Annotated in this window: 54 protein-coding genes (2 of these 54 cut by a window edge); 27 read left to right on the top strand and 27 right to left on the bottom strand. The window is 71.4% G+C overall.

Translation table 11 applies throughout. The features are described 5' to 3' along the window. Positions 1-65, bottom strand: partial view of a hypothetical protein gene (locus OG439_RS28945; protein ID WP_326943959.1) — the 5' portion only. The gene continues 154 nt to the left of window position 1, outside the view; 65 of the gene's 219 nt are visible here — the first part of the coding sequence; the start codon lies at positions 63-65; the stop codon falls past the left edge of the window. Between the two features lie 108 nt (positions 66-173). On the opposite strand from OG439_RS28945, the gene OG439_RS28940 reads away from it, so the two are divergent. Continuing rightward, positions 174-1,145: a response regulator transcription factor gene (locus OG439_RS28940; protein ID WP_326943958.1), complete on the top strand. Its 972-nt coding sequence runs from the start codon at positions 174-176 to the stop codon at positions 1,143-1,145. Here the strand turns inward: OG439_RS28940 and OG439_RS28935 are convergent. From OG439_RS28935 to OG439_RS28915, 5 genes are all read right to left on the bottom strand, one after another. Next, positions 1,099-2,244, bottom strand: a complete 1,146-nt coding sequence (locus OG439_RS28935; protein WP_326943957.1) for an NAD(P)/FAD-dependent oxidoreductase — start codon at positions 2,242-2,244, stop codon at positions 1,099-1,101. The two genes, OG439_RS28940 and OG439_RS28935, sit on opposite strands and share 47 nt — an antisense overlap. After that, positions 2,241-2,561, bottom strand: a complete 321-nt coding sequence (locus OG439_RS28930) for a bifunctional 3-phenylpropionate/cinnamic acid dioxygenase ferredoxin subunit (protein WP_326943956.1) — start codon at positions 2,559-2,561, stop codon at positions 2,241-2,243. Before OG439_RS28930 ends, OG439_RS28935 begins: the two co-directional genes overlap by 4 nt. 184 nt (positions 2,562-2,745) lie before the next feature. Beyond that, entirely contained in the window at positions 2,746-4,413 is a 1,668-nt protein-coding gene (gene betA, locus OG439_RS28925) for a choline dehydrogenase (protein ID WP_326943955.1), read from the bottom strand. A gap of 9 nt (positions 4,414-4,422) precedes the next feature. Then, the gene (locus OG439_RS28920) at positions 4,423-5,991 is read right to left on the bottom strand and encodes an amino acid permease (protein WP_326943954.1); all 1,569 of its coding nucleotides are present in this window, start codon (positions 5,989-5,991) and stop codon (positions 4,423-4,425) included. Between the two features lie 33 nt (positions 5,992-6,024). Beyond that, positions 6,025-7,491, bottom strand: a complete 1,467-nt coding sequence (locus OG439_RS28915; RefSeq protein WP_326943953.1) for an aldehyde dehydrogenase family protein — start codon at positions 7,489-7,491, stop codon at positions 6,025-6,027. A gap of 159 nt (positions 7,492-7,650) precedes the next feature. On the opposite strand from OG439_RS28915, the gene OG439_RS28910 reads away from it, so the two are divergent. Beyond that, positions 7,651-8,241, top strand: a complete 591-nt coding sequence (locus OG439_RS28910) for a TetR/AcrR family transcriptional regulator (protein WP_326943952.1) — start codon at positions 7,651-7,653, stop codon at positions 8,239-8,241. A 275-nt stretch (positions 8,242-8,516) separates the two neighbouring features. Next, positions 8,517-9,635 (top strand): aromatic ring-hydroxylating oxygenase subunit alpha, encoded by a 1,119-nt coding sequence (locus OG439_RS28905; RefSeq protein WP_326943951.1) that lies wholly within the window; start codon positions 8,517-8,519, stop codon positions 9,633-9,635. Between the two features lie 42 nt (positions 9,636-9,677). Here the strand turns inward: OG439_RS28905 and OG439_RS28900 are convergent, their stop codons facing one another. Continuing rightward, on the bottom strand, positions 9,678-10,325 hold the full coding sequence (locus OG439_RS28900; RefSeq protein ID WP_326943950.1) for a GntR family transcriptional regulator: 648 nt from the start codon (positions 10,323-10,325) through the stop codon (positions 9,678-9,680). 55 nt (positions 10,326-10,380) lie between these two features. On the opposite strand from OG439_RS28900, the gene OG439_RS28895 reads away from it, so the two are divergent. The 6 genes from OG439_RS28895 to OG439_RS28870 are packed head-to-tail and all read left to right on the top strand — an operon-like array spanning position 10,381 to position 18,179. Beyond that, positions 10,381-11,610: a sarcosine oxidase subunit beta family protein gene (locus OG439_RS28895; RefSeq protein WP_326943949.1), complete on the top strand. Its 1,230-nt coding sequence runs from the start codon at positions 10,381-10,383 to the stop codon at positions 11,608-11,610. A gap of 8 nt (positions 11,611-11,618) precedes the next feature. After that, entirely contained in the window at positions 11,619-11,897 is a 279-nt protein-coding gene (locus tag OG439_RS28890) for a sarcosine oxidase subunit delta (protein WP_326943948.1), read from the top strand. Further along, positions 11,894-14,431, top strand: a complete 2,538-nt coding sequence (locus OG439_RS28885; RefSeq protein ID WP_326943947.1) for a 2Fe-2S iron-sulfur cluster-binding protein — start codon at positions 11,894-11,896, stop codon at positions 14,429-14,431. Before OG439_RS28890 ends, OG439_RS28885 begins: the two co-directional genes overlap by 4 nt. After that, positions 14,421-14,900 (top strand): sarcosine oxidase subunit gamma, encoded by a 480-nt coding sequence (locus tag OG439_RS28880; protein ID WP_326943946.1) that lies wholly within the window; start codon positions 14,421-14,423, stop codon positions 14,898-14,900. The genes OG439_RS28885 and OG439_RS28880 overlap by 11 nt, the downstream gene beginning before the upstream one ends. Beyond that, positions 14,897-15,739, top strand: coding sequence for a formyltetrahydrofolate deformylase (gene purU, locus OG439_RS28875; RefSeq protein ID WP_326943945.1), 843 nt, complete (start codon positions 14,897-14,899; stop codon positions 15,737-15,739). The genes OG439_RS28880 and purU overlap by 4 nt, the downstream gene beginning before the upstream one ends. 13 nt (positions 15,740-15,752) lie before the next feature. Then, positions 15,753-18,179, top strand: a complete 2,427-nt coding sequence (locus tag OG439_RS28870) for a GcvT family protein (protein ID WP_326943944.1) — start codon at positions 15,753-15,755, stop codon at positions 18,177-18,179. A 12-nt stretch (positions 18,180-18,191) separates the two neighbouring features. Here OG439_RS28870 and OG439_RS28865 read toward each other — a convergent pair whose 3' ends face one another. Then, on the bottom strand, positions 18,192-18,587 hold the full coding sequence (locus tag OG439_RS28865; protein WP_326943943.1) for a hypothetical protein: 396 nt from the start codon (positions 18,585-18,587) through the stop codon (positions 18,192-18,194). Between the two features lie 150 nt (positions 18,588-18,737). Here OG439_RS28865 and OG439_RS28860 point away from each other — a divergent pair, with 150 nt between their 5' ends. Further along, complete coding sequence (locus tag OG439_RS28860) at positions 18,738-20,252, top strand: S1C family serine protease (protein WP_326943942.1); 1,515 nt, start codon at positions 18,738-18,740, stop codon at positions 20,250-20,252. Between the two features lie 3 nt (positions 20,253-20,255). Here OG439_RS28860 and OG439_RS28855 read toward each other — a convergent pair whose 3' ends face one another. Beyond that, positions 20,256-20,645: a MarR family winged helix-turn-helix transcriptional regulator gene (locus OG439_RS28855; RefSeq protein ID WP_326943941.1), complete on the bottom strand. Its 390-nt coding sequence runs from the start codon at positions 20,643-20,645 to the stop codon at positions 20,256-20,258. Between the two features lie 86 nt (positions 20,646-20,731). Here OG439_RS28855 and OG439_RS28850 point away from each other — a divergent pair, with 86 nt between their 5' ends. After that, positions 20,732-22,189 (top strand): MFS transporter, encoded by a 1,458-nt coding sequence (locus tag OG439_RS28850; protein WP_326943940.1) that lies wholly within the window; start codon positions 20,732-20,734, stop codon positions 22,187-22,189. A gap of 60 nt (positions 22,190-22,249) precedes the next feature. On the opposite strand, the gene OG439_RS28845 is transcribed toward OG439_RS28850, so the two are convergent. Next, positions 22,250-22,702 carry a carboxymuconolactone decarboxylase family protein gene (locus OG439_RS28845; protein ID WP_326943939.1) on the bottom strand — a complete coding sequence of 151 codons (453 nt, stop codon included), beginning with the start codon at positions 22,700-22,702 and terminating at the stop codon, positions 22,250-22,252. A 47-nt stretch (positions 22,703-22,749) separates the two neighbouring features. Here OG439_RS28845 and pdxR point away from each other — a divergent pair, with 47 nt between their 5' ends. Continuing rightward, complete coding sequence (gene pdxR, locus OG439_RS28840) at positions 22,750-24,156, top strand: MocR-like pyridoxine biosynthesis transcription factor PdxR (protein WP_326943938.1); 1,407 nt, start codon at positions 22,750-22,752, stop codon at positions 24,154-24,156. Between the two features lie 17 nt (positions 24,157-24,173). Here pdxR and OG439_RS28835 read toward each other — a convergent pair whose 3' ends face one another. After that, positions 24,174-24,974, bottom strand: coding sequence for a hypothetical protein (locus tag OG439_RS28835; protein WP_326943937.1), 801 nt, complete (start codon positions 24,972-24,974; stop codon positions 24,174-24,176). Positions 24,975-25,233: 259 nt separating this feature from the next. On the opposite strand from OG439_RS28835, the gene OG439_RS28830 reads away from it, so the two are divergent. Next, the gene (locus tag OG439_RS28830) at positions 25,234-26,814 is read left to right on the top strand and encodes a substrate-binding and VWA domain-containing protein (RefSeq protein ID WP_326943936.1); all 1,581 of its coding nucleotides are present in this window, start codon (positions 25,234-25,236) and stop codon (positions 26,812-26,814) included. Positions 26,815-26,821: 7 nt separating this feature from the next. Then, positions 26,822-28,579, top strand: coding sequence for a hypothetical protein (locus OG439_RS28825; RefSeq protein WP_326943935.1), 1,758 nt, complete (start codon positions 26,822-26,824; stop codon positions 28,577-28,579). Between the two features lie 34 nt (positions 28,580-28,613). On the opposite strand, the gene OG439_RS28820 is transcribed toward OG439_RS28825, so the two are convergent. After that, a complete protein-coding gene (locus tag OG439_RS28820; RefSeq protein WP_326943934.1) occupies positions 28,614-29,288 on the bottom strand; it encodes a class I SAM-dependent methyltransferase in 675 nt (224 codons plus the stop codon). A gap of 119 nt (positions 29,289-29,407) precedes the next feature. Here OG439_RS28820 and OG439_RS28815 point away from each other — a divergent pair, with 119 nt between their 5' ends. After that, positions 29,408-33,433: an alpha-(1->3)-arabinofuranosyltransferase gene (locus OG439_RS28815; protein WP_326943933.1), complete on the top strand. Its 4,026-nt coding sequence runs from the start codon at positions 29,408-29,410 to the stop codon at positions 33,431-33,433. A gap of 46 nt (positions 33,434-33,479) precedes the next feature. Here OG439_RS28815 and OG439_RS28810 read toward each other — a convergent pair whose 3' ends face one another. Together OG439_RS28810 and OG439_RS28805 are read right to left on the bottom strand one after the other, a co-directional pair. After that, on the bottom strand, positions 33,480-34,250 hold the full coding sequence (locus OG439_RS28810) for a hypothetical protein (protein ID WP_326943932.1): 771 nt from the start codon (positions 34,248-34,250) through the stop codon (positions 33,480-33,482). Positions 34,251-34,367: 117 nt separating this feature from the next. Then, positions 34,368-35,570: a lipopolysaccharide biosynthesis protein gene (locus OG439_RS28805; RefSeq protein ID WP_326943931.1), complete on the bottom strand. Its 1,203-nt coding sequence runs from the start codon at positions 35,568-35,570 to the stop codon at positions 34,368-34,370. Positions 35,571-35,640: 70 nt separating this feature from the next. Between OG439_RS28805 and OG439_RS28800 the strand changes: the two genes are divergently transcribed. Both OG439_RS28800 and OG439_RS28795 read left to right on the top strand, forming a co-directional pair. Continuing rightward, on the top strand, positions 35,641-37,332 hold the full coding sequence (locus tag OG439_RS28800) for a hypothetical protein (RefSeq protein WP_326943930.1): 1,692 nt from the start codon (positions 35,641-35,643) through the stop codon (positions 37,330-37,332). Positions 37,333-37,335: 3 nt separating this feature from the next. Next, the gene (locus OG439_RS28795) at positions 37,336-37,518 is read left to right on the top strand and encodes a hypothetical protein (protein WP_247056652.1); all 183 of its coding nucleotides are present in this window, start codon (positions 37,336-37,338) and stop codon (positions 37,516-37,518) included. A 929-nt stretch (positions 37,519-38,447) separates the two neighbouring features. Here OG439_RS28795 and OG439_RS28790 read toward each other — a convergent pair. Next, positions 38,448-39,695, bottom strand: a complete 1,248-nt coding sequence (locus OG439_RS28790; protein ID WP_326951638.1) for a glycosyltransferase family 4 protein — start codon at positions 39,693-39,695, stop codon at positions 38,448-38,450. Between the two features lie 173 nt (positions 39,696-39,868). Here OG439_RS28790 and OG439_RS28785 point away from each other — a divergent pair, with 173 nt between their 5' ends. Next, positions 39,869-40,564: a class I SAM-dependent methyltransferase gene (locus OG439_RS28785; protein ID WP_326951636.1), complete on the top strand. Its 696-nt coding sequence runs from the start codon at positions 39,869-39,871 to the stop codon at positions 40,562-40,564. A gap of 1 nt (position 40,565) precedes the next feature. Here OG439_RS28785 and OG439_RS28780 read toward each other — a convergent pair whose 3' ends face one another. Further along, on the bottom strand, positions 40,566-41,627 hold the full coding sequence (locus OG439_RS28780; protein ID WP_326943929.1) for a DUF3068 domain-containing protein: 1,062 nt from the start codon (positions 41,625-41,627) through the stop codon (positions 40,566-40,568). 260 nt (positions 41,628-41,887) lie between these two features. Here OG439_RS28780 and OG439_RS28775 point away from each other — a divergent pair, with 260 nt between their 5' ends. Continuing rightward, complete coding sequence (locus OG439_RS28775) at positions 41,888-42,385, top strand: hypothetical protein (protein ID WP_326943928.1); 498 nt, start codon at positions 41,888-41,890, stop codon at positions 42,383-42,385. 49 nt (positions 42,386-42,434) lie between these two features. Here OG439_RS28775 and OG439_RS28770 read toward each other — a convergent pair whose 3' ends face one another. Beyond that, positions 42,435-42,983 (bottom strand): hypothetical protein, encoded by a 549-nt coding sequence (locus OG439_RS28770; RefSeq protein ID WP_326943927.1) that lies wholly within the window; start codon positions 42,981-42,983, stop codon positions 42,435-42,437. 39 nt (positions 42,984-43,022) lie between these two features. Continuing rightward, entirely contained in the window at positions 43,023-43,454 is a 432-nt protein-coding gene (locus tag OG439_RS28765; protein ID WP_326943926.1) for a RidA family protein, read from the bottom strand. A 62-nt stretch (positions 43,455-43,516) separates the two neighbouring features. Between OG439_RS28765 and OG439_RS28760 the strand changes: the two genes are divergently transcribed. Further along, entirely contained in the window at positions 43,517-43,990 is a 474-nt protein-coding gene (locus tag OG439_RS28760; RefSeq protein ID WP_247056641.1) for a MarR family winged helix-turn-helix transcriptional regulator, read from the top strand. Here the strand turns inward: OG439_RS28760 and OG439_RS28755 are convergent. The 4 genes from OG439_RS28755 to OG439_RS28740 all read right to left on the bottom strand — a co-directional run bounded on the left by OG439_RS28755 (position 43,987) and on the right by OG439_RS28740 (position 46,614). Then, positions 43,987-44,193 (bottom strand): helix-turn-helix domain-containing protein, encoded by a 207-nt coding sequence (locus OG439_RS28755; RefSeq protein WP_247056639.1) that lies wholly within the window; start codon positions 44,191-44,193, stop codon positions 43,987-43,989. The two genes, OG439_RS28760 and OG439_RS28755, sit on opposite strands and share 4 nt — an antisense overlap. Further along, positions 44,193-44,672 carry a DUF2975 domain-containing protein gene (locus OG439_RS28750; RefSeq protein WP_326943925.1) on the bottom strand — a complete coding sequence of 160 codons (480 nt, stop codon included), beginning with the start codon at positions 44,670-44,672 and terminating at the stop codon, positions 44,193-44,195. Before OG439_RS28750 ends, OG439_RS28755 begins: the two co-directional genes overlap by 1 nt. A gap of 31 nt (positions 44,673-44,703) precedes the next feature. Further along, positions 44,704-45,879, bottom strand: coding sequence for a PucR family transcriptional regulator (locus tag OG439_RS28745; RefSeq protein WP_326943924.1), 1,176 nt, complete (start codon positions 45,877-45,879; stop codon positions 44,704-44,706). 105 nt (positions 45,880-45,984) lie between these two features. Then, positions 45,985-46,614, bottom strand: coding sequence for a class I SAM-dependent methyltransferase (locus tag OG439_RS28740; RefSeq protein ID WP_326943923.1), 630 nt, complete (start codon positions 46,612-46,614; stop codon positions 45,985-45,987). A gap of 176 nt (positions 46,615-46,790) precedes the next feature. On the opposite strand from OG439_RS28740, the gene OG439_RS28735 reads away from it, so the two are divergent. Both OG439_RS28735 and OG439_RS28730 read left to right on the top strand, forming a co-directional pair. Further along, positions 46,791-48,773, top strand: a complete 1,983-nt coding sequence (locus OG439_RS28735) for a glycosyl hydrolase family 28-related protein (RefSeq protein WP_326943922.1) — start codon at positions 46,791-46,793, stop codon at positions 48,771-48,773. Between the two features lie 106 nt (positions 48,774-48,879). After that, complete coding sequence (locus OG439_RS28730; protein WP_326951635.1) at positions 48,880-49,347, top strand: nitroreductase family deazaflavin-dependent oxidoreductase; 468 nt, start codon at positions 48,880-48,882, stop codon at positions 49,345-49,347. Here the strand turns inward: OG439_RS28730 and OG439_RS28725 are convergent. Continuing rightward, a complete protein-coding gene (locus tag OG439_RS28725) occupies positions 49,337-49,870 on the bottom strand; it encodes a GNAT family N-acetyltransferase (protein ID WP_247056629.1) in 534 nt (177 codons plus the stop codon). The genes OG439_RS28730 and OG439_RS28725 overlap by 11 nt on opposite strands. A gap of 85 nt (positions 49,871-49,955) precedes the next feature. On the opposite strand from OG439_RS28725, the gene OG439_RS28720 reads away from it, so the two are divergent. Both OG439_RS28720 and OG439_RS28715 read left to right on the top strand, forming a co-directional pair. Continuing rightward, positions 49,956-50,537, top strand: coding sequence for a YdeI/OmpD-associated family protein (locus OG439_RS28720; protein WP_326943921.1), 582 nt, complete (start codon positions 49,956-49,958; stop codon positions 50,535-50,537). Positions 50,538-50,556: 19 nt separating this feature from the next. After that, positions 50,557-51,924: a pyridoxal phosphate-dependent decarboxylase family protein gene (locus OG439_RS28715; protein ID WP_326951634.1), complete on the top strand. Its 1,368-nt coding sequence runs from the start codon at positions 50,557-50,559 to the stop codon at positions 51,922-51,924. On the opposite strand, the gene OG439_RS28710 is transcribed toward OG439_RS28715, so the two are convergent. After that, positions 51,918-52,310: a hypothetical protein gene (locus tag OG439_RS28710; RefSeq protein ID WP_326943920.1), complete on the bottom strand. Its 393-nt coding sequence runs from the start codon at positions 52,308-52,310 to the stop codon at positions 51,918-51,920. The two genes, OG439_RS28715 and OG439_RS28710, sit on opposite strands and share 7 nt — an antisense overlap. 171 nt (positions 52,311-52,481) lie before the next feature. Between OG439_RS28710 and OG439_RS28705 the strand changes: the two genes are divergently transcribed. Continuing rightward, entirely contained in the window at positions 52,482-53,684 is a 1,203-nt protein-coding gene (locus OG439_RS28705; protein ID WP_442788288.1) for a glycoside hydrolase family 18 protein, read from the top strand. A 71-nt stretch (positions 53,685-53,755) separates the two neighbouring features. Here OG439_RS28705 and OG439_RS28700 read toward each other — a convergent pair whose 3' ends face one another. Continuing rightward, positions 53,756-54,895, bottom strand: a complete 1,140-nt coding sequence (locus tag OG439_RS28700; protein ID WP_326943918.1) for an MFS transporter — start codon at positions 54,893-54,895, stop codon at positions 53,756-53,758. A gap of 64 nt (positions 54,896-54,959) precedes the next feature. Between OG439_RS28700 and OG439_RS28695 the strand changes: the two genes are divergently transcribed. Further along, the gene (locus OG439_RS28695) at positions 54,960-55,328 is read left to right on the top strand and encodes a MerR family transcriptional regulator (RefSeq protein WP_326951633.1); all 369 of its coding nucleotides are present in this window, start codon (positions 54,960-54,962) and stop codon (positions 55,326-55,328) included. A 66-nt stretch (positions 55,329-55,394) separates the two neighbouring features. Here OG439_RS28695 and OG439_RS28690 read toward each other — a convergent pair whose 3' ends face one another. Beyond that, positions 55,395-55,547 carry a hypothetical protein gene (locus OG439_RS28690; protein WP_326943917.1) on the bottom strand — a complete coding sequence of 51 codons (153 nt, stop codon included), beginning with the start codon at positions 55,545-55,547 and terminating at the stop codon, positions 55,395-55,397. A gap of 173 nt (positions 55,548-55,720) precedes the next feature. Here OG439_RS28690 and OG439_RS28685 point away from each other — a divergent pair, with 173 nt between their 5' ends. After that, positions 55,721-55,891, top strand: coding sequence for a hypothetical protein (locus tag OG439_RS28685; protein WP_326943916.1), 171 nt, complete (start codon positions 55,721-55,723; stop codon positions 55,889-55,891). Positions 55,892-55,898: 7 nt separating this feature from the next. Here OG439_RS28685 and OG439_RS28680 read toward each other — a convergent pair whose 3' ends face one another. Beyond that, positions 55,899-56,094: the final stretch of a helix-turn-helix transcriptional regulator gene (locus OG439_RS28680; RefSeq protein ID WP_247056616.1), read on the bottom strand. The gene runs 761 nt beyond the window's last position; the window shows 196 of its 957 coding nt (coding positions 762-957); the start codon falls outside the window, past its right edge; the stop codon is at positions 55,899-55,901.

Raw genomic sequence — 56,094 nt, 5'->3', positions numbered from 1 at the left:
TAGATCAGCACGGGCAGGCCGGAACCACCGGCGATCGCGGCCACGGCGGCGGGGTCCAAACTCATCACCTCCGGACGGCGGGTCTTGCCATCATCGCCGGTCGGCCGTAATAATTGCCATACCTTCTGACAAATTCGGACGGTTTCGGTCCGACGCAGGCGAGGAGGTGACCCGTGGCCGTCATCGGCAGGCCGGACGTCCCCGAAGGGGCGCACCGGCGGCTCGTCGACGCACTCCACGAGGTGTACCTGCGCGCCGGAGCGCCGGGCGTGCGGACGATCGCGCAGCGCGGCGGCGTCAGCCGGGACACCGCGCACCGCGTGCTGACGAATCCGGCCCTGCCGACCTGGCCGGCGCTGGAAGCCGTAGTGGCCGCGCTCGGCGGGGACATCGGACGGTTCCGTGCGCTCTGGGTCGCCGCGCGACAGCCGGACGCGGCGCCGGTCGCCGAGCCGCCCGCCGAGCCCGGCGCCGCGGCGGGACCTTCGGTGCGGGTGCTGGTCGTCGAAGACCACCCGCTCTACCGGCAGGCGCTGGTCCAGGCCGTGGGCGCGTTCGGGCACGTGGTCGTGGGCACGGCCGCGAACGGGGAGGACGCGGTATCACTCGCGCTGGAGACCCGGCCCGAGGTGATCCTGATGGACCACTTCCTGCCCGGCCTGCTGGGCATCGACGCGACGGCGCGGATCCGGTCGGCGGATCCGGCCATCCGGGTGCTGATCATCAGCGCCGGCGCGACCGGGGAGCTGACGTTGGCGGCGTTGCGCTCGGGGGCGCACGGCGTGCTGAGCAAGGACGTCGAAGCCGACGGGATCGACCGCGCGATCCGGGCCGTGGCGCGCGGGGAGGTCCACGTGCCCGCCGGGGCCGCCGCGCCGCCCGAGGTCGCCGAGCCGCGCGAAGCCGGCGAACAGGAACTGAAGCCGCGTGAGCGGCGGGTCCTCCAGCTGGTGGCGGAAGGCTACACGGACGTGCAGATCGCCGAGCGGCTCGCGGTCTCGGTCCGCACGGTGCGGAGCTACCTCGACCGCGTCCGCGACAAGACCGGTGAGCGGCGCCGTGCGGGGCTGGTGCGCGTCGCGCTCGAGAGCGGTTTGGTCAGACCGCGGCCGGGCGGCGCAACGCCTGACGCCTCAAGCGGTTGAAGAGCTTCGGATTGTTCAGCGCGAACACCCCGACCGTCACGCCGTCACGCTGGTAGGTCGCCACGAACGACTCGTCCGACGGGCCGCCCTCCACGAAGGTGAGCGCGTCGTCCGGGCGTGGGTGGCCCGCCAGCTGCAGCGTGCCCGCGTATTGGTCCGACCAGACGTACCCGCTCGGCGTGTACGTGCGTTCGGTCCGTCCGGCCAGGAGGTTGCCCACCGCGACCGGGGCCTGCTCGGACGCGTTCGTCCAGTGCTCGTGGCGCCGTCCGACGCCGTCGGCGTGGTAGCGGGCGACGTCGCCGATCGCCACCACCTGCGGCAGGTCCGTCACCAGGCCCGCGTCCGTGTGGACGCCGTTGCCGGTCGTCAGGCCGGAGCCCGCCAGCCAGTCCGTGGCCGGGGTCATGCCGACGCCCACCACGACCACGTCCGCCGGTACCAGGGAACCGTCGGCCAGGTGGACGCCGGACTCGGACAGGCTCGCGACCGCGACGCCGCAGCGCAGGTCCGTGCCGTGGTCGGCGTGCAGCCGCGCGCAGACCGCGGCCAGCTCCGGGCCCAGCACCGGGGCCAAAGGCGCGCTCAGAGCTTCCAAGACGACCACGTCGAGGCCCAGGGAACGGCACGTCGAGGCCACCTCGGCGCCGATGAACCCGGCCCCGACGATCGCCACGCGCACCCCGGGCACCAGCGCGGCCCGCAGCGCCAGCGCGTCGTCGATGGTCCGCAGCGTGTGGGCGCGCTCGAAGCCCGGCAGTGTGCGCGCGCGGCCGCCGGTGGCGATGACGACGCCGTCCGCGTGCACCGAGCTGCCGTCCGAGAGGTGCACCCGGCGGGCGGCCGGGTCCAGGGACGTCGCCCGGACGCCCAGGCGGAAGTCCAGGGCCAGCGACGCGAGGTCGCCGGCGTCGAGCAGCTCCAGCGCGGCGCGGGAGGTCGTCCCGGCCAGGAAACCCTTGGACAGCGGCGGCCGGTCGTACGGCAGGTGCGCCTCCTCGCCGATCAGCACCACGCCGCCGTCGTAGCCCTGCGCGCGCAGCTCCTGCGCGGCGCGGACCCCGGCCAGCGAAGCGCCGACGACCGCGACGCGCTTCACGCGGCGTCCTCGCGGGCCACGCCCTGGACGTGGATGACGCCGTCGTCGACCAGCACGGTGTACGTCCGCACCGGGGCCTTCGCCGGCAGGCAGCTCGGCACGCCCGTGCGCAGGTCGAACAGCGCCGCGTGCAGCGGGCACTCGACGAAGCAGCCTTCGAGCCAGCCGTCGGCCAGCGAGGCGTCCTGGTGGGTGCACGTGTCGTCGATGGCGTACAGCTCGCCGTCCTCGGTGTGGAACACCGCGATGGCGGGAGACCCCGGGATCCGGACGGACTCACCCGGGGGCAGCTCGTCGACGGTGCATGCGCGAATCATGACGCCTCCGCTAACTGTTGCGCATTGAGGAACATCGACTGTGATCCGCAACAAGTGTGAATTCGCCGGAGGGCGTCGTCAAGGGGGTACGCCCCGGTAGTTTCCGTTACCCGGTAACGGAGAATCCGGGCAGCACGACGCGCCCGCACCGGGGATGGCGGTACGGGCGCGTCGACGTCCGGCGCTAGTGCGCCGCGGCCTCGCCGTGGCGGTAGAACGGCTGCTTGAGCGGGGCCAGCGGGGTGTTGCCGAGGATCAGGTCCGCGGCCTTCTCCGCGGTCATCATCACCGGCGCGTAGATGTTGCCGTTGGGGATGTAGGGCATGACCGACGCGTCGACGACGCGCAGGCCCTCGGTGCCGTGCACCCGCATCGTCTGCGGGTCGACGACGGCCCCCTCGGCCACGCCCATCTTGGCCGTGCACGACGGGTGCAGCGCCGTCTCGGCGTCCTTCGCGACCCAGTCCAGGATCTCTTCGTCGGTCTCCACCGACGGTCCTGGCGAGATCTCCCCGCCGTTGTACCGGCCCATCGCGGACTGGTTGAGGATCTTCCGCGCCACCCGCACGGCTTCGATCCATTCCTTGCGATCGTTTTCCGTGGACAGGTAGTTGAACTTGATCGCCGGGTGCTGCCGCGGATCGGTCGAGGTGAGCTTCACCGAGCCGCGGGTGTCGGCGTACATCGGGCCGACGTGCACCTGGTAGCCGTGGCCTTCCGTGGGCGCCGAGCCGTCGTAGCGGATCGCCACCGGCAGGAAGTGGAACATCAGGTTCGGGTACTTCACCTCGTCGTTCGACCGGACGAACCCGCCGCCCTCGAAGTGGTTGGTCGCGGCCGGGCCGTTCCGCAGGAACAGCCACTGCGCGCCGATGTAGGGCCGCTTCCACTTGGCCAGCGACGGCTGCATCGACACCGGTTCCTTGCAGGCGTACTGGATGTACACCTCCAGGTGATCCTGCAGGTTCTCGCCGACGCCCGGCAGGTCCTTCACGACGTCGATGCCGAGCTTCTCCAGGTCGGCCGCGTTGCCGACGCCGGAGAGCTGCAGCAGCTGCGGGCTGTTGATCGCGCCGCCGCAGAGGATGATCTCCTTGCCGTACACCTCGGCCGGCACGCCCCGGCCTTCGCTGTACTCGACGCCGATCGCGCGGGTGCCGTCGAAGAGGATCTGCGAGACGAACGCGTGCGTCTTCACCGTGAGGTTGGCCCGGTGCTCGACCGGGTGCAGGTAGGCGCCGGCCGCGGACAGCCGCCGTCCTTTCCGGACGTTGCGGTCGAACGCCGCGAAGCCCTCCTGCCGGTAGCCGTTGACGTCGTCGGTGCGCGGGTAACCCGCTTCCTCGGCGGCGTCGAAGAAGGCCTGGAACAACGGGTTGGTCGCCGGGCCGCGCTCCAGCTCGAGCGGGCCGTCGTGGCCGCGCCACTGGCCGTCCGGTGCGTCGGCCAAGCAGTTTTCCATGCGCTGGAAGTACGGCAGGCAGTGCGCGTAGTCCCATGTGGACATTCCCGGGTCGCCGGCCCAGCGCTCGTAGTCCAGCGGATTGCCGCGCTGGAAGATCATCCCGTTGATGCTCGACGAGCCGCCGAGCACCTTGCCGCGGGCGTGGTAGATGCGGCGCCGGTTCATGTGCGGCTCGGGCTCGCTGCGGTAGCCCCAGTCGTAGAACTTCGACCCGATCGGGAACGTCAGCGCGGCCGGCATGTGGATGAAGACGTCCCACTTGTAGTCGGACCGGCCGGCTTCCAGGACGAGGACCTTGTTCGACGGGTTCGCCGACAGCCGGTTCGCCAGCGCGCAGCCCGCCGAGCCACCGCCGACGATGACGAAGTCGTAGGTATCGGAACTCATGGGGCCTCCTCAGCCGGGCAGGGTGTCCGGGGCGTTGTCGGGCATGTGCTCGGGGCTCGTGTGCGACGAACCCCAGGTACCGCGCCGGATGTAGAGCATGATCGCACCGACGAGGACGATCAGCCCGGTGACGATCACCGCGCCCCACTGGAAGTACCAGTGGTCGTCGCCGTAGACCTCGGCGCGCGGCCAGATCAGGTTGACCGTCATCGCGGCGCCGTAGACGACCGCGACCAGGTTCACCAGCGTGCCCCAGCGGCCGAGCTTGAAGTACGGCCCGTGGCCCGGGCGCGGCCAGCCACCGCGCAGGCGGCGGATCAGCATCGGGCCGGTGACCATCAGGTAGGGGATGTAGAACAGGATGATCGCCGTCGAGGTCAGGATGAAGAACGCCCGTTGGTTGCCCAGGTTGATCAGCAGCACCACGATGGTGAGGCCGCCGGTGAGCAGCGCGGGCACGACCGGCGTCTTCGAGCGCGGCGACACCTTGGCCATCGCCTTGCTGAACGGCAGCCGGCCGTCGCGGGACATCGCCCACGTCATCCGGATCGCCGCGGTCTGCACGGCCAGGCAGCACACCGTGATCGCGATCGCCGAGCAGATCAGGAAGGCGTCGCCGAGGCCCTCGCCGAGCGTGCTCTTCAGCAGGTACGGCATGCCGGACGTGCTCAGCTCCTTGGCGTTGAGGTCGCCGACGGCCATCATGCCCACGAGCATCATCAGCCCGCCGACGATGAACGCGGCGGTGATCGCCCGCAGGATCGCGCGGGGTGCGTGCCGCCGCGGCTGCGTCGTCTCCTCGGCCAGCGAACCGGCGGTGTCGAAGCCGTAGAAGACGTACGCGCTCATGAGCGACGCCACCAGGAAGGCCCCGAGGTACCCGAACGTGTGACCCTCACCGGTGCCGTGGGTGTCGAAGACGATGCCCGGGCCGCGCTTGATGTGGATGGCGAGCGCGATCACGAGCAGCACGCTCGCGCCGAGCTCCACCGCAACGCCGAAGTTGTTGATCTTCGCCATCAGCCTGACGCCGATGAGGTTCACGACCGTGGCGAACACGACCAGGATGAGCGCCAGGATGATGGCGTTCTGCGCACCACCCGGTGTCGACGTCAGGCCGGCGTCGTCGTCGCTGCCGACGATCTGGAACGCGGTCGACACCTGCGGCAGGATGATCTGGTAGGCCACCGCGACGGCCGCGGCCGTGACGATCGCGCCGATGATCATGATCCAGCCGGCCAGCCAGGACGTCGCGGGCTTCGCGATCTGCTTCGCCCACTGGTACACCGAGCCGGCGAGCGGGAACTGCCCGGCCAGCTCGGCGAAGCAGAGGGCGACGGCGGCCTGGCCGATGAAGACCAGCGGCCACGTCCAGATGAAGGCCGGCCCGCCCGAGCCGAAGCCGAAGAAGAACAGCTGGAACACGCCGGTCAGGATGGAGATGTAGCTGAACCCGGCGGCGAAGCTGGAGAACGAGCCGAGCGAGCGCTCGAGTTCCTGGCGGTAGCCGAACTTCTCGAGCTCGGAGCTGTCGTCCGGGGCAGGCCCCCCGCCCGCCTTCTGCGAATCGATGGTCATCGTCGGTCCTCACGTGGTGGGGTGGGGGAGTGATCAGCCCTTGAACCAGTGCTGCGGAACGGGATCGATGTTCTGGTAGACGTGCTTGCTCTCCTGGTACTCCGCCAGCCCGGACGGTCCGAGCTCGCGGCCGATGCCGGACCGGCCGAACCCGCCCCACTCCGCCTGCGGCAGGTAGGGGTGGTAGTCGTTGATCCACACGGTGCCGTGGCGCAGGGCCCCGGCGACCCGCTGGGCGCGGGACGCGTCCGACGTCCACACGGCTCCGGCGAGCCCGTACTCGGTGTCGTTGGCCAGCGCGATCGCGTCGGCCTCTTCTCGGAAGCGTTCGACGGTGACGACCGGGCCGAAGACCTCTTCCCGGACCACCGCCATGTCCCTGGTGCAGCCGGAGAACACCGTCGGGCGCAGGAAGAAACCGCTTTCGTACTGCGCGCCTGCGGGTCGCTTGCCGCCGGCCCGCAGTGTCGCGCCCTCCCGGAGAGCGCTTTCGATGTAGCCCTCGACCTTGGCGCGGTGCTGCGCCGAGACGAGCGGGCCCGTCTCGGTGGCGGGATCGAGGCCGTCGCCGACCCGGATCGCGTCGGCGCGCGCGGCGAGGTCCGCCACGAACCGGTCATGGATGCCATCCTGGACGATCAAGCGCGCGCCCGCCGAGCACACCTGTCCCGAATGGACGAACGCGGCCATCAGCGCGTAGTCGAGGGCGGTGTCGTACGCGGCGTCGTCGAACACCACGTTCGGGTTCTTGCCGCCGAGCTCCAGGGCGACCCGGCGGACGCCCTTCGCGGCGGCCGTCATGATCTTCTCGCCGGTCGCGTAGCCGCCGGTGAACGAGACGAGGTCCACGGCCGGGTGCTCGACCATCGCGGCGCCGACGGGACCGGGGCCGAGCAGGAGGTTGACGACGCCCGGCGGGACGCCGGCCTCGTCGAGCAGGGCGACCAGCTTGATCGTGGTCAGCGGCGTCACCTCGCTCGGCTTGAGCACCATCGTGTTGCCCGCGGCCAGCGCCGGGGCGACCTTCCAGGACATCTGGAGCAGCGGGTAGTTCCACGGCGCGATCAGCGCGCAGACGCCGACGGGCTCGTGCACGATCCGGCTGACGACGGTCGCGCTGCCCGCGTCGACCACTCGGCCGGCGTCCTTGCCGGCGAGGTCGGCGTAGTAGCGGAAGACGTTCGTCACGTCGTCGATGTCGATCCCGCCCTCGCCCAGCGTCTTGCCGGTGTCGAGGCTCTCGGTGCGGGCCAGGTCCTCGCGGTCGCGGACCAGCAGGCCGGCGACGCGGCGGAGGAGTTCGCCGCGCTCGGTGGCGGTGGTCGTGCGCCACGGACCGGCGTCGAAGGCCCGCCGCGCGGCTTCGACGGCGGCGTCGACCTCCGCGGGCCCGGCCTCGGCGACCTTCTCGATCACCTGGCCGGTGGCGGGGTTGAGCACGTCGGAGGCGGTGCCGCCGGCGGCGTCCGTCCAGCCTCCGTCGATGTACAGGTCCTTCATGCGGCCCCTTCCGATTCGGTAGTGGCTGCCTGGTCGCGCTTGAGTGCGTACATTTGTACGCGAGACGTGTACAGATGTCCACAAGTAGGGTCCGTCAGGTCGGCGTGCGACGATCTGTCCGTCGCGCCGGAGACGCACGAAGGGGGCTGCTCGACACCGATGTCGAAGACCGAATCCACCACGGCGTCCACGGCCGGCCGGCGGCGTGGCCCCAACGACCCCGACCGGCGCGCGCGGATCGCCAAGGCGGCGATCGAGGTCGTCGCCCAGCGGGGCATCGACGGCCTCACCCACCGCGCGGTCGCCGCCGCCGCGGGCGTGCCGCTGGGCTCGACGACCTACCACTTCGCGACCCTGGACGACCTGCTCGAGGTGGCGCTGCACGAGGCCGCCGAGAAGAACGTCCACGCGCTGAAGGAGTGGGAAGCGGCGCTGCCGCCGGACGCCGACTTCGCCGCGGCGCTGGCCGACCTGGTCATGGGCTACATCAACGAGCAGTACCGCGACACCGTCGTCGAGTACGACCTGTACGTCGCGGCCCTGCACCGCCCCCGCCTCCGCGCGGCGAGCGCGGCCTGGGACGACGCCCTCACCGAGCTGTACGGCATCCGCACCGACCCGCTCACCGGCCGTCTCCTGGCCGGCCTGTTCTGCGGCCTCCTCATGCAGGCCGCCCTGGCCGACCCCCGCCCGACCCGCGAGGAGATCGAAACCCTCTTCCGCCGGGCCATCCACGGCCCGGCCCTGTGATCAGAACGCCGGCACGCGTGATTGAGGGGTCGGCACGCGTGATTGAAGGGTCGACACGGCGGGCTGGGGGTGCGTTGGGCCGTGTTGACCCTCCAATCACGCGAGTTGACCCTGTAATCACGCGTGTCGGCTGAAACGTGCCGGAAATCCTGGGCGGGCGTTGAAAAACTCGGGTTGACAGCGGTCGTCGGCGGCAGTCACTCTGTTCCGGAGTGAGCAACAAGACGCGTTCTGCGCAACTACTCCCGTACTGACCGCGGAGAGGACCCCCGACGGTGACCACTACCGATCTCCCGCCGAGCCTGCTCGCCACGCTGCCCGGCTCCTACTACACCGATCCGGCGATCTTCGCGCTGGAGCAGGCGAAGATCTTCGAGGCCGACTGGTTCTGCGCCGTGCGCAGCGCGGACCTCGCCGGACCGGGGGCGTTCGAGACGGTCCGGATCGGCAAGGAGAGCGTCCTGGTCTCGCGGGGGCGCGACGGGAAGCTGAACGCGTTCCTCAACGTCTGCCGCCACCGCGGCGCGCGGCTGTGCACCGCGGACTCCGGCACCGTGAAGCGCGCGTTCCAGTGCCCGTACCACGCCTGGACGTACGGTCTCGACGGCAAGCTCATCGCCGCGCCGAACCTCACCGGCATGCCGGACGTCGACCGCACGACGTTCGGGCTCACCCGCGTCCACCTGCGCGAATGGCTCGGCTACGCGTGGGTCTGCCTGGCCGCCGAGCCGCCGCCGTTCGAGGGCAGCGTGGTCGCCGCGGTCACCGAACGGCTCGGCGGCGAGCGCGCGATCGAGGCGTACGGCGTCGACGGCCTCGCGCTCGGCAAGCGCATCGAGTACGACGTGAAGGCGAACTGGAAACAGATCATCGAGAACTTCATGGAGTGCTACCACTGCGCGACGATCCACCCGGAGCTCACCGAGGTGCTGCCGGAGTTCGCCGACGGCTACGCGGCGCAGTACTACGTCGGCCACGGCGCGGAGTTCGGCGGCGAGGTCCAGGGCTTCACCGTCGACGGCAGCGCGGGCGTCGAGCGGCTGCCCGGCGTCACCGAGGACCAGGACCGCAAGTACTACGCCGTCACCATCCGGCCGCAGGTGTTCGTCAACCTGGTGCCCGACCACGTGATCCTGCACCGGATGTTCCCGCTGGCCCCGGACCGGACGCTGGTGCGCTGCGACTGGCTCTACCTGCCCGGCGTCGTCGAGTCCGGGCGCGACCTGACGCGCTCGGTCGAGCTGTTCCACCGCGTCAACCTGCAGGACTTCGAGGCGTGCGAACGCTGCCAGGTCGCGATGGACTCACGCGCCTACGCCGGCGGCGGGGTGCTCGTGCCCAGCGAGCACCACATCGGCGAGTTCCACGACTGGGTCCGTGGTCGCCTCTCGTGAGTGTTTAGGGCGGTTAGAACCGCCCTAAACACTCACGAGGCTTTAGATGAGCGCGCGGATGGCGGCCTCGAAACCGGCGACGTGCTCCAGCGTGAGCGCGGCGGCCTTCTCGGCGTCGCCCTCGATGATCGCGGTGAGGAGCGGGACGTGCTCGTCGACGTGGCCGGCCATCCCGGGCAGCCGGGGGACGAACACGCACCAGATCCGGGTCGCGAGGTTGTCGTACCGGATCAGCGTGTCCTCGAGGAACGGGTTGTGCACGCACCGGTAGATCGCCCGGTGCAGGGCGAGGTCGGTGCGCAGCAGCTCGGCGTTGTCCCCGGCCGGGACACCGGCGTCGAGCCGCCCGCGCAGCTCGGTGAGCGTCGCCCGGTCGGCCTCGGTCGCGCGCCCGGCCGCGGCGGCGGTGGCCATCGGCTCCAGCGTGCGCCGGACCTCGGAGATGTGCGCGAGGTCGGAGATGTTGACGTCGGTGGCGAACGTGCCCCGCCGCGGGTAGGCGACGACCAGCCGCTCGGACTCGAGGCGTTTGAGCGCCTCGCGGATCGGCGTGCGGCCCATGCCGAGGGTGGTGCCGAGCCACTCCTCGTTGATCGGGTCGCCCGGCCGGATGTCGAGCATGACCAGGCGATCACGGACGAAGAGGTACGCCTGCTCCGCCAGCGATGGGGGATTGACCTGTGGGTTCACGCCGCTTAGCCTACATCGACAATTGATATATCAGAAGTCGACCAGGAGGATACGGATGCCTCGCACCCCCGGCGCGGACCTGCCGGACCACCCTGACTTCCTCTGGAACGACCCCGACCCGAAGCCGGCCTACGACGTGATCGTGGTGGGCGGCGGCGGGCACGGCCTCGCCACCGCCTACTACCTGGCGAAGGTGCACGGCATCACCAACGTCGCCGTGCTGGAGAAGGGCTGGCTCGCGGGCGGCAACATGGCCCGCAACACCACGATCATCCGCTCCAACTACCTCTGGGACGAAAGTTCCGGCATCTACGAGCACTCCCTCAAGCTGTGGGAAGGCCTCGAAGAGGACCTCGGTTACCCGATCCTGTTCAGCCAGCGCGGGGTGCTCAACCTCGCGCACAGCCTGCAGGACGTCCGTGACAGCGTCCGCCGCGTCGAAGCCAACAAGCTCAACGGCATCGACGCCGAATGGGTGGACACCGGCGGCGTCAAACAGCTGTGCCCGATCGTCAACACCTCGCCGGACGTCCGGTACCCGGTGCTCGGCGCGACCTACCAGCCGCGCGCGGGCATCGCGAAGCACGACTACGTGGCCTGGGGCTTCGCCCGCGCGGCGCACGCGATGGGTGTCGACCTCATCCAGAACTGCGAGGTCACCGGCATCTCCACGGTGAACGGCCGGGTCACCGCGGTCGAGACGTCGCGGGGCCGGATCGCCGCGGGCAAGGTTGCGTTGTGCGCCGCCGGGCATTCCTCGGTGCTGGCGAAGATGGTCGGCCTCGACCTGCCGCTCGTGTCGCACCCGTTGCAGGCCCTGGTGTCCGAGCTGCTGGAGCCGATCCACCCGACGGTCGTGATGTCGAACGCCGTGCACGTCTACGTTTCCCAGGCGCACAAGGGTGAACTCGTGATGGGCGCCGGGATCGACAGCTACAACGGTTACGGCCAGCGCGGCTCGTTCCACGTCATCGAGCAGCAGATGGCCGCCGCACTGGAGCTGTTCCCGGTGTTCGCGCGGGCGCACCTGCTGCGGACCTGGGCGGGCATCGTCGACGTCAGCCCGGACGCCTCGCCGATCGTCGGCCTGACGCCGGTCGAGAACCTGTTCCTCAACTGCGGCTGGGGCACCGGCGGTTTCAAGGCCACACCCGGTGTCGGTGACGTCTTCGCGGCGACCATCGCGCGGGGCAAGCCGCACGAGTACGCCGAACCGTTCACCTTGGACCGGTTCACCACCGGTGCCCTCGTCGACGAGCACGGCGCCGCCGCCGTCGCGCATTAGGAGTCCCTGTGCAACTGATTCCCTGCCCGTGGTGCGGGCCGCGTGAAGAAGCCGAGTTCCACTACGGCGGCCAGGCCCACGTCGCCTACCCCGAGGACCCGGCCGCACTGTCCGATGAGGACTGGGCCAAGTTCGTGTTCTTCCGCGCCAACCCGAGCGGCCCGTTCGCCGAGCGCTGGAGCCACTCCGCGGGCTGCCGCCGCTGGTTCAACGCCGTCCGCGACACCCGCACCCACGACCTCCTGGCGGTCTACCGCCTCGACGAGACCGAGCCGGTGATCTCATGACCCGGCTGTCCGGCGTCCCGCTCAAGTTCACCTTCGACGGCCGTGAGCTGACCGGTTTCCTCGGGGACACCTTGGCTTCCGCGTTGCTGGCCAACGGTATCCACCAGGTCGCGACCAGCATCAAGTACGGCCGGCCGCGCGGCATCGTCGCGGCCGGTGTCGAGGACTCGAACGCCCTGGTGCAGATCGAAGCGCCGTTCCCGGAGCCGATGCTGAGCGCCACCACCGTCGAGCTGTACGACGGCCTGGTCGCGCGTGGCCTGTCCGGGCAAGGCCGCCTGGCCGCCGAGCCCGACCCGGCCCGGTACGACGCCAAGCACGTCCACTGTGACGTCCTGGTCGTCGGCGCCGGACCCGCCGGCCTCGCTGCCGCCCGCGCCGCCTCTGGTCGTGTCCTGCTGGTGGACGACCAGCCCGACGGTGAGGCTCCCGAGGGAGTCCAGTTCCTTTCGCGCACCACGGCGTTCGGCGTCTACGACGACGGGTTCGTGCTGGCTCTGGAACGCCGTGGCGAGCCGACGGCACCCGAACGGATCTCGCGGCAGCGGGTCTGGCGGATCCGGGCGAAGCGGATCGTCATCGCCACCGGCGCGCACGAGCGGCCGATCGTGTTCCCGGACAACGACCGCCCGGGCATCATGCTCGCCGGTGCCGCGCGCACGTACCTGAACCGCTACGGCGTCCTGGCCGGGCAGCGCATAGTTGTGTTCACCACCAACGATTCCGCGTACGACGCCGCCTCCGAACTGGCGGAGGCCGGGGCCGAGATCGTGCGGATCGTCGACGCTCGCGAGGGCTACGGCGTCATCGGCACCGACGGCGACGCCCGCATCACCGCCGCCCACGTGGCGAAACTGGGCGAGTTGCGGGGCGAGCGGGTCGAGTGCGACCTGCTGCTCGTGTCCGGCGGCTGGAACCCGGCCGTGCACCTCTACAGCCAGGCCCGCGGTGCCCTGCGCTACGACCCCCGGCTGGGCGCGTACGTCCCGGCCGGCGACCTGCCGAACGTGAGCGTCGTGGGTGCCGCGGCGGGAGAGAGACTGCCGGAGGCCATGACGCTCTGGCAGGTGCCCGCACTGGAGTCCGAAGTGGACACCAGGTTCGTGGACCAGCAGCGGGACGCGACCGTCTCCGATGTCCTGCGCGCCACCGGCGCCGGACTCCGCTCCCTCGAACACATCAAGCGCTACACCACCATCGGCACCGCGCACGACCAGGGCAAGACGTCCGGCCTGCTCGCCGCGGGCATCACGGCCGAGGCCCTCGGTGTCGACCTGTCGACGCAGCGGCCGACGACGTTCCGGCCGCCGTACACGCCCGTGTCGTTCGCCGCGCTGGCCGGGCGGCACCGCGGTGACCTGCACGATCCCGTGCGCGTCACCATGATCCACCCGTGGCACGTCGAGCACGGCGCCGAGTTCGAGAACGTCGGCCAGTGGAAACGGCCGTGGTACTACCCGCGACCCGGCGAGACGATGCACGACGCCGTCCAGCGCGAATGCCGCGCGGCGCGCACCGACGTCGCCGTCATGGACGGGTCCACCCTGGGCAAGATCGACGTCCAGGGCCCGGACGCCGCCGCGTTCCTCGACCTGCTCTACACGAACATGATGAGCAACCTGCGCGTCGGCCGCATCCGCTACGGCGTCATGTGCGGCGTCGACGGCATGGTCATCGACGACGGCACGGTCATCCGCGTCGCCGAGGACCGCTTCCTCGTCACCACCACGACCGGCAACGCGGCCATGGTCCTCGAATGGATGGAGGAGTGGCTGCAGACGGAGTGGCCGCACCTCAACGTCTTCGCGACGTCGGTCACCGAACACTGGGCCACGCTCCCGCTGGTCGGCCCCCGCTCCCGGGAAGTGCTGGGCCGGTTGGCGCCGGACCTCGACGTCAGCAACGACGCCTTCGGGTTCATGACCTGGCAGGACGCCGAGGTCGCCGGGCTCAAGGCGCGGGTCTGCCGGATCAGCTTCTCCGGCGAACTGGCCTACGAGATCAACGTCCCGTCCTGGTACGGCCGCGCGCTGTGGGAGTCCATAGTGGACGAAGGGGCCACGCCGTACGGCACCGAGACCATGCACGTCCTGCGCGCCGAGAAGGGCTACCCGATCATCGGCCAGGACACCGACGGGACGGTCACTCCGCAGGACCTCGGGATGTCCTGGGCGGTCTCCAAGAAGAAGGCCGATTTCCTCGGCAAGCGCTCGTTCGCCCGGACGGAGAACAACCGGCCGGACCGCAAACAGCTCGTCGGCCTGCTGCCCGTCGATCCGTCGGTGCTGCTGCCGGAGGGTTCGCAGATCATCGAATCCGACGTCGTGCCCGAACCGCCGGTGCGGATGCTCGGCCACGTCACCTCCAGCTACCACAGCGCCGCGCTCGAACGGACCTTCGCGCTCGCCTTGGTGCGCTCGGGCCGGGAGCGCGTCGGCGAAACGCTGTACGTCCCGGTCGGTGACCAGGTGGTGCCGGTGACCGTGACCGAGCCCGTGCTCTTCGACAAGGAAGGAGCCCGCCGTGACGGCTGAAGCGGTCGAAGAACCGTTCCGCACGCAGCTCACCGTACGCCTGCGGGACGGACACACCCTGCTCGGCGTCGACCTGCCCGGGCCGTGCACGTTCACCAGCGGCAACGGCGTCGACGTCCTCTGGATGGGCCCCGACGAGTACCTCGTGCTCGCCGAACCCTGCCGCCAGGCCGAGCTGGAAGCGGCACTTTCACGTGAAAGTGCCGTCTTGGCGGTGGTCGACGTGTCGGCGCAGCGGGTGACCGTGCAGCTGACCGGGGCGCACGCGCGGGACGTGCTGGCCCACGGCTGCTCGATCGACCTCGATCCGTCGGTGTCGCCGCCGGGGACCTGCGTGCAGACGTTGTTGGCTCGCACCGGGATCGTGCTCATGGTCCGGGAAGACGGCTTCACGATCCTCGTGCGGCAGTCGTTCGCGAACTACTTCACGGCCTGGCTGGCCGACGCGAGTCCGGAGTACGTCTCGTGACCTTCACCTTGACCCTCAACTGCCCCGAACGCTCGGGCATCGTGCACGCCGTCACGACGTTCCTCGTCGGGCAGGGCTGCGACATCGTCGAGCACCAGCAGTTCGACGACGACGTCCGCGGCTCGCTGTTCCTGCGCACGTCGTTCACCGCACCCGAGCCGACCACAGTGGACGATCTGCGACGCGACTTCGCCGTGGTGGCCGGGGACTTCGGGATGGAGTTCGGCTTCTCCGACGGGACGCCGCCGCGGATCCTGGTGATGGTGTCGAAGTTCGGGCACTGCCTCAACGACCTGCTGTTCCGCTGGCGTGCCGGCGCCCTCGGCGCGGACATCGCCGTGGTCGTGTCCAACCACGAGGACCTGCGGCCGATGGCGGAGGCGGCCGGCGTGCCGTTCGAGCACGTGCCGGTGACGCCGGAGACCAAGCCCGAGGCCGAGCAGCGGCTGCTCGACCTCGTCGGCGAGTACCAGGCCGATCTCGTCGTGCTCGCGCGGTACATGCAGGTGCTGTCCAACGACCTGTGCGTCAAGCTCGAAGGCCGCGCGATCAACATCCACCACTCGTTCCTGCCCGGCTTCAAGGGCGCCAAGCCCTACCACCAGGCCTACGACCGCGGCGTCAAGTACGTCGGCGCGACCGCGCACTACGTCACGCCCGACCTCGACGAAGGCCCGATCATCGAGCAGGAGGTCGCGCGCGTCGACCACACCTACTCGCCGCGCGAGCTGGTGACCGTCGGGCGCGACGCCGAAGCGCTCGCCCTGTCCCGCGCGGTGCGCTGGCACTGCGAACGCCGCGTCCTGCTCAACGGCAACAGCACCGTCGTCTTCCGCTAGAAGGAGTTCCGCCATGACCGCACCGAAAGTCGTGATCATCGGCGCCGGCATCGTCGGCGCGAACCTGGCCGACGAGCTGACCGCCCGCGGCTGGGCCGACATCACCGTGCTCGACCAAGGTCCGCTGCCGCGCACCGGCGGGTCGACGTCGCACGCGCCCGGCCTGGTGTTCCAGACCAACGCGTCCAAGACGATGACGGAGTTCGCGAAGTACACCGTCTCGAAGTTCCTGGAGCTGGACTGTTTCCTCCAGGTCGGCGGCATGGAGGTCGCGACCACCCCGGCGCGCTGGGAGGACCTCAAGCGCAAGCACGGCTGGGCGACGTCGTGGGGCGTGTCGGGCTCTCTCATCGACGCCGACGAGTGCGTCCGCCGCTGGCCGCTGCTGGACGGCTCGCAGATCTTCGGCGCGCTGTACGTGCCGACCGACGGGCTGGCGCGGGCCGCGAAAGCCGTGGAAGTCCTCGCCGAGCGGGCCACCTCGCGGGGCGCTCGCTTCGTCGGGTCCACCAAGGTCACCGACGTGCTCCAGGAAGGCGGGCGGGTCACCGGCGTCCGGACCGACCAGGGTGACTTCCCGGCCGATGTCGTCGTGTCGTGCGCCGGGTTCTGGGGCCGCGAGATCGGCGCGATGGTCGGGATGGACGTGCCGCTGCTGCCGCTGGCGCACCAGTACGTCAAGACCGGGCGGATCGACGAACTGGTCGGGCGCAACACCGACGAGGTCGAAGCGAGCATGCCGATCCTGCGCCACCAGGACCAGGACCTGTACTTCCGCGAGCACGTCGACCGCATCGGCATCGGCTCCTACGCGCACCGCCCGATGCCGGTCGAGGAGTCCACTTTGGACCCGTCGGTGACCGACAGCGCCATGCCGTCGATGCTGCCCTTCACCGAGGACGACTTCGCGCCGTCGTGGGAGCAGAGCCAATTGCTGCTGCCCGCGTTGCGGCAGGCGAAGATCGAGGAGGGCTTCAACGGTATCTTCTCCTTCACCCCGGACGGCCAGTCGCTGGTCGGCGAATCGGCCGACGTCCGTGGCTTCTGGCTCGCCGAAGCCGTCTGGGTGACGCACTCCGCGGGCATCGCCAAGGCCGTCGCGGAGCTGCTGGTCGACGGCCGCTCGGAGACCGACCTGCACGAGGTCGACGTCCACCGCTTCGAAGAGGTGCAGCTCGCGCCGTCGTACGTGCACGAGACGGCGCAGCAGAACTTCGTCGAGGTCTACGACATCCTGCACCCGTTGCAGCCCAAGCTGTCCCCGCGCGACCTGCGCGTGACGCCGTTCCACGTGCGGCAGCGCGAGCTGGGCGCGGTATTCCTGGAGGCGGGTGGCTGGGAGCGGCCGCACTGGTTCGAGGCCAACGCGCCGCTGCTGAAGAAGCTGCCGCACGACGCGCTGCCACCCGCGCGCGACGGCTGGTCCGCGCAGTTCCACTCGCCGATCGCGGCGGCCGAGGCCTGGCAGACGCGCAACGCCGTGGCGCTGTACGACATGACGCCGTTGAAGCGCGTCGAGATCAGCGGGCCCGGCGCGCTGGATTTCCTGCAGTCGCTGACGACCAACCAGCTCGACAAGTCCGTCGGCTCGGTGACCTACACGCTGATGCTGGACGAAGCGGGTGGCGTGCGCAGTGACGTCACCGTGGCGCGGCTCGGACCCGAGGAGTTCCAGGCCGGGATCAACGGCAACATCGACGTCGACCACTTCGTCAAGCACAAGCCGGCCGGTGTGCAGGTCCGCGACATCACCGGCGGCACGTGCTGCATCGGCGTCTGGGGTCCGCTCGCGCGGGACCTCGTGCAGCCGCTGAGCCCGGACGACTTCTCGCACGCCGGGCTGAAGTACTTCCGGGCGCGCAAAGCGCGGATCGCCGGGGTGCCGGTCGTCGCGATGCGGCTGTCCTACGTGGGTGAACTCGGCTGGGAGATCTACACGAGCGCGGACAACGGCCTGCGGCTGTGGGACGCGCTGTGGGCGGCCGGGCAGCCCCTGGGCGTCATCGCCGGCGGGCGGGCCGCCTTCAACAGCCTGCGCCTGGAGAAGGGCTACCGGCTGTGGGGCACCGACATGACCACCGAGCACGACCCGTACGAGGCCGGCGTCGGCTTCGCGGTGCGCCCGGCGAAGGGCGAGTTCCTCGGGCGTGCCGCCCTCGGGAACCGGACGCCGTCACGGCGGCTGCGGTGCCTGACGATCGACGACGGCCGGACCGTGGTGCTGGGCAAGGAACCGGTGTTCGTCGACGGCGTCCCGGCGGGGTACGTCACGAGCGCCGCCTACGGCTACACGATCGGGAAGCCGATCGCCTACGCCTGGCTGCCGGAATCGGCGGACGTCGGGAGCGGCGTGGAGATCGAGTACTTCGGCCGTCGCGTGCCGGCGACGGTGGCGGCGGAACCCCTGTTCGACCCGGCGATGGAGCGGATCCGGCGGTGACCCGCGCGGCGCTCAGTCGCTGAAGTCGCCGTTCATCGACTGGGTGCCGGCGCCGTCCCCGCCGCCGCTGCTGCTGGTCTGGAGCAGGCCGTCGACCTTCGCCGTCGCGTTCACCGAGCCGTCGGCGTACTGCATGACGACCTGGTACTCGTGCTTGCCGGTGTGCGGCGGGAAGCTGAACGTGCGGCTCCAGGGCAGCTTCACGTTCTTCTCTTCCGTCGGCTTGCCGTCGACGGTGCAGGTCAGGGTGGTGACGACGGCCGAGCCCGAGACGTCGAACACCAGCCGGTGCGGCTCGCCGGCCGCGGCGGAGGTCCCCTGCGGGGCGGGTGACGGTGTCCCGGCGGTCGTGCCGCTGCACCCGGCGACCAGGAAGGCGGCCGCGAGCAGGACGGCGGTGCGCTTCATACCCGGAAGGGTAACGTCGATCACACGGGACCGGTCCCGGCGTTCGGGTGGGTACATCCACAGCAACTCCATGGAACCGGACAAGGAAATTCTCAGGAACGCGGCGTTTGCTGTAACGGCGAAGGCGTGCCGAGGGCTGGGAGCAAGGGCATGAGCGAGTACGACCAACGGCCACAGGGCGGCGGCGACTACCCCCACGGCCAGGATCCGTATGGCCAGGACGCCTACGGCCAGGATTCGTACGGCCAAGGCCAGGGTGAGTACTCGCAGGGCTACTACCAGTCCGGTTACTACCAGCCCCAGCAGCAGCCGCGTGACCAGTGGGGCCGTCCGTACCCGCCGCAGCCCTACCCCCAGCAGTCCTATGGTCGTGAGGGGCACCCTCAGGGCTTTTACGGCCATGAGGGTGCCCCTCAGGACTTTTACGGTCGTGAAGGTGCCCCTCACGGGTCTTATGGCCGTGAAGGTGCCCTTCACGGCTTTTACGGCCAGGAAGGCGGCGGTTACGGCTATCCGCCGCCTGCGTACCAGCCGCCACCTGCGTACCCGCCGCCGCCGCGCAAGCGGCATCCGCTGCGGACGCTGACCGTCACCGTTGTCGCGGTGGCGCTGGCCGTCGTGGCCGGGCTCGGCATCGGGCACCTGATCTCGGCGAACAGCCCCACCGCCTCCGGCAACCAGGACTTCGGCTTCTCCGGGCAGCCCAGCGCGTCGGCCACGGTACTCGACGCCGACGCCGTGGCCGCGAAGGTCAACCCGGCGATCGTCAACGTCAACACCGAATTGGGCCTGCAGGGCGCGGCCGCCGCGGGCACCGGCATCGTGCTGACCCCGGACGGCGAGGTGCTGACGAACAACCACGTCGTCGCCGGCGCGACCAGCATCAAGGTCACCAGCATCGGCACCGGCGACACGTTCACCGCGCACGTCGTGGGCTACGACCGCAGCGAGGACATCGCGGTGATCCAGCTCGAAGACGCGTCCGGGCTGCCGACGGCGGCCATCGGCGACTCTTCGACGGTCAAGGTCGGCGACCAGATCCTCGGCCTCGGCAACGCGGGCGGCCGCGGCGGCGACCCGGTGCCGGCGCCGGGCACGGTCACCGCGCTGGATCAGTCGATCACCGCGTCGGACGAGTCCAGCGGGTCGTCCGAGCAGCTCACCGGGCTGATTCAGGTCCAGGCCGACATCGAGTCGGGCGACTCCGGCGGGCCGCTGGTCAACGCGAACGCGCAGGTCATCGGCGTCGACACCGCGGCGTCCACCGGCTACCAGCTCAACGGCCGCCGCAGTGGCGCTGGCGGCCAGGGCTTCGCGATCCCGATCAACCAGGCCGTCGACATTGCGCACCAGATCGTCGCGGGCACCGCGACCGACAAGATCCACATCGGCAAGACGGCGTTCATCGGCGTCTCGGTGTCGGACGGCCAGGGCGGCGGCGCCCAGGTCCGCGACGTCGTCGCGCGCGGCCCGGCCCAGCAGGCGGGCCTCGCGGCGGGCGACGTCATCACGGCCATCGACGGCAAGGCGATCGACTCGGCGACGACGTTGACGAACGTGATGGACACCCACCACCCGGGCGACCAGCTGACGCTGACCGTGTCGGACGCGTCCGGGGCGCAGCAGCAGATTCAGGTCAAGGCCATCGAAGGTCCGGTCGGCTAAAGGTCAGCCGAGGATTTCGGTCAGCACCTCGCGGTGCGTCCGCTTCGCCGCGAGGTACTTCTCCCGGCCGGCGTCGGTGATCGTCACGAAGACGCCCCGGCGGTCCACGTCGCAGAGCGCGCGTTCGACCAGGCCTTCCTTCTCCAGCCGGGCGACCAGCCGGGACGTCGCGCTCTGGCTCAGGTGGATCGCGCCGGTGAGGTCGGCCGAGCGGCACTTGAAGTCGCAGGTGGCGAGCCGTTCGAGGGCTTCGAACTCGTTCGCGCCGATCCCGTGGTTCTCCTGCAGGCGGCACTCGAGCGTGCCGAACACGGCCGAGTAGCGGGCCAGCAGCTCGTGCCACTCCTGCACCAGGCCGTCTTCGACCAGACCTTGCTCAGCGACGTCGCTCACGGCGACCAACTTAGCATGCGTGGGCATTTGATGCAAACACATAAGATGCTTAGACATTAGATGCGTGTGCATGTACTGTCGCCGTCATGAGTTCTTCCGCGGACCTGTCCACCACCTCGACCCGGTGGGACGCGCGCCTCTGGGGTGTCCTGCTCACGGTGTCCATCGTCATCGGCCTCGACGCGCTCGACGTGTCGATGGTCGGTGTCGCCCTCCCCGCCATCCAGGCCGACCTGGGCCTGTCCACCGCCGCGCTGCAATGGGTCGTCAGCGGCTACGTGCTGGGTTACGGCGGGCTGCTGCTGCTCGGCGGGCGCACCGCCGACCTGCTCGGCCGCCGCCGCGTCTTCCTCGTCGCGGTCGCGGTGTTCGCGCTGGCCTCGCTGCTCGGCGGCCTGGTCGACGACGGCGCGCTGCTCATCGCGAGCCGCTTCATCAAGGGCCTGGCCGCCGCGTTCACGGCGCCGGCCGCGCTGTCCATCATCACCACGACGTTCCGGGAAGGCCCCGCCCGCAACAAGGCGATCAGCATCTTCGCCGTCTTCGGCGCCAGCGGGTACTCCGCCGGGCTGGTCTTCTCCGGGCTGCTGACCGAGGTCGGCTGGCGCTGGACGTTCCTGCTGCCCGCGCCGATCGCCGTCTTCGCGTTCGTCGCCGCCTGGAAGCTGATCCCGTCCTACCGTCGCGAAGAGGGTCGTGGGTACGACTTCCCGGGCGCGATCACCGGCGCCGTCGGGTCGCTGCTGCTGGTGTTCGGCGTCGTCGAGGCGCCGCAGGCCGGCTGGGCCTCGCCGCGCACGCTGGTCACGTTCGCCGTCGCCGTCGCGCTGCTGGCGGCCTTCGTCCTCATCGAGAAGCGCAGCGCCCACCCGTTGCTGCGCCTGGGCATCCTGAAGTCCGGGTCGCTGGCCCGCGCCAACCTCGGCGGCGCGTTGTTCTTCGGCGCGTACATCGGATTCCAGTTCGTCGTGATGCTCTACCTGCAGCGGGTGCTGGGCTGGTCCGCGCTGCAGACCGCGCTCGGGTTCCTGCCGGCGGCGCTGATCGTCGCGTTCGGCTCGCCGCGCATCGAGCCGCTGATCGACCGCGTCGGCACCCCGCGCACGATCTTCGCGGGCGTCGTCGCGCACGTCATCGGGTACGCGTTGTTCCTGCGGGTCGACGAGCACTCGGGCTACGCGGCCTACGTCCTGCCCAGCATGGTCCTGCTCGGCATCGGCTTCATGCTGGCGTTCTCCTCGCTCAACATCCAGGGCACGAACGGCATCTCCGACGACGAACAGGGCCTGGCCGGCGGCCTGCTCAACACGTCGCTCCAGGTCGGCGGCGCGATCGGGCTCGCGGTGGTGACGGCGGTGCTGACCGCCAACGGCGGCGGTGAGGCGTCGCCCGCCGCCCTGCTCACCGGGCTGACGCCGGCGCTGAGCGTGGTCACCGGCATCGCGGTGCTGGGCCTGCTGGTCGCGATCAGCGGTCTGGTGGCCCGGAAGCGTGTCGTCGAGGAACCGGTCGTCGAAGAGGATCTGCTGGCTCTCGCGGACTGAGAGACGACAGCGGAAGGACCACCATCGCCGGGGGATGGTGGTCCTTCCGCGTTTCCCGGATCAGGCCCGCTCGTCCGTGCCGGGCACCTTCGCCGTGGTGATGGCGATGCGGTTCCACGTGTTGCTGGCGAAGATCACCGCGAGCAGCTGCGCCAGCTCCTCCTCGCCGAACCGGCCGGCGGCCCGGGCGTAGACGTCGTCGGGGACGCCTGCGGCCGAGATCAGCGTGACGGCGTCGGTCAGCGCCAGCGCCGCCCGCTCCTGCTCGCTGAAGAAGCTCGCGGCCTCCTGCCAGACGGCGATCAGGCTGAGCCGCTCCTCGCTTTCGCCCGCCTTCCGGGCGTCGGAGGTGTGGATGTGCAGGCAGTAGGCGCAGCGGTTGAGCTGCGCGGTCCGGATCTGGACCAGCTCGACCAGTGCGGGGTCGAGCCCGGCGCGGGCGGCGGCGTCGAAGCCGATCAGGGCCTTGAAGACCTTCGGGGCGGACTTGGCGAAGTTGGTTCGGTGCGTCATGACCAAAAATCTAAGGCCGAAATGACCGCCGTGTAGGGTGCATTTCCGTGCCGGAATCATGGGTCAATCTGGCCGAGCGGCTGGGCGCCGACCTGCACCTGGAGCTGTCCGGCACCGGCGGCAAGCGGGCCGCGCTCATCACCGCGCTGCGTGACGCCGTCCGCACCGGGCGGCTCGCCCCGGGCACCCGGCTGCCGCCGTACCGCTCGCTGGCCGCCGACCTGGGCATCGCCCGCAACACCGTCGCCGACGCCTACGCCGAACTGGTCGCCGAAGGCCGGCTCACCGCCGTCCAGGGCTCCGGGACGCGGGTCGCCGACCGCGCGGAACTCCTCGCGCCGGTGCGGACGCCGAAGAAGGCGCCGGGCACCCCGGCACCGCGGTACAACCTCCGCCAAGGACAGCCGGACGCGGCGTCGTTCCCGCGTACCGAGTGGCTCGCCGCCGCGCGCCGCGCGCTGGCCGTGGCCCCGCACGACGCGTTCGGCCCCGGCGACCCACGCGGCCGTCCGGAGCTGCGGGAGGCGCTGGCCGGGTACCTCGCGCGCGCTCGCGGGGTGCGGACATCCCCGGACCGGATCGTCGTCTGCTCCGGGTTCGCGCACGCGCTGCGCCTGCTGTTCCCCGCGGTGCTGTCCGGCCCGCTCGCCGTGGAGTCCTACGGCTTGGCGTTCCACCGCTCGATCTTCACCGCGGCTTCGGTGGCGACGGTTCCCTTGTCCCTGGACGAAAACGGCGCCCGCGTCGACGAGCTGACCGCGGCCGTCCGCACGGTCCTGCTCACCCCGGCGCACCAGTTCCCGACGGGCGGCCCGCTGCACCACGACCGCCGCACCGCCGTCGTCGACCACGCCCGCGCGACCGGCGGGCTGGTGATCGAGGACGACTACGACGGCGAGTTCCGCTACGACCGCAAGCCGATCGGCGCGGTGCAGGGCCTCGACCCGGAACGCGTGATCTACGCCGGCTCGGTGAGCAAGAGCCTGTCACCCGCGCTGCGGCTCGGGTGGCTGGTGCTGCCGGAGCACCTCGTCGACGCCGTCCTGGCGGTGAAGGGTGAGCGCGAGGCCTGGGCGGGCGTGCTGGATCAGCTCACCCTGGCCGAATTCGTCGAATCCGGCGCGTACGACAAGCACATCCGGCGGATGCGGCAGCGGTACCGCCGCCGGCGCGACCTGCTGGCCGGCGCCCTCGCCGCGCAGGCGCCGCACGTCGCGCCCGCCGGCGTCGCCGCCGGTCTGCACGCCGTGCTGCGCCTGCCGGCGGGTACCGAGGCGTCGGTGCTGAAAGCCGCGACGTGGCAGGGGATCGCGCTCGACGGCCTGGCCGCGTTCCGGCACCCGGCCGCCACGATGTCCACAGTGGACGGACTGGTCGTCGGGTACGCGACACCGCCCGAACACGCCTACGCCGCGGCCGTCGACGCGTTGTGCCGCGCCCTGCCGCCCGCGTGAACCGTTACTCCACTGCGTCAGCCGACGATGTCGATCTCGAACGGGTCCGCGGAGCTGTAGTTGATGTCGGCCCACACCGCGCCCGGCAGCTCGTACCGCCGGTGCGACGTCAGCTTCGAGTTGTAGCCACCGACCTGCGCCGGGTTGTGCCCGACGCCGTTGTGGTCGTTGCCCCACGCGAAGATGTCGCCGATCCACATCGGCTTCGAGAAGCCGTCACCGCCCAGCCGCGGGCGGACGACCACGGCCGAGCCCGGGCTGCCGGAAAGGAAGACCCGCACCGTGTTCTGCTCGGCGTTCGGCGGGGTGACGGTGATGCGTTCCATGATCTCCACTCCAGTCGAGGCGGATCCGTTGCCGTCCACTCCGGGCCAGAAGTCGACGACGGACGAGACGTCGTAACCCGGGGCGACGTCGCCGCGGTACTGCTTGGCGACGGCGCCGTCCGGGATGGTGGGATCGCCGTTGTAGTGGGCGATCCAGTAGTGCGGTTCGGCGACGCCGGCGGACGAGAACGCCGAGCGCACCGACGACCAGGTCGAGAGGTTGCAGTAGATCGTCGGGTCCGCGCCCGCCGCGCGGCGCATCCGGGCCCAGCCCGGCGCCTCGGCCGGGGTGGCGTCACCGGGTTCGACGTCGAGGACGTGCCCGTCGTTCGTGCTCGCCTTCTTGACGATCGTGACCTTGACCGCGTTGGGGAAGCGGGCCCAGTCGGCGGCCGACCAGGGTTCCAGCTTGATCTTGTCGATGTAGCCGGCTACGAGTTGCCCGCCGGCCGGGATGTTCGCGGCCGTGACCGCGTCGTACATCGTGCGCACGGGATTGCGTCTCCGTTCGGTGTATCGCCGGTTCCGGGGACGGCGAAGTCGTCTCCGCGATCCGCCATCGTGCTGTTACCCATGTGGGACGGGCGTCAAGCGCAAATGTTACGCAGTTCCTTTCTGTCACCGAGACGGCCGCGGCAAACGATTCCTTCACCACGGGATCACGCGGCGACGGTGACTTTCCGCTATCGGCACTGGCTTCCGGGTCACCCGGCTGGCAAGCTGCGAGGTCTTCACGACGGAAGGTACGTGCATGGCCGCACACCCGGCGCGATCCCGGCGTCTCGACGCGCGGGTCGTCGTCCTGAGCGTGCTGCTCGTCGTGGCCCTGCTTGCCTGGTTCGGCGTGGACTACGTGAAGAACCGCCTGGCGAGCGGGGGTTGTGACACCACGACCCCGGTCCGCATCACCGCCGCCCCGGACGTCGCGCCGGTGCTCTCGGCGCTCGCGCGGTCGGTGCCGGAAGCGGACTGTTACACCGTGGACGTCACGGCGAGCGCGTCGACGGCCACCGCGGCGGCCCTCGAAGCCAACGGCGCGAACGGGCCCGACGTCTGGGTGCCGGAGTCGAGCACCTGGCTGCTGCAGGCGCGCGACGGCGGCGCGTGGAACCTGCCGGAGACCGGGCAGTCGGTGGCGAGCTCGCCCGTTGTCCTCGCGCTGACCGACGAAGTCGCGAAACAGGCGGGCTGGCCGGCGAAGTCACCGTCCTGGTCGGACGTCGTCGCCGGCAGCCCGGTCGGGCTGCCCGACCCGGGCCGCGACCCGGCCGGGATCGCCGCGCTCATCGGCCTGCAGCAGCTGACGAAGAACGCGCCCGACCCGGCCGCGGCGTTCACCGAGGAGATCCGCCGGCTGTCGGCGGTGAAGGAGCCGTACACCGCTTCACCCGCGTCGGAACAGTCCGTGCTGGCGCGCAAGCTCGTCGCCGCGTACCCGGCCGTCGGGGTGCCCAGCTTCGACTACCCGTACGTCGTGCTGCCGCGCGCGTCGGAGGCGTCACGGACGGCGTCCGAACGGTTCCTGCGGCTGTTGCTCGACCAAGCGGCCACGAAGGCGTTCGCCGACGCCGGTTTCCGGACGCCGACGGGCCAGTTCCTGGGCGACCGCGCGCCCGACACCCGCACGAGCGCCGCGCCGCGGCCGGTCGGCCCGCCCACGCCCGAGGCGATGTACGGCGTGCTGCAGGCCTGGGCCGGGGCCAACCTGAGCGCCCGCGTCCAGGTGCTGCTCGACGTCTCCGGCTCGATGGCCGCCACCGTCCCGGGCACCGGCCGCAGCCGGATGGCGCTGACGCTGGAGGCCGCGACGCAGGGCCTCGGGTTGTTCAAGCCGACGACCGAACTCGGGTTGTGGCTGTTCTCCACCAAGCTCGACGGCGACCGCGACTACAAGGAGCTGCTGCCCATGCGGTCCATCGCGGACCAGCTCGCCCAGGGCGGCCTGACGACGTTGCAGGCGGTGAAGCCGAAACCCGGCGGCGCCACCGGGCTGTACGACTCCATCCTCGCCGCGTACCAGAACGCCCGGCAGAGCTGGAAACTCGGCCGGATCAACGTCGTCGTCGTGCTCACCGACGGCCGCAACGAGGACAGTGACTCGATCGGGCTGCCCGGCCTGCTCGCCGAGCTCGGCAAGCTGCAGGACCCGCGCAAACCGCTGCCGGTGATCGGGATCGGCATCGGCCCGGACATCGACGCCGGTGAGCTGCGCCAGGTTTCGGCCGCGACCGGCGGCGAATCCTTCACCACGCCCGACCCGCGCAAGATCTCCGACGTCTTCTACCAGGCGCTGAGCAAGCTCATGTGCCAACCACCGGCGTGCAAGAAGTGAGGACTCCGTGCTGGACGAGCTGACCGAAGAGCCGCGGGTCCGCCCGAAGGTCTCCGCGGTGGTGGTCTCCGCGTTCGTCGCGGGCCTAGTCCCGTTCGTGCTGCACACCTGGGCGGCGTTGCACGGGAATCTCGCCCAGGACGACTTCGTCGTGACGTACCGAGCGGCCGCCGCCGGGCCGTTCGACCTCGGGTTCCTGTTCCAGGACTACCACGGGCACCTGACGCCGGGCGGGTTCTTCCTCGCCGCCGTCCTGACCGCGTGGGCGCCGCTGAACTTCCCGCTGCTGGTGCTGCCGCTGCTGCTCATGCGCGCGCTCGCGACGGTGCTGTTCTGGTGCCTGCTGGTCCGCTGTTTCGGCCGCCGGTGGGCGATCCTGGTGCCGTTCACCGTGTTCACGGCGTCGACGCTGCTGCTCGTCCCGACGCTGTGGTGGGCCTACGGCGTCCAGATCGTGCCGGTCGTGCTGGCGACCGCCGGCGCGCTGTACTCCCACGTCCGGTACTTCCAGGACGGCGGCCGCTGGTGGATGGGCACCTTCGCGTGGACGCTGTTCGGCCTGGCGTTCTACGAAAAGGCCGCAGTGATCCCGGTGCTGCTGGCCGGCGTGACCGTCCTGCTCGGACAGTCCTTCCGGGACCGGTGGCGCTACTGGGCCGGGCACGTCGCGCTGCTCGCGGCGTTCGTCGTGGGCTACCTCGCGCTGACGTCGAGCCAGGTGACCCCGGGCGGCACGCCGATGTCCGCCGGCACCGTCGCCGACCTGACCGGCCGGATGCTCGGCGACACCTTGCTCCCCGGCCTCGCGGGCGGCCCGTGGTCCGGCCCCGGGCCGGGCGCGACCTGGGCGCCGTCGCCGTTCGTGGTCGTCGTCGTGGTGTTCCTGGCGGCGCTGGGCGTGCTGATCGCCGGGGTGCGCGCGGGCGGGCGTCGCGCGTGGCGGGCGTGGGCGCTGCTCGGGGTCCTGCTCGCCGTGGACGTCGCACTGCTGGCGCTGACGCGGCTGCGCGAGGTCGGCCCGGCGGCCGGTGACGATCCGCGCTACCTCGCCGAGCTGGCGCTCGTCGCCGCCCTTTGTGGAGCGTTCGCTTTCCTGACCCCCGGCGAAGTTGCGCCGTCCGGCGGAAAGCGGGACCGGCCGATCGCCCTAGGCGTGTGCGTGCTTCTGCTCGCGAGCTCCACGGTCGGATTCCTGCAGCTGTCACCCGGGATGAGGTTCGAGCACGCCGGCCAGTACGTCGCCAACGTCCGGGCCGCGATAGCCGAGGACCCGGATCTCGTCTTCTACGACAACTTCGTCCCGTCGGACGTGGTGTTCGAGTGGTTCGGCGCGGACTCCTTCGCCTCGCGCGTGGTCGGCCTGCTGCCCGGCGCGCACTTCGACCAGCCGACCAGCCGGATGCACCTGCTCGACGCGGACGGCAAGCCGCACCGGATCACCGGCGTCGAACCGGTTTCCCGCGGTGTCCCCGGCCCGGTGCCGAACTGCGGCACCACGATCGGCGAGACGCTCGTGCGGATCCCGCTCGACACCCCGGTGCTCGGCCGGTACCTGCTCAAGCTCGACTACTACACCTCGGACGGCGGCGAAGGCCTCGTCGACCTCGAAGGCAAGCGCACGCCGGTCTGGTTCCAGGATGGGCTGCACTCGATGTTCCTGCCGGTGGACGGCCTGTTCGACCACATCGGCGTGCAGCTGTCGAGCCCGGGCGCGCCGGTGTGCCTCGCCAAGGTGGAGGTCGGCAAGCCCGTCGTGAGTGGTTAGGGCGGTTCTAACCGCCCTAACCACTCACGACGGGTCAGTAGGGGTCGTACGGGCTGTCGTGTCCGGCCAGCCGCGCCACCGGCCGCAGCCGCAGGCGCAGCAGGACCTTGATCCCGACGTTGCGGACGAACCACGGCAGCTGGGCCAGCACGCGCAGCCGGTCCGCCGGGGACGGCGGTGCGAGGCGGAACCGCGCCAGCGACGTCGCCCGGTCCAGATAGGTGTACCGGCGTCCGAAGAGGACTTTAGCGATCGTGCCGAGCGTGACGCCGATGGAGGAAAAGCAGTCGTGGACCAGGATTTCCGCACCCGGCGGTAGGTGCGCCGACCAGCGCAGGTCGTCGGTGTAGGTCCAGTAGTCGTGCTTGCCGTCGACGTAAAGCAGCTGTATGGGCCGGTCCCAGTCAGGGCGCAGTGCCGTGCTGTAACCGGCGACGAGCTCGACGACGTCGTCCAGCCCGGCCGCGCGGATGTTGCGCTCGAACAGCTGCCGCGTCGGCGATCCGCCGAACAGCCGGCCGTCGACGAACGGGTCGACCGCGATCACGGTGGCCCCGGCCGTGCGCGCGGCCGCGCCCAGCACGATCGTCGAGCGGCCCTGGTGACTGCCGATCTCGAGGATCACGTCGCCCTTCTCCAGGCGGCGCGCGGCGTCCCAGAGCGCTTCGCCCTGCGCGCGCGTCAACCAGCCCTTGACCGGCTCGGCCATGGCCCAGGCGTCGTCGAACGCCGTGTCTTCGGAAGGGATGACGCACCTGCCCAGGAAAGTCGGGGGACCGCGGAAATCGTCGGCACATGGTAGCCAGGTTTCGGCCTAGTATCTACCGGATGGTAACCGCCACCCGCGAACGAACCCGGGACGACGCCGATCCGGTGCGCCGCGCCCGGAAGTTCTCGCCGGGGGCGTTCCTCCGCCGGCCGAGCACGTGGATCGTGCTGGCGCTGACCACGTTGTCGTTCCTGCAGATGCCGGGGAAGACGACGTTCGACACCAAGCTCGACCTGGCCGTCGACCCGCTCGCGTTCCTCGGCCGCGCGCTGCACCTGTGGAACCCGGACGCCACCGCCGGCGAGCTGCAGAACCAGGCGTACGGCTACCTGTTCCCGATGGGCCCGTTCTTCGCGCTGGGTCAGGCGGCCGGCGTCCCGGCGTGGATCACGCAACGCCTGTGGGGCGCGCTGCTGCTGTCGGCCGCGTTCGGCGGGGCGCTGCTGCTGGCGCGCGCGATGAAGCTCGGCACCGAGCGCACCCGGCTGATCGGCGCGCTCGGGTACGCGCTCGCGCCGCGGATGCTGACCGAAATCGGCGGTCTGTCCGCGGAGATGCTGCCCGCGGTGCTGCTGCCGTGGGTGCTGGTGCCGCTGGTGCGGGCCGGGGTGACCGGATCGCCGCGGCGCGCGGCCGGGCTGTCCGCGATCGCCGTGCTGTGCATGGGCGGCGTCAATGGCGCGATGGTCGTGATGGCGCTCGTCCTGCCCGGGCTGTGGCTGGTGACGCGCAAGTGGACGCGGGAGCACGTCCGGCTGGTGGCCTGGTGGGTCGTGTTCGTCGTCGGCGCGACGTTGTGGTGGATCCTCCCGTTGCTCCTGCTCGGCGAGTACAGCCTGCCGTTCCTCGACTACATCGAGTCCGCGACGAACACGACCGCGCCGATGTCGTTGTTCGAGGTGCTGCGCGGGACGAACCAGTGGGTCGCCTACGTCGTGCAGGGCACGCCGTGGTGGCCCGGCGGCTGGTCGCTGATCGACAACCCGGTGCTGATGCTCGCCACCGGGCTCGTCGCCGGCGTCGGCCTGTTCGGGCTGACGCGGCGGGGCCTGCCGGAGCGGCGGTTCCTGGTGCTGGGCGTCGTCACCGGCCTGACGCTGCTGACGATCGGGTACGTCGGCACGCTCGACAGCCCGCTCGCGGAGCAGGTCCGGCACCTGCTCGACGGGCCGCTGGCGCCGCTGCGCAACGTCCACAAGTTCGAGCCGGTGCTGCGGCTGCCGCTGATGCTCGCGTTCGTGCACGGCGTTTCCAGCCCGGTGCACGTGAAGTCCGCGCGCCGGTTCCTGCGGCCCGCCGTGGGGCTGCTGCTGGTGCTGGTGATGGCCGCGCCCGCGTGGCTGCTGAACCTGCGCTCCGGGCCGGGCTGGGACGAGGTGCCGGGCTACTGGTACGACGCGACGAGCTGGGTCGCCAAGGCCGACCCGAACGCGCGGACGCTGCTGCTGCCGGCGACCGGCTTCGGCGAGTACGACTGGGGCCGCACGGTCGACGAACCCGCGCAGGCGATCGCGAAGAGCCCGTGGGCGGTGCGCAACCAGGTACCGCTGGGGTCCGAAGGAAACACGCGGCTGATGGACTCCGTCGACGCCGCGCTCGCCGACGGCCGCGGCGATCCCGGGCTGGCCGCGCTGCTCGCGCGGTCCGGCTACCGGTTCCTCCTGCTGCGCAACGACATCGACCGGGTCCGGACCGACGCTCCGTCCATCGCCACCCTGCGCTCGGGGCTGGCGGGGTCGCCGGGCATCGGCAAGGCCGCGACGTTCGGGCCGCTCGAGGTCTACGAGGTGCGGCGGCCGGTGCCGCTCGCCACCGCGACGTCCACAAAGGATGTCCCGACGGTGAGCGGCGGCCCGGAGAACCTGCTCCCGCTGCTCGACTCCGGCCAGCTCGACCCGGCGACGCCGACCGTGCTGACCGGCGACGGCGGCTCGCCCAGCGGGCCGCGGCTGGTGACCGACGGGCTGCGGCGCGCCGAACGGAACGTCGGCGGCGTGCGCGACAACCTCAGCCAGACGCTCACCGCGGGCGAGGCGTTCCGGCAGGAGCGCGCGGCCGGCGACCTGCTGCCGTTCCCCGGTCAGGAGCACCAGACCGTGGCCGCCTACCGCGGCATCCGCTCGGTGACGGCGTCGACGGCCGCGTCGTTCGCCGACGCCTTCGGCGGCTCCGACCCGAGCCACCAGCCGTTCGCCGCGATCGACGGCGACCCGCGCACGGCGTGGCAGTCGTCGTCGTTCACCGGCCCGGTCGGCCAGTGGCTGGAGGTGGAGCTCGACACCCCGCGCCTGGTCACGGCCGTCGACCTGCAGATGGTCGACGACCTGCGCGTCGGCTGGCCGGCGACCCGCGTCCGGATCACCACCGACAACGGCTCGGTCGATCAGCAGGTCATCCGCGGCGCCGGGGCGCACAGCTACCCGGTCGCGGCGGGCGTCACCACGAAGGTGCGGATCACGTTGCTGTCGCTGGTGGTCGGGCGGCAGGACGGGAACGTCGGCATCGCGGAGCTGGACATCCCCGGTACCGAGCCGCAACGCGCGCTCGAGGTGCCCGCGGACCTGCCCGCCGGCGCGGCGCCCGGGTTCGCGTTCACGCGCGGCGCGCAGCCGCGGTACGCGTGCCTCCCGGCGGGCGGCGCGGTGCGCTGCGACGCGACGGCCGCCCGCGACGGCGAGGAACCCGACGGCATCCGGCGGCTGTTCGGCACGTCTGCGGACGCGACGTTCCTCGTCGGCGGCTCGGTGCTGCCCGCGGGCGGCGGCAAGAACCCGGTGTCGCTGCCCGGGGTGACGGTCGCGTCGACGTCGCAGCTCGGCGGCGACCCGGCGGCGAGCGGGTTCGCCGCGGTCGACGGCGATCCGGGCACGACGTGGCGTCCCGACGTCACCGACCTGCGGCCGACGTTGACCCTGGGCTGGACCGCGCCGAAGCGGATTTCGGCGCTGCACATCGGGGTTTCGCCGTCGAGCGGGGCGAAGGCGCCGCGGCAGGTGGAGCTGGTCGGCCGGACGGGCAATCGCACGGTGCCGCTGGACGAGAGCGGGTCCGGCACGTTCGAGCCGCTCGACACCGACCAGCTGCAGATCATCGTCCCCGGTGACGACGACGATCCGGCGGCCCGCGCGGTGGTCGGCGTCGGCAGCCTGGAGCTGTCCGGCACGGACGGCCTGCTGCCGGGGCCGGACCCGGCGTTCACGGTGCCGTGCGGCGCGGGCCCGAACATCCACCTGGACGGCCTCGACTACCGGACGTCGGTGACGGGCACGATGTCGGACATCATCGACCACCGGCCGCTGCCGCTGACGATGTGCCGCGACTCGGAGGGCGGCATCGAACTGCCGTCGGGCGGCCACGAGCTGCGCACGGACCGGTCGGAGTCGTTCGTGGTCCAGGACCTGTGGCTGCGTCCCGCCGCGTCTCCTGCGGCGCCGGTTTCGCACCGGGCGGTGCAGATCGGCACGTGGGAGGCGACTTCGCGCTCGGTGACGGTCGCCCCGGGCGACGAGTCGGTGCTGGCCGTCCCGGAGAACGCGAACGCGGGCTGGGTGGCCACAATGGACGGCAAGCCGCTGACGCGCACCCGCGTGGACGGCTGGCAGCAGGCCTGGATCGTCCCGGCGGGGGCCGGGGGTGTGGTCTCGCTGTCGTTCACCCCGGATTCCACTTACCGCACGGGGCTCTTGATCGGGGCTTTGGCGGTACTGCTGGTGCTGGTGGGCGTGGCCTGGCCGGCCCGCCGACGCCGTTTTCCGGTGGTGGCGGGGGGCGCGGTCGTGGTGCCGGTGCTGCTGATCGGCCTGCTGGTCGCGCTGGGCGGGATGCTCCCGGTGGTGCTGTTGATCGCTTGCCTGCTGGCACGCCAGTTCTCGGAACGGGCACCGAGGTTCCTGGCGTTCGGCGGCATGGCGGTGGCCGCGGCGGTCTCGGTGACGGGCCGGGTACTGGGCCACGGCCAGGACTGGGCGTACGGCCCGGTCACCCAGGCCGCGCTGCTGCTGGCGGCCGCGGCCACGGTGGCGACGTGCATCGACTGGTTCACCCGCAAGGAGAACCCCACCGAGCCGACGGCCGGTGGGGCTTGACGATGGAGGATCTGGGACGTCAGGTGGCCAGAATCCTCCATCGAACTCACCCGGTGTGCACGTCCGGGCGGGGTCGGCCGCGGGCGATCCCGTAGGCCGCTCGCAACTCGGCGAGGACCTTCTGCGGTTCACTGCGGAGCCGGGCAGGCAGGGTCTGGAGCACTACCACACCCGCTCTCAGATAACGCGTGTTCCGCGCGAGCGTCCCGGCGTGCTCGCCGGGCCCGGCGTGATGGCTGCGGGAGTCGATCTCCCAGGCGAGACCGACTTCGTCCCACCAGGCATCCGGGGTGGCGATGTAGCGACCGTCCGCGGTGAACAGCTTGATGTTCCACCGGCACTCAGGCAGTTTCGAGCGGCCGAGCAATCGCCACGCGTCCACCTCGGCCACTGAGCGTGCGCCGCCGAGCAGAGGCGCCAGCGCACGGGCGGGCAACGATCTCCCCGCGCGCTTGCCGTCCGCGAGTTCACGCGCAAGGGCTTCCGGCGTGCAGCGGCGACGCTGGATAGCTTCGGCCATCATCGCGACCACGGCATCGTGGTTTCGCATGCGCCGCGCGGCGTCGATCACCGCCCGGTGCGTCGGTACCGTCGGGACCTCTCGAAGCACTCGGGCGGGAGGCAGCCGTGTGGTTCGTTCGACGTGGACGAACGCCATGCTGCCGACGCGGCGGTCCGCGGGCACCAGCACGTGGACATCCGTCGGTTCGGGAGCGCTGCGGAGCCCGTGCCGGAGCATCGCGTGGATCCCGGTCAGCAGCGCGCCTTCACGGCCGTGCAGCAGCGCGGCGCGGATCCGGTGTTCCTCGGTCGCCACCCGCGGACCGCCAGGGGACAGAAGCGGCTGCCGGGTCCAGTCTCCTCTTCGCACCGCTCCAGGATGAAACGATCTTCGCCGGAACGAAAGCGAAACGCACGAACGGTCCGTTCGTGCTCAGCCCGCGCGGCGAGCCCGGATCTCCACCAGCGCCCCCGCCACCGCCAGCCCGCCCGCGCAGCACGCCGCGACCGTCACCACCTGTGTCGCCGATCCGTGCAGCCACGCCGGGATCAGCACCGCCTCCACCGCGACCGCCGCCCACATCAGGACCGTCACCCGGCGGTCACCGTCAGCCAGCCGCGCGTACAACAGGATCTGCACCAGCGCCAGCATCGACCCCGCCAGTGCGAACGGCCACAGCGGCATCGTGCTGCCGGCGTACCGGGCTCCGCCGATCAAGGGCAGCAGCCGGGACCCGAAGACGAGCGTCACCAGCACCACCACCGCGTCCAGAGAAGCGCACACGCCCAGCGCCACCGGCAACGCACGGCGGCGGGCGGCACCGTGAGCGAACCGGGGGAGCACCAGGACGCCTACCGCCTGTGGCAGCCAGTACGCGATCTTCGTGACGATCGCCCCGAGCGCGTACTCGCCCGCCTCCGCGGCGGGGAGCGTGTGGCGGGCCAAGACCAGGTCCAGGTTCACCAGCAGCACCAGCGCCAGCATCGCCTGAGCCGTGTGGAGGACGTCGCCGCCGTGGCGGTCGGCCCAGCGGGGGCGGGGGCGGCCGCAGATCTGCCAGCTCGCCGTGACCACCGCCAGGGACCCGATCGCCGTGCCGGCCAGCGCGCCCGTCGTCGAACCCGAGACGAGCAGGCCTGCCAGTGAGCCGCCGACCTTGCCGACGCCTTCGAGCGCGATCAGCCCGGCCAGCGTCGCGAAGCGGTGGCTGCCCTGCAGGAAGCCGTGGAACAGCCCCAGGAGCGTCAACGGCCCGAGTGACGCCGTCACCAGCAGCGCCGGCGCCAGCGAGCCCAGGTGCAGCAGGAGCACCAGCAACGGGCTGAGCGTCAACGCCGCCGCCGCGACGATGCCGCTCGTCACCAGGCCCAGCGCGAACAGCGACCCCGTGTGCTGCGGCGAGCGCGCGACGCGCAGCGCCACCACCGTCTGCAGCCCCATCGCCGGGACGACGCCGATCACCAGCACCGCCAGCAGCGAGCTCAGCTCCCCGAAGGCGCCCGGCGCGAGGATCCGCGCCGCCGCGAGGCTCAGGACGTAGCTGCCCGCGTTGTTGCCCGCGAGCGCCAGCGAGACGAGGATCGCCGCGACCCGGCTGCCGGTCCGCGCCGGTTCGGCTTCGGTGTCTACGCTCAACGACGGGCTCCCATTACCGGCGAGTAATGAGCAGCGACGATAACCGCGCGGAAGACGGAAAGGAAGGGCCGTGGACGCACCGGGCAGGCGGCTGGCCCTTCCCGCCGTCTCCGCCGTGCTCGCGTTCGCCGTCTGCGCGCCCCTGCTCGGCCGCGGGTTCGTCCTGAGCTACGACATGGTGTTCGCGCCGCGGCAGTACTTCGTGCCGGACGCCTTCGGGATCGGCGCGACGCTGCCGCGGTCGGTGCCCGCCGACGCCGCCGTCGCGCTCGTCACCACCGTGCTGCCCGGCGACGTCGTCCAGAAACTCGTGCTGCTGCTGGCGATCTTCTTCGCCGCGTACGGCGCGGGCAAGCTCGTCCCGACCGAGCACACCGGCACCCGGCTGGTCGCCGCGACCGCGTACGCCTGGACGCCGTATCTCGCGGAACGGCTGTTCATCGGGCATTGGCCGCTGCTTGTGGCGTACGCGTGCCTGCCGTGGATCGTCCGCGCCGGCCTCGCCGCCCGCGACCACGAACCGAAATCCCTGTGGCGCCTCGTGCTCACCTGCGCGCCCGCCGTGCTGACGCCGCCGGGCGGGGTGCTCGCCGCCGCCGTCGCCATCGTGGCCGCCGGCTCGCGCCGGATCCCGGCGACGCTCGGCATCGCCGTGCTGCTCAACCTGCCCTGGCTGGTGCCGACGTTCCTCGACGCCGGCGGCACGTACTCCGACCCGGCCGGCGTCACGGCGTTCAGCGCCCGCGCCGAAAGCTGGGGCCCGGCGCTGCTCAGCGTCCTCGGCCTCGGCGGGATCTGGAACGCCGAGACGGTGCCCGGCAGCCGCGCGATGCCGCTGATCCCCGTGCTCGTGCTCATCACGGTCGCGATCGCACTGGCCGGGCTGAAACCGCTCGCCGCGCGCTGGGGCACCCCGCCGGTCCGCGCGCTCTTCCTCCTCGGCGTCGCGGGCGTGCTGCTGGCTTCGCTCGCCACGCTGCCGTTCGGTGAGGCCGTGCTGGACTTCGCGACGCGGCGGCTCCCCGGCGCCGGTCTGCTGCGTGACGCCCAGAAGTGGGTGGCCTGGTGGGCGTTGCCGCTCGCGATCGGGTTCGCGCTCGCGATCGAAGCCGCGGCGGCGAAACTGCGGACGAGACAGGGACGCACCGGGCTCGTCGCGGCCGCGGCGCTCTTCCCGATCCTCACCATGCCGGACCTGGCGTGGGGTGGCTGGGGGCGGCTCGGCACCGCGCAGTACCCGGACGACTGGCGCGCGGTGTCCGAAGTGCTCGGTGGCGCCGACCATCCCGGCGACGTGCTGGCGTTGCCTCTCTCGACGTTCCGCGGCTTCGCGTGGAACGGCGGCCGCACGCAGCTCGACCCGGCGCCGCGCGTGCTCCCGAAACCGGTGCTGATGGACGACACCCTGCAGGTCGGGGCCGACCGGATCGCCGGTGAGGACCCGCGGATCGGCGACGTGCGCGCCGCGACGTCCGCCGAGGAGCTCACCGCGGCCGGGGTCGGCTGGATCCTCGTCGAACACGGGACCCCGGGCGACGTCGACCCGCGGCTGCTCGCCGGCGCGACGCCGGTGTGGTCGGGGGAATGGCTGACGCTGTACCGGACCCCGGGTGAGGCACCCGTGAAAGCCGTTGCGTGGGGCCCGGCTTTGCTCGCGGACGGAGTAGCGCTCACGTTGCTCTGCGTCGCACTGTTGTGCCGCATGTTACCGATGCGTACATTGAGCCGCGGCAGGACTTTCCCGCCGCGGAAGAAGGAGTGACACGTGGGCACGCTCATCGGGGTGGTAGCCGCCGTCATCATCGGTGGCGGTCTGGCGACCGGCGCGGGCTTCGCCCTCATCCAGAGCGCCGACCCGGACAGCACCGCCCAGGTGCAGGACCAGCTCAACGCGCAGGTGAAGTACAACCCCGCGGACCACCCGGCCAAGCTGTACGGGAACCGCTGACGCGCATGACGCAGTCCGCCACCGACCACGCGCACCGCGTGGTCGGGCTCTACGGCGACCCCACCGTTTCCTGGAGCATCCTCCTGGAAGCGGACCTCTTTTCGGCCCCGGACCCGGAGAAACTCCGCGCGCGGCTGGCGGCCGTCCTCCCGCAGTACCCGCTCCTCGGCGCCGCGCCGGCGGTCGAACAGACCACCGCGGCCGGGATTTCCCGGGTCCGCGCCCGGTTCGCGGCCGAGCCCTACGAGCGCGGCGCGCCCCTGGTGCGCGTCGCCGTCAGCACGGACGAACCGGCGTTGCTCGTCGCCGGCCACCACGGCGCGCTCGACGGCCTCGGCCTGCTCGCCCTGCTCGGCTTCCTCCTCGACGTCCCGGTTTCCTCGGCGGCGCGCGGCATCGGGGCGCGCACCGACGGCGGGAAGCCCTTCCTCGTCTCGGCCGTCCAGCGGCTCGCTGAGGCGCTTTTCGCGCCACCCGGCCGGATCGTGCCCGACCGGGACGGCGAGAGCGCGGGAGACGTCTTCGAAGCCCGCCGCGTGCCCCGGCTGCGGCTGGGCGCCGCGGGGTTCGTCGCGGCCGCCACCCGCGCGACCGGACGCTGGAACCACGCGCACGGCGCCCGCACGGTCCGCGTCGTCGCCGCGCTGGGTGCGTCGTGGCGCTCCGGCGCCGCGCCGGAACCCGTGCACGACAGCGCGTTCTTCCGGTTGCGGCTGCCGGCCGACCCGGACTCCGGCGCCGTCGCGGACGTCCTGCGCGCGCAGCCGCCCGAGCCCGATTTCCCCGCGCGCAGCAGCCGGATCGCCCGGCTGGGCACCCGGGCGCTGGCGAGCAGGCTCGGCTCGACGTTCCTGGTGTCGAACCTCGGCGTGGTGTCCACCGGGGACACCGTCCGCTCGATCGCGTTCTACCCGGCCGCGAGCGGCCGCTCAGGCGTGGCGTTCGGCGCGGCGACCACGGGGGACACCACCACGGTGACCGTGCGCGCCCGCCGCAAGGACTTCGGCGCGGCGGCCGCCGGCCGGCTGGTGGACCGGTTCCGCGACGCGGTGCGGGAACAGGCCGGCTGAACTCAGGACGCGGGGCCGCGGCGCGGGCCGGCCGGCGACGTCCCGCACGAGTGAGGCGAACTCGCCGACACTCTGGTCCCAGCTGTACTTCCCGGCCCGCTCGGCGCCGGCCAGGCCCATCTCCGCGCGGCGCAGGCCGTCCGCGAGCAGGCCGTCGACGCGGGCGGTGAAGTCGTCGAAGTCGTCGGCGAGCAGCCCGGTCCGGCCGTCCACGATGGACTCGGCGACGCCGCCCGCCGCGCGGTAGGCGACCGAGGGCACGCCGTGCGCGGCCGCCTCCATGATGACGATGCCCCAGCCCTCCTTGACCGACGGGCACAGGTGCAGCCACGAGCGCGCCAGGATCTCGTGCTTGGCCTGCTCGTCGACCCAGCCGTGCAGGGTGACGCGGTCCGCGACGCCGCGCTCGGCCGCGTGCGCCCGCAGCACCTCGTCCCACGGCCCCTGGCCGACGACCTCGAGCCGCAGCTGCGGCCAGCGCCGCGCGAGCCGCGCGACGACGTCGATGGCGTGCTCGATCCGCTTGTGCGGCACCAGCCGGCTCACCGCGACCAGCGTGGGCGAACTGTCGCGTCCGGCCGCCACCGGCGGGGGCGCGTCGAGGCCGTTGGCGACCACGGTGACGCGGTCGCGGTCGACGCCCAGCCCGGCGAGCTCGGCCTTGGTGACCTCGGAAACCGTGACGTAGGCGCACTCGCGGAACAGCCACGGCGCCAGCCGCGACTCGATCCACCAGCCGATCCGGCCCAGCGTCTCGCCCAGCGCGCTGATCCACTGTTCCTTGTGGACGTGGTGCACGAGCACCAGCACCGGACAGCCGGCGACCAGCCGGGCGAAGAACGGCATCCCGTTCTGGACGTCCACCACCAGGTCGGCGCGGGCCCGCCGGATCGCCCGCAGCGCGTGCGCGTAGACGCCGAACTTGTTGCCGCGGCGCCGGTAGCGGACGCCGTCTCGCCATTCGCCCGCGGTCGCGCCGGGGTAGGCCGCGCACTGGATCTCGACCCGGTAGCCCGCTTTCGCGAGCCCTTCGGCCATCCGCTCGACGTACCGCTCGGACCCGCCGCCCTCGGGGTGGCCGGTGTCGCGCCAGTTGACCAGGAGCACACGAGGACGGTCCATCGGGTTATCCAAACTGTAGCGACGATGCTAGGTTACCGGTGCGTACACAGTATGCGTACACAGTAGAGGAACGTATTTCGGAAAGCGATGGTTCAATGGCAGTAAATCCGGTCGTCGCCCCGAACACCGCGCCGCACCGCGCGACGCTCCACCGTTCCGTGACGCTCTTCCGCACTTTTCTCACCGAACAGACCGACCCGGACGGCTTCTACTCGGCGCTCGCCGCAGACTCCGTGCGGCAATTGGCGGCGCACGCTCCGCTGTCCGGGCGCACGGTGCTCGACGTCGGGGGCGGCCCGGGGTATTTCTCGGACGCCTTCCGCGCGGCCGGCGCGACGTATCTCGGGGTCGACCCGGACGTCGGCGAGCTGTCCGCGCGCGGTGAGCCGGGGGAGAACATGATCCGCGCGAGCGGCACGGAACTGCCCGTGCGCAGCGGATCCGTGGACGTCTGCTACTCGTCGAACGTGCTGGAGCACGTCGCGAAGCCGTGGGTGATGCTCGACGAGATGTGCCGGGTGACCAAGCCCGGCGGCACCGTCTTCGCGTCGTTCACGCCGTGGTATTCACCCTGGGGCGGGCACGAGACCGCGCCGTGGCATTTCCTCGGCGGTTACTACGCGCGTCAGCGGTATTTCCGGAAGCTCGGGAAGCAGCCGAAGAACAAATTCGGCGAAAGCCTTTTCCCGGTGTCGGTCGGCGCCGCGCTCCGCTGGGCGAAGGCGACGCCGCTGGCCGATCTGGTGGCCGGGTACCCGCGTTATCACCCGAGCTGGGCGATGTGGATCGTGCGGGTCCCGGCCCTGCGGGAAATCGCGTCCTGGAATCTGGTCCTGGTGTTGCGGCGGCGCTGACTCAGGTGTTCGCCGTGTAGAGCACTTTCCGCCGCGGCTGCGGCGGGGTCTCGGGGCGCGGCCGCCGGACCAGGAGCACGATCGCCACGATGATCAGCACGCCGCCCCCGATCCCGAGCCACAGGGGACCGGTGCTGGAGAGGAACTCCAAGCGGCCCTTGTTCGCGTTCACCTGGTCGGCCATCTTCGCGACGGTCTCCGCGGTGAAGGCGAGCGTCCCGTCGAACACCACGGCCGAGCTGGTGAGGGTGCGCAACTCCTGGTGCTGCTGTTGCTGCTGCTTGACCTCGATCCCGGTGACCGGCTCCACCCACATCGTGTTGACGCCGCGGTAGTAGAGGTCGGCCTTGACGGTCGGGTCCGCGGAGCCGACGAGGGAGCCCGGCACGTCCTTCGTGGCGGTCTTGGTGTCGGGGATGTCCTGGACGAACTTGTAGGTCTCGATCCCGTCGACGGTCTCGGTCCCGGAGTACTTGGCGGTGACGGCCGCGCCGGTGTTGTCGTCGTAGACCTTGTAGTCCTGCTGCTCGGTGCCGAACGGGAACTTGAACTGCAGCCCGGGCTGCGCCTTGTAGTCGTTCGTCTCCGGCGGCTTCTGGCCGTCCTTGTCCGCCTTGTCCTTCAGCTCGGTGACGAAGCTGCTCTTGGCGTCGCACTGCGGGTCGGACTCGCCGCGCGGCTCGTAGCCCTCGCCGGTGCGCCGGTCGAAGCAGACCTGCCGCTTGCTCGCGCTGAGCACGGTGTTGTCGGCGTCGTCGGTGACCTGCACGGCCAGGAGCCAGACCGCGTAGTCGGTGTCCTGGTGCATCTCCGGCGCCGCGAAGTTCGCCTGCACGTGGGCCGTCGCGGTCAGCTTGGCGTCCTTGCGGATCGCCGAGACCGGGCCGGAACCGTTGTCCGTCACGGCGAGCACCTGGCTCGCGGTGCCTTCGAGCAGCGACGTCGAATCCTGGTCGAGCGGCACCTTGGCGAGCTTGGGGTAGACGTAGGTCGGCAGGAGCACGGCACCCGCGACCGCGAATACGCCCAGTGCCAGCAAGATCAGGCCGAAAGCACGTCGCAACGGTCCTCCTGGTGTCACGCAAATTACCGGGCGGTAATCAGTGCCCGGATAGTGGCCCGCGCCACGCCGGGCGTCAAAGTGTGACCGGCGGTCACAGACACCCGGTACGACCGGAAGGTCGCATGTGCGCCGCCATTCGCACCAAGCGACCAAACATGTTTGTTCCCGGGCACAACGGGCGTGGGCCCACCATCGGACGATCCTCACTCCGCCGCGCAGTACCGCAAGGGAGAATCCCCACTTTGTCGCAGGATCCTCCGATGGTCGCCATCGCGGCCACCGCTCGCTGGCGCGCCCGGATCGTGGCGGCGGCCGCGAGCGTCGGTGTCAGCCTCAGTGATCCGTCGGCGGGCATCCCGGGCATCCGCACGCTCGTCTGCGATCGCGGCGACCTGGCGCGGTTCGTCCCCCGCCTGACCCGCGACGCCGAGCCGCCCCGTCCGGCGATCGGCGCCCATTCCGACTCGATAGCCGACCGCGAGCTGCGCGACGCCGTCGCCGACGTGGCGGCCCTGCTTTCGTTGCACGGCAACGTGGTACTCGACCTGGACGCGGGCGGCCGCCGCCGCCCGGCGCCGAGAGCGGACGTGGTCGTCTCGGCCGCCGTGGACCGTCCCCAGTGGACGGAGCCGGCGGTGACGCTCCCCGTGGGCACGGCCCGGCGCGGGGGCCCGCTCACGGTGGAGCTCACCGCCGGCCCCGGCTTCGAGGGCACCCTGCTGGAACTGGCGAGGCTGGTGGAGCTGGACGCGGCTTAGCCCGGGGCCGAACGGCTACCGCCGAGCCGCGGCGCTGCCGCACGCCGTGTCAGGAATTCGCGGCCGCTCCCTTCCGGTGGACCTCGCAGTCCGGGTTCGGGCATTCGGCCGCGAGCCGGGTGTTCCACGCCGCCAGCATCGATTCGTGGCGCCGCGTGAACCGGTCGTCCCGCCGCGCCCGCCACGCCGACGGGGTCACCACGCGGGTCACCAGGAACTGGCCGGGCATGTAGTCGTTGCCGGCGTCGGCGACCTCCAGGCCGGCGGCCGTCAGGATCGTCCGCATCGCCTCGGCCATCGCTGCCCCGATCGCGGACGTCAACCGCCCGAACGCCGCGCACTCCGCGCCCTCGCGGTGCGGGTCGTCGCCCCAGGCTTCCTGCGCCGCGTCGAGCAGGATCGCGTGCTCGTACCAGTCGACCGCCACTCCGCGCAGGTCCGGCACGTCGACGTACACGACCGCACCGGCGGTGCCGGTCGGGTGTTCTCCCGGCGCCACCGGCAACCCGGCGGCGGCCAGTTCGGCCTGGACGATGTCGCGGAGGGTCTCCAGCCGGAACCGGCGGTCCGGTTCCGCCGCGGCGGGTGTTTCCGTCATGCCGCCATCGTCACAGACACCACCGACAAATCCGGAGGCTCAGCTCACGATGGCCGTGGCCCGGATCTCCACCCGCATCCCCGGCGCACCCAAAGCCGCGACGCCGAGCTGGGTCCAGATCGGGGCCCGGTCGCCCATACGCTTGCGGAACTGCTCGACCATGACGCGCGTGTGGTCGTCGCCGATGGTGTCGGGTGCCGTGGGGATGTGGAACGAGTCCACGGCGACCACGTCGGTCCAGTTCGCGCCCGCGGTGGCGAGCGTGCGCTCGACGTTCTCGAAGGCCTGGACGATCTCCTCTTCCAGGGACTCGGGGAAGACGGTGTCGTCGTCCCAGCCGCCCTGGCCCGAGATCTCGACGCGGTCGCCGATCCGGACCGCCTGCGTGTAGTGCAGGGCGGCCAGGTGCTTGGGGCCGTAGCCGGGGGTGACGAAGAACTCGGGCATGACGTTCCCTTCGGTTGACTTCACGCTTGAAGTCAACGTATCAGACTTCAAGCGTGAAGTCATGCCGAGCTGGGTAGAGTTCCCCCATGGCACCCGATGACGACGAGCCGCGCTGGCTGACGCCGTCCGAAAAGGACGCCTGGACCGGGCTGGCCTCGCTCGTCCTGCTGCTGCCGGGCAAGCTGGAAGCGCCGTTGCAGCAGGAAGCCGGCGTGACGCTCTTCGAGTACCTGGCGCTCAGCCAGATGTCGGAGGCGCCGGACCGCCGGCTGCGGATGAGCGAACTCGCCTACCTGGCCAACGGTTCGCTCTCGCGACTGTCCAACGTGGTCAAGCGGTTCGAGCAGCGGGGCTGGGTCGAACGCTCACCCGATCCAGAAGACGGCCGCTACACGCTGGCCGCCCTGACCGACGCGGGTTACGCCGTGGTCGTCGCCGCGGCGCCGGCGCACGTGCGGGCCGTGCGGCAGCTCGTGCTCGACCCGCTCACCGCGGCCGACCAGCAGGCACTGGCCCGGATCGCCGAAAAGCTGCGGGTGCGGCCCGTCGACCTCGCCTAGTCGTCGACCCACTCCAGCAGGTCGCCGGGCTGGCACTCGAGGACCCGGCACATGGCTTCCAACGTGCTGAAGCGCACGGCTTTCGCGCGGCCGTTCTTCAGGACGGCGACGTTGGCCGGCGTCAGCCCGACCTTCTCCGCGAACTCGCCGACGCTCAGCTTGCGCTTGGCGAGCTCGACGTCGATGCGCACGACGATCGCCATCAGATGACCGCTTCCATGTCGGTACGCAGCGTAGTGGCCTGGCGCAGCAGGGCGCGCATGACCACCATCAGCAGGCCGATCACGGTGATCCCGACGGTGGCCAGGAACAACACCATCGGCATCCCCGGGTCGTCCGCGTTGAAGCCGACGAAGATGAGCATGCCGGCGAAGACCACCCACGCGGCGACCACGGCCCAGACGATCGCGTCGACCCACTTCAGGGCACCGCTGGTGAAGATCCGGTCCTTCTTGACCAGGGTCAGCAGCTTCCACGTCGCGACGAGGACCACCTCGACGCACAGCACCAGGAACACCGCGATCGCGGTCAGCGGCCACCGCAGGCTCGCGTCGTGCGGGTTCTGCGACGTCGTGTACGCGATCCCGCCGGGCAGCGAGAGCGTCTGGAAGACGACCAGGACGGCGAACAGCACGACGAGGAAGACCCGGAGCGCGGGTACTGCCCACTTCTCTGCGAACATGTGACGACTATCGCTGGATATCTATCGAAAGTCAATCGACGGGATCCAGCCGTACCGATTCGAGGGCGACGTACAGCTCGCCGATGTCCACCGGATCGGTCAGGTCGCGCTTGGTCAGCTCCTGCACGCGCCGCAGGCGGTAGCGGACGGTGTTGGGGTGCACGAACAACTGGTCCGCCGCCTCCTTCGCCGACCCGTGGCCGCCGAACCACGCGAGCAGCGTGTCGAGCAGGACCTTGCGCTCGGCACCCGGCAGCGTGAGCACCCCCGACAACGCGGACCGCACGACGTCGCGGGCCATCCCCGGCGCGGCCGCGACCAGCGTGGTCACCGGCGAGTCGCCGAACACCACCACGCCCGCGGTCGCCGACGGCAGTGAGCGTCGCGCGATCCGGGCCCGGTGCAGCGCGTCCGGGACGTCCGGGAACCCGGTGAACGGCCGGCTCAGCCCGGCCGCGACCGGCAGTGAACCCAGCACTTCCCGCAGCCGTCGGACGTCTTCGATCCGGTCGATCGCGACCAGGCCCGCCTCGCCGCCGGGCCGCCAGGCCGACCGCCAGCGCCGCGCCCGCATCAAGGCCTCGACGGTGTCCTGCCCGTCCGGTTCGACGCGTTCGGTGACGACCGCGACGAACATGCCCGCGGTCGGCAGCCCCAGCTCGCGGGCCGCGGACTCCATTTCGGACTGACCGGCCAGCCGGCCGCGCAGCAGGTCGTCCAGCCGCTGGACGTTCGCGTTCGACGGCTCGGCCGCGACCTCGTCGTACGCCGTGGTCAGCGCGTCCGAGTAGAGGTCGATCGCCTTCCAGACGTAGGAGTTGATCTCGATCGTGCGGGTGGAGCTGAGGAACTCGGGCCCGGCCAGCTCCAGCAGGGCCTCGTAGACGAACGTGCCGCCGATCCGGAACGCGCGCAGCACCGCCGGCAGCGGAATGCCCTGCCGCGCTTGGACGAGCCCGGTCTTGCGGGCCGCGTCGAGGGCGAGGCCGTGGCCGTCGGCCAGCGCCGTGAGCGCGCGTTCGAGGTTGGCGTGGCAGACCTTGCGCAGCTCGGCCGGCGCGACGTGGTCGACCTGGCGGTAGAACTCGTCCTCGTCGCTGAGCAGCCGGGCGAGGCGATCGGCGAACTCCGGCAGCCGGCCCAGCATTTCGCGCACCAGCTCACGGTGTTCGCGAGGTACCGGCCTGGCCAGAGCTTCGATGCCCATCCCTCACTTTAGCTCGGGTTCCGGCGCCCGGGATACGCATGAAGTTGAGTAAAATTCATATCCGCTGGGTGATCTTCCCGGTGAGGGGTTGACGCCACGACTGACTCACGAAACCCGGCGCGCGGTCAGGTAGACGTGCGGCTCGGGCGCGGCACCGGGGTGGTCCGGGACGAACTCCGCTCGCTCCTCGCGGATGATCTCGAGCCCGGCCGCGCGCAGCAGCCCGGCCAGCGCTTCGGCGGTGAAACTGCTCGCGCGCACGGGGTGTCCCATGAAGACGATGTCGAGCCCGTCGACATCCGCCGGCACGGTGGCCAGCAGGACCAGACCGCCCGGTTTCACCCAGGCCGCCAGCCGGCCGATCACGGTCTCCTGCTCCGCGCGCGTGAGCTGCAGCAGCGAGAAGAACGTCGTGACCGCGTCCCAGGTGCCGTCCTCGAAGGTCAGTTCGCGCAGGTCGCCGAGGTCGAACCGGGCGGCGGGCACCTGCGCCCGCGCGATCTCGACCATCTTCGGCGCGATGTCGTACCCGGTGACGTCGTGGCCCGCCGCGGCCAGCAGTTCGGCGACCGGGCGCCCGGTGCCCGAGCCCAGGTCGAGCACCTTCGCCCGCGGGGGCAGCGATTCGATCAACGCCGTGATCGCGTCCCGCTGGGCGATCGCGGTGCGGAAGGCGGCTTCGTAGTCCTTGCCGAGCGCGTCGAAGACCTCGGCGGCGGATTCGGGACGAGTCATGCCCCGACCGTGCCAGAAACCCACGCCCGCGCGGGAGTGAACGTCCGATTGCGCAAGTCTGCGACCGCACAACGCAAGTTCGGAGTAAGTTCGGGCAAAATCGGGGCAACGTCTTGTGGCCTGGTCGAAGTGCGACCTACTCTTCCGCCGCACGCCCGAGAGAAACGAGTCCCGCGATGTCGCGAAGCACCCTCGGAGCCGCGTTCGTCGCGGTCGTCACCGCTCTTGTCTCCGTCGCCGTCCCCGCGTCGGCCGCCGCCGCCCGGCCCGTGGTGACGCGCGCCGCGCTCGACCCCGCGCTGGTCGCCGGGCGCGGCGCCTCGGTCGGCTTCGCCGAGCAGGAGGCGGAGAACGCCCGCACCGACGGCACCGTGATCGGCCCGGACCGCTCGGCGTACACGCTGCCCGCCGAGGCGTCCGGCCGTCGCGCCGTGAAACTCGCGGCGGGGCAGCACGTCGAGTTCACGCTGCCCGCCGCGGCCAACGCCATCACCGTCCGCTACAGCATCCCGGACGCGCCGCACGGCGGCGGGATCACCGCGCCGCTGGACGTCACCGTCGACGGCGGCCACCGGCAGGCGATGACGCTGACCTCGCAGTACGCGTGGCTGTACAACCAGTACCCGTTCACGAACGACCCGGACGCGGACCTGCTGCACCCGGACTGGTGGATCACCGAGTGCTCGTGCGTCCCCGCCGCGACCACCCCGCCGCCGGTCGTCGCGAAACCCTTCCGTCCCAACCACTTCTACGACGAACAGCGCCTGCTGCTCGGCAAGACCTACCGGGCCGGGGACAAGGTCCGGCTCACCGTCCCGGCCGGGACGCCCGCCGCGTGGACGGTCGTCGACCTGCTCGACTCCGAGGTCGTCGCGCCGCCGCGCGTCGACCTCGTCGCCGCGAACGTCCTGTTCTTCGGCGCCGACCCGACCGGCAGGCGCGACTCCGCCGACGCCCTCGACCGCGCGATCGCCTTCGCCCGCCGGGCGCACCTCAAGGTCTACCTGCCGCCTGGCACCTACCAGGTCAACCGGCACATCATCGTCGACGACGTCACGATCGAGGGCGCCGGCAACTGGTACACGATCGTCAAGGGGCACGAGGTCAAGCTCGACACCCCCGCGCCGGACGGCTCGGTGCACACCGGCGTCGGCTTCTACGGTCGTGACGCGTCCGCCGGCGGCAGTCACAACGTCCACCTCTCCGGCTTCGCGATCGTCGGCGACGTCCGGGAGCGCGTCGACACCGACCAGGTCAACGCCATCGGCGGCGCGCTCAGCGACTCCACTGTGGACGGCCTTTACCTGCACCACACCAAGGTCGGCCTGTGGTTCGACGGCCCGATGAAGAACACGCGGATCACGAACAACGTCATCGCCGACCAGATCGCCGACGGCCTGAACTTCCACACCGGCGTCACGGACTCGGTGGTGTCGAACAACTTCGTCCGCAACACCGGCGACGACGGCCTCGCGATGTGGTCGGAGAAGACCGAAAACGCGCGGAACACGTTCAGCCACAACACCGTCCAGACGCCGGTGCTGGCCAACGGGATCGCGCTCTACGGCGGCACCGACACCACCGTGGCGGGCAACCTGATCGCCGACCCGATCCGCGAGGGCAGCGCGATCCAGGTCGGCTCGCGCTTCGGCGCCGAGGCGTTCACCGGGTACGTGCGGATCACGGACAACACGACCGTCCGGGCCGGGACCTTCGAACTCAACTGGAAGATCGGGCTCGGCGCGATCTGGTTCTACGCCCTGGAAAAGAACATCGACGCCGACGTCCAGGTGACCGGCGACGCCTTCCTCGACAACACCTACAACGCGATCATGCTGGTCAGCGACTTCCCGGTGAAGGACCTGTACTCGATCAACGGCCTGAAGTTCGCGGACCTGCGCGTCGACGGCGCCGGGACGTCGGTGCTGAGCGCCCGCGCGGCCGGGTCGGCGTCGTTCCGCGACGTCGATGCCCGCAACGTCGGCGCGGTCGGCGTCAACAACTGCGGGTCGTTCAACTTCCGGCCGACGGGCTCGGAGTTCTCGCTGACCGACCTCGGCGGCAACTCGAGCTGGCTGGCCCCGTGGCTCCTCCCGAACACGATCACCTGCGACGACCGCCCGCCGGTGGTCCCGCCACCCGCCCCGTCCACCTGGTGAGTGCCGCCCGGGGGTCGTGAGTGTTTAGGGCGGTTAGAACCGCCCTAAACACTCACGACCAGCCGCGGCAGAGGGCCCGGCCGCTAGGGTTCGAGGGGTGGCTGGGTTGCGGGGTGTGTTCGCGGGGTTCGGGAAGAGCAAGGCTTTCGCGGTGGTCGGGCGGGCGTTGATGCCGGCCGACCGGGTGCTGCTGCGGATCAGCGGTGGCCGGGTCGGCGTCGGCACCGCCGTCGGGCTGCGGACGCTGCTGCTCACCACGCTCGGGCGCCGCAGCGGCGAACCGCGTCAGGTGCCGCTGTTGTACGTCGAGCGCGGCGGCGGGTACGTCGTCATCGGCTCGAACTGGGGTGGCGAAGCGCATCCGGCGTGGTCGGCGAACCTGCTGGCCAACCCGAAGGCGACCGCCGCGATCGCCGGCCGGACGGCCGACGTCACCGCGCGGTTGCTCATCGGGGAAGAGCGCCAGGAGATGTGGGACGCGGTCGCGGAGTACTGGCCCGCGTACGACCGCTACGCCGTGCGGGCCGAGCACCGCGAGATCCGCGTCTTCCTGCTGGAGCCGGTCAGTCGATGAGGTCGGTGTGCCGGATCCGGTACACCTGCAGCCGCAGGTTGTAGTACTTGTCGGTCTCGCCGACCCACTGCATGCCGAGCCGCTTGGCGACGGCGATCGCGCGGGTGTTGTTCGGCCGCGCGACGGCGAACAGCTCGTCGGTGTCCTGCGTGAACGCCCACTGGATGAGCGCCTGTGACGCCTCCGACGCGTAACCCTGGCCCCAGACGCCGGGGCTCAGCTGCCAGCTCAGCTCGAGGTCCTCTTCGAACGGTGGCAGCAGCCGGATGCCGAGGCCGCCGATCACGGCGCCGTCCTCCTTGCGCTCCACGGCCCAGCGCCCGCGCGGCGGCCAGAGGTTGGGCTGCGCCTCCTGCCACGCGTTCAGCACGGCACGCATGGCGCCGACGTCGCTGACGCGGTCCATGGCCGGGGTCAGCCAGTGCGTGACGTCTTCCGCGCCGTAGATCTCGAACGCGGCTTCGGCGTCGTCCACCGTCCAGTCCCGGATCACGAGCCGGTCGGTGCTCAGCGCAGTCTCCATATCAAGACGCTACGCCGGGAGGGCCGCGGTTGTTCCCGCCGGAAAGTGCTCAGAAGGTGAACACTTCACCCCTGATGATGTGGGCATGGAGACTTTGGACGGCATCGCGGTGCTGAAGGTCACGTCGGTCGCGCAGTGGCGGGACTGGCTCGCGTCGCGCGGCACGGCGGCATCGGTGTGGCTGGTGATCCGGCGCAAGCACAGCGCGTCGCCGGGGGTGCTGGTGCACGAGGCGATGGAGCAGGCGCTGTGCTTCGGCTGGATCGACAGCAAAGCGCTGCGGCGGGACGCGGAGAGCACGTACCTCTGCTTCACGCCGCGGAACCCGAAGAGCACGTGGAGCCGCGTGAACCGCGACCGCGTGGCCCGGCTGACGGCGGCCGGCCTGATGACGCCGTCCGGGCAGGCGGTGGTCGACCTCGCCCGCCGCACCGGGACCTGGGACGCGCTGGCGGAGGCGCAGGACGGCGTCGTCCCGCCGGATCTCGCGCGGGCGTTCGACGCCGTCGCGGCCGGGCACTTCGCCGCGTTCCCGTCGTCGTCGAAGCGGCTGATCCTGGAGTGGATCGCGAAGGCGAAGCGCACGGAGACGCGGCAGCGGCGCATCACGACGACCGCCGAGCTGGCCCGGGAAAACGTGCGGGCCGCGCACCCGAAGGCCGCCTAGAGTCGGGGCCGTGGACGAACTGCGTGACCTCCTGGCCCGGGCCGCCGCGCTGGCCGCGGACCACCGGGACTCCCTGGCCGAGCGGCCGGTGGCGCCGGCCGCCGACGCCGCCGCCCTGCGCGCGGGCTTCGGCGGGCCGCTGCCGACGGACCCGAGCCCGCCGTCCGACGTGCTCGAACACCTCGCGCGGGCCGCCGCGCCCGGGCTGATGGCGACCGCCGGGCCGCGGTTCTTCGGGTTCGTCATCGGCGGGGGACTGCCCGCCGCGACCGCCGCCGACGTCCTCGCCGCGGGCTGGGACCAGAACGCCTTCAACGCCGTGCTCTCACCGGCCGCCGCGGCCGCGGAGGACGCCGCCGGCGGCTGGCTCAAGGAGCTGCTCGGCATCCCGGCCGGCGCGACGGCCGGGTTCGTCACCGGCGGGCAGGCGGCGAACACCGTCGGGCTCACCGCCGCGCGGCACCACGTGCTCGCCGAAGCGGGCTGGGACGCCGAACGCGACGGGCTCTTCGGCGCCCCGCGCGTCCGCGTGGTCGCGAGCGCCGAACGGCACGCGACGATCGACCGCGCGTTGCGGCTGCTGGGCTTCGGCACGAGCGCCGTCGAGGAGGTGGCGGCCGGTCCCCAGGGCGCGATCGACGTCGCCGACCTGGTGCGGGTGCTGGCCGCCGGGACCGGTCCGGCGATCGTCTGCCTGCAGGCGGGCAACGTGAACACCGGCGCGTGCGACGACCTGCGCGCCGCCCGCGAAGCCGCCGGTGACGCCTGGGTGCACGTCGACGGCGCGTTCGGCCTGTGGGCCGCGGCCAACCCGGCCACGGCGGCACTGCTCGACGGCGTCGAGCTGGCCGACTCCTGGGCCTGCGACGGGCACAAGTGGCTCAACGTGCCCTACGACTCGGGGTTCGTCTTCTGCGCCCGGCCGGACGCCCACGCCGCGGCCTTCGCCAACCGCGCGGCCTACCTCGTCGGCGCGGGCGAGGTGGCCGGCATGGGCGACCTCACGCCGGAGTCGTCGCGGCGCGCCCGCGGGTTCGCCGTCTGGGCGGCCCTGCGCGAACTGGGCCGCGACGGCGTGGCCGAGCTCGCCGACCGCTGCTGCCGGCTGGCCCGCCGCTTCGCCGCGGCGCTCGCCGACGGCGGCGCGGAGATCGCCAACGACGTCGTCCTCAACCAGGTCCTGGTGTCCTTCGGCGACGACGCCCGCACCGACGCGCTCGTCACGGCGATCCAGCGCGACGGCACGTGCTGGCTCGGCGGAACCACCTGGCGCGGCCGCCGGTACGTGCGGATTTCGGTGTCGAACTGGTCCACGACGGAGGCCGACGTCGACCGTTCGGCGGCGGCGATCCTGCGGCTGGCCGGACTTGGCCAGGGGCTTCAGTAGCCTTCGCGCACCGAAAGCGGCTCCGATTTCCACGAAATCGTCTTCGCGCCACCGGTCGGCCACGCCGACGAGAGCCGCCGCCGCACGCTGCCGAGCGCGCCCAGTGTGACCAGGTCGACGCCGGAACCCTGCGCTGCCAACGAGTTCACCTCGGTGCCGGTCAACGGCACGATGTCGAAGAACTGGGCGTCCGCGCCGCCGGACCAGTCGACGAACTCGGTGAAGATCGAGGCGAACGCCTGGCCGCATTCCGGACATTCGCGCAGGGAAACGCCGAAGTGCGACTGCTCCACCAAACGGTGGGTTTCCCGGAGCCGGGTCGTGCAGAACGCCATCGCGGTCAATGCGTCTTTGCCGCAACAGCGGGCGCAGCCGAACTCCGTCATGCGGGGATCTTCGCACACGGTGAATCCGCACCCGGCTGCGACACGACCGGGAAATCTGTTCGCCGCCCGCTTTTCGCTCTGTCCGCAGTGGTCTGGACCTGTTAGCCTCAGCCGGTCCGCCCAGCCGGTCCCGAAAGGGCGGTGACCCCCGAAGGGAAAGCCGTGCTCCGCATGAGAAAACGCATCGCCGTGATCGCGCTGGCGCTCGCCGCCGCCGCCGTCGTCGCGCCGCCCGCGGAAGCCGGGCCGGCCCACGGCGGTCAGTCCGACGGCAAGGTGATGGCCTACTTCGCCGACTGGGACGTCTACGCCCGCAACTACCACGTCAAGGACATCGAGACGTCGGGGTCGGCCGCGAAGCTGACCCACATCAACTACGCGTTCGGCAACGTGACCGGCGGCGGCTGCGCGGTCGGCGACCCCTGGGCCGACCACGACATGCCCTACGACGCCGCCGGCAGTGTCAACGGCCAGGCCGACAGCGGCACGCTCCACGGCAGCTTCAACCAGCTCCTGGAGCTGAAGAAGCTGCACCCGAAGCTCAAGGTGATCTGGTCGTTCGGCGGCTGGACCTGGTCGAGCGGCTTCACCGAGGCGGCGAAGAACCCGGCCGCGTTCGCCGAGTCCTGCTACAACCTGGTCAACGACCCGCGCTGGGCCGGCGTCTTCGACGGCATCGACATCGACTGGGAGTACCCCAACGCCTGCGGCCTGAACTGCGACACCAGCGGGCCGAAGGCGTTCACGGGCCTGGTCAAGGCGTTGCGCGCGAAGTTCGGGCACCAGCTCGTCACGGCCGCTATCACCGCGGACGGCTCGCGCAACGGCAAGATCGACGCGAACGACTACGCCGGGGCGAGCCGCTACCTCGACTGGTACAACGTGATGACCTACGACTACTTCGTCGCCGGCGGCAGCCCGGCCGGACCCACCGCGCCGCACTCGCCGCTGCGGTCCTACCCGGGCATCCCGACCGCCGGGTTCTACGCCGACGCGGCCATCCAGAAGCTGCGCCACCAGGGCGTCCCGTCGTCGAAGATGTTGCTGGGCCTCGGGTTCTACGGCCGCGGCTGGGACGGCGTGACGCAGAAGCAGCCGGGCGGCACGGCCACCGGCCCCGCCCCGGGCACCTACGAAGCCGGCGTCGAGGACTACAAGGTCCTCAAGACGACCTGCCCGGCGAACGGGAAGGTCGCGGGCACGGCGTACGCCAAGTGCGGTTCGCAGTGGTGGAGCTACGACACCCCCGAGACCGCGGCGGCCAAGGCGGGGTACGCGAAGTCGCAGGGCCTCGGCGGGGTGTTCGCCTGGGAGCTGTCGGGTGACACGACCAACGCGGAACTGCTGCGGGCCATCTCGTCCGGCCGCTGCTGAAAGCTGGAGGGCCCGGGCGCGAGCCCGCCCGGGTCCTTCGTCCAACTCAATACCGCTCAAGACGGCTGCACTCAAGACGGCTGCGGGAAGCCGTGCCGCCGGGCGCCGAGCACCACGGCGAGCACCGGCACCAGGAGCACGAGCAGCGTCCACGGGAACGCGGTGGGACCGGCGGCGTCGAGCAGGACGCCGCCGGCCACCCCGCCCGCGGCCATCGCGGCGTTCCACAACGTGACGAGCATGGCCTGCGCGTTGTCCGCGGCCTCGCCACCGGCGTTGCCGGCGGCGGTCTGCAGCAGCGTCGGGACGCCGCCCCAGCCGAGGCCCCACAGCGCCACGGCGACGTAGATCAGCGCGGGACTGTCCGCGATCATGAGCGCGGCGGCGACGGCGACCAGGATCGTGCTGAGGATCGTGAGCCGGCGCAGCGCGCGGTCGATCCGGGCGCCGACGATCCCGATGCCCGCCAGCGACGCGACGCCGAAGACCAGCAGGACGACGTCCACCGAGCCGCCGAGCCCGGCGTGGCCGAGGAACGCGGCGACGTAGGTATAGAGCACGGTGTGGGCCAGCACGAACACGAGCGTCACGACCAGGACGGGCGCGACGCCCGGCACGGTGAGCGTGCGCAGCACGGGCAGCCGGCCGCCGCGGGCCTGCCCCGGGTGGTCCGGCACGCCGACGGCGATCCAGGCCAGCAGCACGACGGCGATCGCCGACATCACGCCGAACGCCGAGCGCCAGCCGAACAGGCCGCCCAGGAACGTCCCGGCCGGGATGCCGAGCGACAGCGCGAGCGGGATGCCGGCCATCACGACCGCGATGGCCTTGCCCTCCCGGCCGGCGGGCGCCAGCCGTCGGGCGTACCCGGCCAGCAGCGCCCAGACGACGCCCGCCGCGATCCCGGCGACGAACCGGGCCACCATCGTCAGCGCGTAGTCCGCGGACAGCGCCGTCACGGTGTTGGCGACGGCGAACCCGGCCACGCCGGTGAGCAGCAAACGTTTGCGGGGCCAGGTCGACGTCGCCGCGGCCAGCGGGATCGCGGTGAGGGCGGTGCCGAGCGCGTAGATCGTCACGGCCTGCCCGGCCGCGGACTCGCCGACGCGCAGGCCGGCGCTCATGCCGGGCAGCACGCCCGCGGGCAGGGCCTCGGTGAGCACCGTGACGAAGGCGGCGGTGGTCAGGGCGAGCAGAGCGGGGGTCCTCATGGGGATATGCTCGAACCCTCACATGGATGTGAAGGTCCAGCCCGGCGGACGTGAGGTGGCGCACATGCGGATCGGCGAGCTGTCCGAGCGCACCGGCACGTCCCGGCGGCTGCTGCGGTACTACGAGGAGCAGGGCCTCATCATCGCCTCCCGCGGCTCGAACGGCTACCGCGACTACGACGAGACGACGGTCGACCGCGTGATCCAGGTCCGCGGGCTGCTGGACGCCGGGCTGCCGACGCGGATCATCAAGCAGATCCTGCCGTGCCTGGACAAACCCCGGGCGATCTACTTCCCGGACGCGACCCCGGAGATGCTGGCCACGCTGGAAGCGGAACGCGACCGCATGGCGCGTCGCGCGGAGTGCCTGCTGCGCAACCGCGACGCGATTTCCGGCTACCTGGACGCGGTCCGCGAGTACAACCGCGCCTGACCCGCCGTCCGCTCGCCAAGTCCGTGAATGCCACATCGACGGACACCACGTCCCTCGATGTGGCATTCACGGACCCGCGACGGTGGCCGGGTCGGCCGGGGCGGAGGTCGTCGCCGCGACCCAGTGCAGTGTGTCGGCTTCCGGCCACCAGCCGGCCGGGTCCGGGCGGGGACGGGCGCCCTCCTCACCCCACCAGCGCGGGGGCGCCTCGTCACCCATGTCCCCGACCGTAGGAGAGCCGCGCCGGCCCGCGCACCGGTCGGGTGCGGCCAACGTCCGGTACCGGCCAGCCGGCCGGTGGCCGGTACCGGACACTGACCGAAACCGCCCCTGCCGTCGCCGGCCGGGCGGGCCTAACTTGGCCGGGAGATCCCCGCTCCGGAAGGAAGACCATGATCAAGCGAGTGCTGGCCGGCCTGCTCGCCGCGGCGGCCATCGGCACCCTCGCCGTCCCGGCGGCCGCCGCGGCGCCGGGAACCGGCACGCCGGGGGTCCGGCCGCCCGGGACCGGCTGCGTCTGGATGTGGACCCAGGGCCCGCCGGAGTGCCGGAAGCTCGAGTAGCGCCGGCTCAACCGAGCCAGCCCAGCCGGGTGGCCGCGAACACCGCGGCCACCCGGTTGTCCGCTTGCAATGCCTCCAGCAGCCCCTGGACGTGCCGCCGGACCGTGCGCTCGCTGACGTCGAGGTGCCGCGCGATCGCGCCGTCCGTCATGCCGGTGGCCAGCAGGTCCAGCACCTTCGCCTGGGTCGGGGTGAGGCCGTGA

This window comes from Amycolatopsis sp. NBC_01307 (genome assembly GCF_035975215.1).
Taxonomy (GTDB): Bacteria; Actinomycetota; Actinomycetes; order Mycobacteriales; family Pseudonocardiaceae; genus Amycolatopsis.
Note: the sequence above shows the minus strand (reverse complement) of the source record. Positions and strands in the feature narration are given on the sequence as shown.

Coding starts and splice junctions, on each gene's coding strand:
- OG439_RS28930 (WP_326943956.1), bottom strand. CDS start 2,561: ATGATTCGCGCATGCACCGTCGACGAGCTGCCCCCGGGTGAGTCCGTC.
- betA (WP_326943955.1), bottom strand. CDS start 4,413: ATGAGTTCCGATACCTACGACTTCGTCATCGTCGGCGGTGGCTCGGCG.
- OG439_RS28920 (WP_326943954.1), bottom strand. CDS start 5,991: ATGACCATCGATTCGCAGAAGGCGGGCGGGGGGCCTGCCCCGGACGAC.
- OG439_RS28915 (WP_326943953.1), bottom strand. CDS start 7,491: ATGAAGGACCTGTACATCGACGGAGGCTGGACGGACGCCGCCGGCGGC.
- OG439_RS28910 (WP_326943952.1), top strand. CDS start 7,651: ATGTCGAAGACCGAATCCACCACGGCGTCCACGGCCGGCCGGCGGCGT.
- OG439_RS28895 (WP_326943949.1), top strand. CDS start 10,381: ATGCCTCGCACCCCCGGCGCGGACCTGCCGGACCACCCTGACTTCCTC.
- OG439_RS28885 (WP_326943947.1), top strand. CDS start 11,894: ATGACCCGGCTGTCCGGCGTCCCGCTCAAGTTCACCTTCGACGGCCGT.
- OG439_RS28870 (WP_326943944.1), top strand. CDS start 15,753: ATGACCGCACCGAAAGTCGTGATCATCGGCGCCGGCATCGTCGGCGCG.
- OG439_RS28865 (WP_326943943.1), bottom strand. CDS start 18,587: ATGAAGCGCACCGCCGTCCTGCTCGCGGCCGCCTTCCTGGTCGCCGGG.
- OG439_RS28860 (WP_326943942.1), top strand. CDS start 18,738: ATGAGCGAGTACGACCAACGGCCACAGGGCGGCGGCGACTACCCCCAC.
- OG439_RS28850 (WP_326943940.1), top strand. CDS start 20,732: ATGAGTTCTTCCGCGGACCTGTCCACCACCTCGACCCGGTGGGACGCG.
- OG439_RS28845 (WP_326943939.1), bottom strand. CDS start 22,702: ATGACGCACCGAACCAACTTCGCCAAGTCCGCCCCGAAGGTCTTCAAG.
- OG439_RS28830 (WP_326943936.1), top strand. CDS start 25,234: ATGGCCGCACACCCGGCGCGATCCCGGCGTCTCGACGCGCGGGTCGTC.
- OG439_RS28820 (WP_326943934.1), bottom strand. CDS start 29,288: ATGGCCGAGCCGGTCAAGGGCTGGTTGACGCGCGCGCAGGGCGAAGCG.
- OG439_RS28815 (WP_326943933.1), top strand. CDS start 29,408: ATGGTAACCGCCACCCGCGAACGAACCCGGGACGACGCCGATCCGGTG.
- OG439_RS28775 (WP_326943928.1), top strand. CDS start 41,888: ATGGTCGCCATCGCGGCCACCGCTCGCTGGCGCGCCCGGATCGTGGCG.
- OG439_RS28770 (WP_326943927.1), bottom strand. CDS start 42,983: ATGACGGAAACACCCGCCGCGGCGGAACCGGACCGCCGGTTCCGGCTG.
- OG439_RS28760 (WP_247056641.1), top strand. CDS start 43,517: ATGGCACCCGATGACGACGAGCCGCGCTGGCTGACGCCGTCCGAAAAG.
- OG439_RS28755 (WP_247056639.1), bottom strand. CDS start 44,193: ATGGCGATCGTCGTGCGCATCGACGTCGAGCTCGCCAAGCGCAAGCTG.
- OG439_RS28750 (WP_326943925.1), bottom strand. CDS start 44,672: ATGTTCGCAGAGAAGTGGGCAGTACCCGCGCTCCGGGTCTTCCTCGTC.
- OG439_RS28745 (WP_326943924.1), bottom strand. CDS start 45,879: ATGGGCATCGAAGCTCTGGCCAGGCCGGTACCTCGCGAACACCGTGAG.
- OG439_RS28740 (WP_326943923.1), bottom strand. CDS start 46,614: ATGACTCGTCCCGAATCCGCCGCCGAGGTCTTCGACGCGCTCGGCAAG.
- OG439_RS28735 (WP_326943922.1), top strand. CDS start 46,791: ATGTCGCGAAGCACCCTCGGAGCCGCGTTCGTCGCGGTCGTCACCGCT.
- OG439_RS28725 (WP_247056629.1), bottom strand. CDS start 49,870: ATGGAGACTGCGCTGAGCACCGACCGGCTCGTGATCCGGGACTGGACG.
- OG439_RS28720 (WP_326943921.1), top strand. CDS start 49,956: ATGGAGACTTTGGACGGCATCGCGGTGCTGAAGGTCACGTCGGTCGCG.
- OG439_RS28710 (WP_326943920.1), bottom strand. CDS start 52,310: ATGACGGAGTTCGGCTGCGCCCGCTGTTGCGGCAAAGACGCATTGACC.
- OG439_RS28705 (WP_442788288.1), top strand. CDS start 52,482: ATGAGAAAACGCATCGCCGTGATCGCGCTGGCGCTCGCCGCCGCCGCC.
- OG439_RS28700 (WP_326943918.1), bottom strand. CDS start 54,895: ATGAGGACCCCCGCTCTGCTCGCCCTGACCACCGCCGCCTTCGTCACG.
- OG439_RS28695 (WP_326951633.1), top strand. CDS start 54,960: ATGCGGATCGGCGAGCTGTCCGAGCGCACCGGCACGTCCCGGCGGCTG.
- OG439_RS28690 (WP_326943917.1), bottom strand. CDS start 55,547: ATGGGTGACGAGGCGCCCCCGCGCTGGTGGGGTGAGGAGGGCGCCCGT.
- OG439_RS28685 (WP_326943916.1), top strand. CDS start 55,721: ATGATCAAGCGAGTGCTGGCCGGCCTGCTCGCCGCGGCGGCCATCGGC.